Source organism: Bradyrhizobium sp. USDA3010, from assembly GCF_056429065.1.
The window spans coordinates 224,851-280,964 of sequence record NZ_JBWJZD010000003.1; the positions used below are offsets into that span (position 1 = coordinate 224,851).

52 protein-coding genes, 1 other RNA gene and 1 pseudogene (2 of these 54 only partly in view) are annotated in these 56,114 nt (G+C 65.1%); 37 read left to right on the forward strand and 17 right to left on the reverse strand.

Annotated elements, in window-relative coordinates:
- The 4 genes from AC066Y_RS06580 to AC066Y_RS06595 all read left to right on the forward strand — a co-directional run.
- A protein-coding gene (locus AC066Y_RS06580; protein ID WP_478273158.1) for a branched-chain amino acid ABC transporter permease crosses the window boundary here: on the forward strand, positions 1–209 show its 3' portion. Its footprint begins 649 nt before the window's first position; the window shows 209 of its 858 coding nt (coding positions 650–858); its start codon lies beyond the left edge, outside the window; it ends in the stop codon at positions 207–209.
- The gene (locus AC066Y_RS06585) at positions 209–2,008 is read left to right on the forward strand and encodes a branched-chain amino acid ABC transporter ATP-binding protein/permease (RefSeq protein WP_478273159.1); all 1,800 of its coding nucleotides are present in this window, start codon (positions 209–211) and stop codon (positions 2,006–2,008) included. Before AC066Y_RS06580 ends, AC066Y_RS06585 begins: the two co-directional genes overlap by 1 nt.
- Positions 1,989–2,735 (forward strand): ABC transporter ATP-binding protein, encoded by a 747-nt coding sequence (locus tag AC066Y_RS06590; protein ID WP_478273160.1) that lies wholly within the window; start codon positions 1,989–1,991, stop codon positions 2,733–2,735. Before AC066Y_RS06585 ends, AC066Y_RS06590 begins: the two co-directional genes overlap by 20 nt.
- A gap of 135 nt (positions 2,736–2,870) precedes the next feature.
- Positions 2,871–6,002, forward strand: a complete 3,132-nt coding sequence (locus tag AC066Y_RS06595; protein ID WP_478273161.1) for an adenylate/guanylate cyclase domain-containing protein — start codon at positions 2,871–2,873, stop codon at positions 6,000–6,002.
- On the opposite strand, the gene AC066Y_RS06600 is transcribed toward AC066Y_RS06595, so the two are convergent.
- Both AC066Y_RS06600 and AC066Y_RS06605 read right to left on the reverse strand, forming a co-directional pair.
- On the reverse strand, positions 5,923–6,594 hold the full coding sequence (locus AC066Y_RS06600; RefSeq protein ID WP_478273162.1) for a methyltransferase domain-containing protein: 672 nt from the start codon (positions 6,592–6,594) through the stop codon (positions 5,923–5,925). The genes AC066Y_RS06595 and AC066Y_RS06600 overlap by 80 nt on opposite strands.
- Positions 6,595–6,609: 15 nt before the next feature.
- Positions 6,610–7,086, reverse strand: a complete 477-nt coding sequence (locus tag AC066Y_RS06605; protein WP_478273163.1) for a hypothetical protein — start codon at positions 7,084–7,086, stop codon at positions 6,610–6,612.
- A 205-nt stretch (positions 7,087–7,291) separates the two neighbouring features.
- On the opposite strand from AC066Y_RS06605, the gene AC066Y_RS06610 reads away from it, so the two are divergent.
- The gene (locus AC066Y_RS06610; protein ID WP_478273164.1) at positions 7,292–8,584 is read left to right on the forward strand and encodes an MFS transporter; all 1,293 of its coding nucleotides are present in this window, start codon (positions 7,292–7,294) and stop codon (positions 8,582–8,584) included.
- A 4-nt stretch (positions 8,585–8,588) separates the two neighbouring features.
- Here the strand turns inward: AC066Y_RS06610 and AC066Y_RS06615 are convergent, their stop codons facing one another.
- Positions 8,589–9,200 carry a TetR/AcrR family transcriptional regulator gene (locus AC066Y_RS06615; protein ID WP_478273165.1) on the reverse strand — a complete coding sequence of 204 codons (612 nt, stop codon included), beginning with the start codon at positions 9,198–9,200 and terminating at the stop codon, positions 8,589–8,591.
- Between the two features lie 170 nt (positions 9,201–9,370).
- Here AC066Y_RS06615 and AC066Y_RS06620 point away from each other — a divergent pair, with 170 nt between their 5' ends.
- Positions 9,371–10,603, forward strand: coding sequence for a cytochrome P450 (locus AC066Y_RS06620; RefSeq protein WP_478273166.1), 1,233 nt, complete (start codon positions 9,371–9,373; stop codon positions 10,601–10,603).
- A 189-nt stretch (positions 10,604–10,792) separates the two neighbouring features.
- Complete coding sequence (locus AC066Y_RS06625; RefSeq protein WP_478273167.1) at positions 10,793–14,524, forward strand: AsmA family protein; 3,732 nt, start codon at positions 10,793–10,795, stop codon at positions 14,522–14,524.
- Between the two features lie 68 nt (positions 14,525–14,592).
- On the opposite strand, the gene AC066Y_RS06630 is transcribed toward AC066Y_RS06625, so the two are convergent.
- The 6 genes from AC066Y_RS06630 to ssrA form a co-directional block, all read right to left on the reverse strand.
- Positions 14,593–14,946 (reverse strand): VOC family protein, encoded by a 354-nt coding sequence (locus tag AC066Y_RS06630; RefSeq protein ID WP_478273168.1) that lies wholly within the window; start codon positions 14,944–14,946, stop codon positions 14,593–14,595.
- Positions 14,947–15,001: 55 nt separating this feature from the next.
- Positions 15,002–15,277, reverse strand: coding sequence for a ribbon-helix-helix domain-containing protein (locus tag AC066Y_RS06635; protein ID WP_024580116.1), 276 nt, complete (start codon positions 15,275–15,277; stop codon positions 15,002–15,004).
- Positions 15,274–15,462, reverse strand: coding sequence for a DUF4169 family protein (locus AC066Y_RS06640; protein WP_173637960.1), 189 nt, complete (start codon positions 15,460–15,462; stop codon positions 15,274–15,276). The genes AC066Y_RS06635 and AC066Y_RS06640 overlap by 4 nt, the downstream gene beginning before the upstream one ends.
- Positions 15,463–15,737: 275 nt before the next feature.
- Positions 15,738–17,153, reverse strand: coding sequence for a class II fumarate hydratase (gene fumC / locus AC066Y_RS06645; RefSeq protein WP_478273169.1), 1,416 nt, complete (start codon positions 17,151–17,153; stop codon positions 15,738–15,740).
- Between the two features lie 176 nt (positions 17,154–17,329).
- A complete protein-coding gene (locus tag AC066Y_RS06650) occupies positions 17,330–17,851 on the reverse strand; it encodes an SspB family protein (RefSeq protein ID WP_478273170.1) in 522 nt (173 codons plus the stop codon).
- A 143-nt stretch (positions 17,852–17,994) separates the two neighbouring features.
- Positions 17,995–18,360: a transfer-messenger RNA gene (gene ssrA / locus AC066Y_RS06655) on the reverse strand.
- A 101-nt stretch (positions 18,361–18,461) separates the two neighbouring features.
- Between ssrA and AC066Y_RS06660 the strand changes: the two genes are divergently transcribed.
- From AC066Y_RS06660 to AC066Y_RS06715, 12 genes and pseudogenes are all read left to right on the forward strand, one after another.
- Positions 18,462–19,073 (forward strand): chromate transporter, encoded by a 612-nt coding sequence (locus AC066Y_RS06660; protein ID WP_478273171.1) that lies wholly within the window; start codon positions 18,462–18,464, stop codon positions 19,071–19,073.
- A complete protein-coding gene (locus AC066Y_RS06665; protein WP_456761710.1) occupies positions 19,070–19,603 on the forward strand; it encodes a chromate transporter in 534 nt (177 codons plus the stop codon). Before AC066Y_RS06660 ends, AC066Y_RS06665 begins: the two co-directional genes overlap by 4 nt.
- 144 nt (positions 19,604–19,747) lie before the next feature.
- Positions 19,748–20,197, forward strand: a pseudogene (locus AC066Y_RS06670) (tripartite tricarboxylate transporter TctB family protein); the annotation flags it as partial.
- Positions 20,198–20,207: 10 nt separating this feature from the next.
- Positions 20,208–21,722, forward strand: coding sequence for a tripartite tricarboxylate transporter permease (locus AC066Y_RS06675; protein ID WP_478273172.1), 1,515 nt, complete (start codon positions 20,208–20,210; stop codon positions 21,720–21,722).
- A 188-nt stretch (positions 21,723–21,910) separates the two neighbouring features.
- Positions 21,911–22,891 (forward strand): tripartite tricarboxylate transporter substrate binding protein BugD, encoded by a 981-nt coding sequence (locus AC066Y_RS06680; RefSeq protein ID WP_478273173.1) that lies wholly within the window; start codon positions 21,911–21,913, stop codon positions 22,889–22,891.
- A gap of 177 nt (positions 22,892–23,068) precedes the next feature.
- Positions 23,069–23,863 carry a thymidylate synthase gene (locus AC066Y_RS06685; protein WP_478273174.1) on the forward strand — a complete coding sequence of 265 codons (795 nt, stop codon included), beginning with the start codon at positions 23,069–23,071 and terminating at the stop codon, positions 23,861–23,863.
- 8 nt (positions 23,864–23,871) lie between these two features.
- Positions 23,872–24,357 (forward strand): N-acetyltransferase family protein, encoded by a 486-nt coding sequence (locus AC066Y_RS06690; RefSeq protein ID WP_478273175.1) that lies wholly within the window; start codon positions 23,872–23,874, stop codon positions 24,355–24,357.
- The gene (locus AC066Y_RS06695; protein ID WP_478273176.1) at positions 24,357–24,869 is read left to right on the forward strand and encodes a dihydrofolate reductase; all 513 of its coding nucleotides are present in this window, start codon (positions 24,357–24,359) and stop codon (positions 24,867–24,869) included. The genes AC066Y_RS06690 and AC066Y_RS06695 overlap by 1 nt, the downstream gene beginning before the upstream one ends.
- 144 nt (positions 24,870–25,013) lie before the next feature.
- Positions 25,014–26,156 (forward strand): FtsH protease activity modulator HflK, encoded by a 1,143-nt coding sequence (hflK, locus tag AC066Y_RS06700; protein ID WP_478273177.1) that lies wholly within the window; start codon positions 25,014–25,016, stop codon positions 26,154–26,156.
- Positions 26,153–27,052, forward strand: a complete 900-nt coding sequence (gene hflC / locus AC066Y_RS06705) for a protease modulator HflC (RefSeq protein ID WP_092115851.1) — start codon at positions 26,153–26,155, stop codon at positions 27,050–27,052. The genes hflK and hflC overlap by 4 nt, the downstream gene beginning before the upstream one ends.
- A gap of 105 nt (positions 27,053–27,157) precedes the next feature.
- A complete protein-coding gene (locus AC066Y_RS06710; protein ID WP_092115850.1) occupies positions 27,158–27,358 on the forward strand; it encodes a DUF2065 domain-containing protein in 201 nt (66 codons plus the stop codon).
- Positions 27,359–27,544: 186 nt separating this feature from the next.
- Positions 27,545–29,041: a Do family serine endopeptidase gene (locus AC066Y_RS06715; RefSeq protein WP_456656760.1), complete on the forward strand. Its 1,497-nt coding sequence runs from the start codon at positions 27,545–27,547 to the stop codon at positions 29,039–29,041.
- 180 nt (positions 29,042–29,221) lie between these two features.
- Here AC066Y_RS06715 and serB read toward each other — a convergent pair whose 3' ends face one another.
- Entirely contained in the window at positions 29,222–30,127 is a 906-nt protein-coding gene (gene serB, locus AC066Y_RS06720; RefSeq protein ID WP_478273178.1) for a phosphoserine phosphatase SerB, read from the reverse strand.
- On the opposite strand from serB, the gene miaA reads away from it, so the two are divergent.
- The 8 genes from miaA (at position 30,126) to ilvC (ending at position 38,455) form a co-directional block, all read left to right on the forward strand.
- Positions 30,126–31,055 (forward strand): tRNA (adenosine(37)-N6)-dimethylallyltransferase MiaA, encoded by a 930-nt coding sequence (miaA, locus tag AC066Y_RS06725; protein WP_478273179.1) that lies wholly within the window; start codon positions 30,126–30,128, stop codon positions 31,053–31,055. The two genes, serB and miaA, sit on opposite strands and share 2 nt — an antisense overlap.
- Before the next feature lie 458 nt (positions 31,056–31,513).
- On the forward strand, positions 31,514–33,289 hold the full coding sequence (locus tag AC066Y_RS06730; protein WP_478273180.1) for an acetolactate synthase 3 large subunit: 1,776 nt from the start codon (positions 31,514–31,516) through the stop codon (positions 33,287–33,289).
- Positions 33,290–33,496: 207 nt separating this feature from the next.
- Complete coding sequence (locus AC066Y_RS06735) at positions 33,497–34,483, forward strand: threonine dehydratase (protein WP_478273181.1); 987 nt, start codon at positions 33,497–33,499, stop codon at positions 34,481–34,483.
- A 21-nt stretch (positions 34,484–34,504) separates the two neighbouring features.
- Positions 34,505–35,047 (forward strand): acetolactate synthase small subunit, encoded by a 543-nt coding sequence (gene ilvN / locus AC066Y_RS06740; RefSeq protein ID WP_016841057.1) that lies wholly within the window; start codon positions 34,505–34,507, stop codon positions 35,045–35,047.
- A 3-nt stretch (positions 35,048–35,050) separates the two neighbouring features.
- Positions 35,051–35,746 carry a class I SAM-dependent methyltransferase gene (locus tag AC066Y_RS06745; RefSeq protein ID WP_478273182.1) on the forward strand — a complete coding sequence of 232 codons (696 nt, stop codon included), beginning with the start codon at positions 35,051–35,053 and terminating at the stop codon, positions 35,744–35,746.
- A gap of 44 nt (positions 35,747–35,790) precedes the next feature.
- Positions 35,791–36,669, forward strand: a complete 879-nt coding sequence (locus AC066Y_RS06750) for an EamA family transporter (RefSeq protein WP_478273183.1) — start codon at positions 35,791–35,793, stop codon at positions 36,667–36,669.
- A 7-nt stretch (positions 36,670–36,676) separates the two neighbouring features.
- The gene (locus AC066Y_RS06755) at positions 36,677–37,285 is read left to right on the forward strand and encodes a LysE family translocator (RefSeq protein ID WP_478273184.1); all 609 of its coding nucleotides are present in this window, start codon (positions 36,677–36,679) and stop codon (positions 37,283–37,285) included.
- A gap of 150 nt (positions 37,286–37,435) precedes the next feature.
- Positions 37,436–38,455: a ketol-acid reductoisomerase gene (gene ilvC / locus AC066Y_RS06760; RefSeq protein ID WP_028342350.1), complete on the forward strand. Its 1,020-nt coding sequence runs from the start codon at positions 37,436–37,438 to the stop codon at positions 38,453–38,455.
- A 162-nt stretch (positions 38,456–38,617) separates the two neighbouring features.
- Here ilvC and AC066Y_RS06765 read toward each other — a convergent pair whose 3' ends face one another.
- Both AC066Y_RS06765 and AC066Y_RS06770 read right to left on the reverse strand, forming a co-directional pair.
- On the reverse strand, positions 38,618–39,724 hold the full coding sequence (locus AC066Y_RS06765) for a DUF2336 domain-containing protein (RefSeq protein ID WP_478273185.1): 1,107 nt from the start codon (positions 39,722–39,724) through the stop codon (positions 38,618–38,620).
- A 182-nt stretch (positions 39,725–39,906) separates the two neighbouring features.
- Entirely contained in the window at positions 39,907–40,926 is a 1,020-nt protein-coding gene (locus AC066Y_RS06770; RefSeq protein ID WP_478273186.1) for an adenylate/guanylate cyclase domain-containing protein, read from the reverse strand.
- Positions 40,927–41,058: 132 nt separating this feature from the next.
- On the opposite strand from AC066Y_RS06770, the gene AC066Y_RS06775 reads away from it, so the two are divergent.
- The gene (locus AC066Y_RS06775) at positions 41,059–41,457 is read left to right on the forward strand and encodes a lysozyme inhibitor LprI family protein (RefSeq protein WP_478273187.1); all 399 of its coding nucleotides are present in this window, start codon (positions 41,059–41,061) and stop codon (positions 41,455–41,457) included.
- Positions 41,458–41,484: 27 nt separating this feature from the next.
- Positions 41,485–41,718, forward strand: coding sequence for a hypothetical protein (locus AC066Y_RS06780; protein WP_092115842.1), 234 nt, complete (start codon positions 41,485–41,487; stop codon positions 41,716–41,718).
- Positions 41,719–41,740: 22 nt separating this feature from the next.
- On the opposite strand, the gene AC066Y_RS06785 is transcribed toward AC066Y_RS06780, so the two are convergent.
- Positions 41,741–42,361 carry a hypothetical protein gene (locus AC066Y_RS06785; protein ID WP_478273188.1) on the reverse strand — a complete coding sequence of 207 codons (621 nt, stop codon included), beginning with the start codon at positions 42,359–42,361 and terminating at the stop codon, positions 41,741–41,743.
- 110 nt (positions 42,362–42,471) lie between these two features.
- On the opposite strand from AC066Y_RS06785, the gene AC066Y_RS06790 reads away from it, so the two are divergent.
- Both AC066Y_RS06790 and AC066Y_RS06795 read left to right on the forward strand, forming a co-directional pair.
- A complete protein-coding gene (locus tag AC066Y_RS06790) occupies positions 42,472–43,173 on the forward strand; it encodes a TetR/AcrR family transcriptional regulator (protein WP_478273189.1) in 702 nt (233 codons plus the stop codon).
- A gap of 167 nt (positions 43,174–43,340) precedes the next feature.
- Positions 43,341–45,053, forward strand: a complete 1,713-nt coding sequence (locus AC066Y_RS06795; protein WP_478273190.1) for a sulfatase-like hydrolase/transferase — start codon at positions 43,341–43,343, stop codon at positions 45,051–45,053.
- A gap of 11 nt (positions 45,054–45,064) precedes the next feature.
- Here the strand turns inward: AC066Y_RS06795 and AC066Y_RS06800 are convergent, their stop codons facing one another.
- The 3 genes from AC066Y_RS06800 to AC066Y_RS06810 form a co-directional block, all read right to left on the reverse strand.
- Positions 45,065–46,618 (reverse strand): ABC transporter permease/substrate-binding protein, encoded by a 1,554-nt coding sequence (locus AC066Y_RS06800; protein ID WP_478273191.1) that lies wholly within the window; start codon positions 46,616–46,618, stop codon positions 45,065–45,067.
- Positions 46,615–47,403, reverse strand: coding sequence for an ATP-binding cassette domain-containing protein (locus AC066Y_RS06805; RefSeq protein WP_478273192.1), 789 nt, complete (start codon positions 47,401–47,403; stop codon positions 46,615–46,617). Before AC066Y_RS06805 ends, AC066Y_RS06800 begins: the two co-directional genes overlap by 4 nt.
- Before the next feature lie 168 nt (positions 47,404–47,571).
- Positions 47,572–47,787 (reverse strand): hypothetical protein, encoded by a 216-nt coding sequence (locus tag AC066Y_RS06810; protein ID WP_074131807.1) that lies wholly within the window; start codon positions 47,785–47,787, stop codon positions 47,572–47,574.
- Positions 47,788–48,015: 228 nt separating this feature from the next.
- On the opposite strand from AC066Y_RS06810, the gene AC066Y_RS06815 reads away from it, so the two are divergent.
- From AC066Y_RS06815 to AC066Y_RS06835, 5 genes are all read left to right on the forward strand, one after another.
- On the forward strand, positions 48,016–48,852 hold the full coding sequence (locus AC066Y_RS06815; RefSeq protein WP_478273193.1) for a metal-dependent phosphohydrolase: 837 nt from the start codon (positions 48,016–48,018) through the stop codon (positions 48,850–48,852).
- Positions 48,853–48,976: 124 nt separating this feature from the next.
- Positions 48,977–49,687 (forward strand): hypothetical protein, encoded by a 711-nt coding sequence (locus AC066Y_RS06820; RefSeq protein WP_478273194.1) that lies wholly within the window; start codon positions 48,977–48,979, stop codon positions 49,685–49,687.
- A gap of 42 nt (positions 49,688–49,729) precedes the next feature.
- On the forward strand, positions 49,730–50,002 hold the full coding sequence (locus tag AC066Y_RS06825; RefSeq protein WP_478273195.1) for a DUF3551 domain-containing protein: 273 nt from the start codon (positions 49,730–49,732) through the stop codon (positions 50,000–50,002).
- 77 nt (positions 50,003–50,079) lie between these two features.
- Complete coding sequence (locus AC066Y_RS06830; RefSeq protein ID WP_478273196.1) at positions 50,080–50,340, forward strand: DUF3551 domain-containing protein; 261 nt, start codon at positions 50,080–50,082, stop codon at positions 50,338–50,340.
- Positions 50,341–50,710: 370 nt separating this feature from the next.
- Positions 50,711–54,805 carry a C2 family cysteine protease gene (locus AC066Y_RS06835; RefSeq protein WP_478273197.1) on the forward strand — a complete coding sequence of 1,365 codons (4,095 nt, stop codon included), beginning with the start codon at positions 50,711–50,713 and terminating at the stop codon, positions 54,803–54,805.
- 33 nt (positions 54,806–54,838) lie between these two features.
- Here AC066Y_RS06835 and AC066Y_RS06840 read toward each other — a convergent pair whose 3' ends face one another.
- Positions 54,839–55,762 carry a ketopantoate reductase family protein gene (locus AC066Y_RS06840; protein ID WP_478273198.1) on the reverse strand — a complete coding sequence of 308 codons (924 nt, stop codon included), beginning with the start codon at positions 55,760–55,762 and terminating at the stop codon, positions 54,839–54,841.
- A gap of 207 nt (positions 55,763–55,969) precedes the next feature.
- Here AC066Y_RS06840 and AC066Y_RS06845 point away from each other — a divergent pair, with 207 nt between their 5' ends.
- Positions 55,970–56,114 carry the beginning of an ABC transporter ATP-binding protein gene (locus AC066Y_RS06845; RefSeq protein ID WP_478273199.1) on the forward strand. 671 nt of this gene lie beyond the right edge of the window, so the window shows 145 of its 816 coding nt (coding positions 1–145); the start codon lies at positions 55,970–55,972; its stop codon lies off the right edge, out of view.

The window sequence follows — 56,114 nt, forward strand, 5'->3', positions numbered from 1 at the left end:
TCTACGGCTTCGTGCCGGTGGCGCTCGGCGGGCTCGGCAATAACCGAGGCGCGATCATCGGCGGGCTGGCGCTTGGCCTGTTCCAGCAGGCGGCAAACTTCCTGGTCGGCGGCATCTTCTCCTCGGTCGCGGTGTTCACGCTGTTCATCGTGGTGCTGCTCGCAGCGCCGCAAGGGCTGTTCGGCGCCTCGACCGCGCGGAGAGTGTGATGACGTCGGTCGCAGCCGCGCCGCCCCGAACCGACAGCGCCGCATGGCGCGCGGCGCTGCCGCACGTCCTGCCGTTCCTCGGCATTCTCGCGCTAGCCGTGCTGTTGCCCTTCGTCAGCAACGACTACTGGGTGCTGATCGGCACCCGCGCCGCGATCTACTGGGTGCTGGTGTCGGGCCTCAATCTCGTCGTCGGCTTTGCGGGGCATCTCGCGATCGGCTATGTCGCGCTGCTGACGCTTGGCGCCTACACGACCAGCGTGCTGGTCGCCGGCAACGTGATGCCGGCGATTCCGGTGTTTGCCGCCTTGCCGATCGCAGGCCTGATCGGCGCAATCTTCGGCGTGATCGTCGGCCTGCCGGCCTTGCGCCTGCGCACCTTCTATTTCGCGATGTCGACCCTGGGCTTTGCGACCATCGTGACCCAGATCGCGCTGGCCTGGCAAAGCGTGACCGGTGGTGGCATCGGCATCGCCGGCCCCGAATTCCCGGCGCCGTTCAATACGCCGTGGGGCTTCTACGGCCTCTGCATCACCTTTGCCGCGTTCACCACTTGGATGAGCGCCAATGTCGCGCGCAGCCGCTTCGGCCGTGCCTTGATCGCGGTGCGCGACGCCGAGGTCGCCGCCGAAGCCAGCGGCATCTCCAAGCCGCATATGCTGATTGCGATCTTCCTGTTCGCCGGCGCGCTGGCGGCGATCGCCGGCGGATTGTTCGCAACCCTGCAGACCTACATCACGCCGGATGCGTTCACCTTCGATCTCTCGGTGCTGTTCTTCATCGCGATCCTGATCGGCGGCCGCGGCTCCATCCTCGGGCCGATGCTCGGCACCATCATCCTGACCATCCTGCCGGAGATCGCGGCGCCGCTGGCGGCATGGTCGACCTTCCTCTACGCGGTGCTGCTGCTGCTGATCGTGCTGGTGATGCCCGGCGGCATCGCGGCGCTGCTCGATTTCCGCAACCGCCGTCCGCTCGCCAGCAACCGCGCCATCGTTCCGCGCCCGGCCGCGCTCGCCGACATCGTGCGCCGGCGCGACGGCGGCAAGCCGCTGCGGCTGCGCGGCATCGCGCTGAGCTTCGGCAATGTGAAGGCGATCGACGGCCTCGACCTCGACGTCGCGCCCGGCCAAATTCACGGGCTGATCGGCCCGAACGGCAGCGGCAAGACCACCACGCTGAACGTGATCTCCGGGTACTACGCCGCGAAGGCCGGCACCATGACGCTCGGCGATGAGATGTTGCCCGCTGGCGAACCAGTCAAGCGCGCGGCCAGCGGCATCGCGCGCACCTTCCAGACCCCGCGCGTGATCGGCGAAGCCTCGGTGCTGGAGAACGTCATGATCGGCGGTTCGATCGAGGGCAGGGCCAATTTCGTCGAGGCGATGCTGGCATTGCCGCGCAACGGCGCGGACGAGCGCATGCTCGCCGCCAAGGCGCGGGCGCTGCTCGGCGTGGTCGGACTTGAGGCGCTCGCCGATGCGCGCGCCGATCGCCTGCAGCACAGCGAGCTGCGCTTCATCGAGATCGCACGCGCCCTGATGCTCGATCCGGACTTCCTGCTGCTCGACGAGCCCGCGGCGGGCCTCTCCAACGACGAGATCGAGCGGCTCGCCAGCCTGATCAAGGCGGTCTGCGGCCGCGGCACCGGTGTGCTGCTGGTCGAGCATCATGCCGACCTGATCTTCGATATCTGTCACCAGGTCACCGTGCTCAATCTCGGCCGCACGCTGGCGGCGGGAACGCCGGCGGAGATCCGCGTCCACAAGGAGGTCGTCAGTGCTTACCTCGGCGGCTGAACCTCTGCTCAACGTGAGCGGACTGGAATCCGGCTACGGCAAGATCCGCGTGCTGCACGGCATCGACATGACGATCGCCGCCGGCGAGGTCGTGGCATTGCTCGGTCCGAACGGCGCCGGCAAGACCACGCTGCTGCGCGCGATGTCGGGTCTGTTGCCGGTCAATGCCGGGCAGGTCCGGTTCGGCGGACGCGACATGACCAACGCCACGCCGCGCGATGCCGCGCGTGCCGGGCTCGTGCATGTGATCGAGGGGCATCGCGTGTTCACGCAGATCTCGGTGACCGACAATCTGCTGCTCGCCGGCTACGACCTGCCGCGCGCGGAACGCGCCGTGCGCGTCGAGGAAGCGCTGTCATTCTTTCCCGAGATCGCCGAGAAGCGGCACGAACGCGGCGGCGCGCTGTCGGGCGGGCAGCAGCAGATGCTGACGGTGGCGCAAGGCCTGGTCCGCCGGCCGCGGCTGTTGATGCTCGACGAGCCCTCCGCGGGACTGTCGCCGGTGCTGGTCGATCGCGTCCTCAACGTCATCGGCCGGCTGCGCGGGCAAGGCACCTCCGTGCTGCTGGTCGAACAGCTGCTGGAGAAGGCGCTCGCCTGTGCCGATCGGGTCTACGCGCTTGTGCAGGGGACGATCGCGCTGGAGGCCGTGACCGGCGAGGGCGACCTCGCGCACCGGCTGGAGCGCGCTTATTTCGGCCATGAAAGCCATGCGCTGGGGGCCTGAGGCCGCCTTTCCCCGCGCGCTCAAAACTCGGGCTTGGCGCGTGGCGCCGTTTCTGGCTTGATTGCCCGATGAGGCTGGCCTTGTTAGAGTGCACCGGAATCCGCAAGTGGACAGTGTATCGGGAAGGTGGTGTTCATGCTGTGCCCGGCCTGTCAATCCGAGACCTTGGCAGAGGATGGTGTCTGCCGGTCGTGTGGGCTGAGCTTCTCTTCCGTCTGTCCGAATTGTCAGCATCCGAATCTCGAGACCGCGCGCTTTTGCGGCGCCTGCGGCGAACGTCTGGACCAGGCCCAGCCGGTTGGCGAGCGCAAGGTGGTCAGCGTGATGTTCGCCGATATCGTCGGCTCCACCGAGTTGATCGGGGACAACGATCCCGAGCTCGCGCTCGATCGCCTGCCGCCCGCTCTGGCGCGGATGGGTAACGCCGTCCGGCAGTTCGACGGCACCATCATGCGCAGCATGGGCGATGGGCTGATGGTGATCTTCGGTATCCCCCATGCCCAGGAGGATCATGCGTTGCGCGCCTGCCAGGCCGCGCTCGCCATGGTCCAGTCGTCGCGCGACAATGGCATCGTGCTGCGGGTCGGCATCCACTCCGGCGAGATCGTCGCCGGCGTGCCGGACAAGTTCACGAAAGAGCAGGGCGTCTATGGCGCTGCCGTGCACCTTGCAAGCCGCCTCGAACACATGGCGCAACCGGGCGACATCTGCGTCACGGAGTCGACGTTCAAGCTCGTGCAGGCGTCCTGCGATGGGCGCGCGCTGGGCCACCAGGACGTCAAGGGGTTTCCGCGGCCGGTCGCCGTCTACCGGCTGGTCGGGATGAAGCCAGCACGCGCGCCCTTCCGCGATGCCGTCGTCGGCGTCTATCGCGGCCGCGATGCCGAGCTTGCCGTGCTGCACGACGCCTTCGCCGGGGCCGAACAGGGGGAAGGCAAGGCGATCGGCATCTCGGCACCGCCCGGCCTTGGCAAGAGCCGCCTGTGCTTCGAATTTGCCCGGACCGTCAAGGAGCGTTTGGTGCCGGTGCAGGAGGCGCGGGCATCGCCCTACGATCACTCCGGTCCGTTGCAGCCGCTGCTGGAATTCTTCCGCAACTTCTTCCGGATCGCCTCGAGCGACGATGCGGAGACGGCGCGCGGCAAGGTCGCGGCGCGGATCGAGTCCTCGGTCCCGCATTTGATGGACGATGTGGCGGTGCTGACCGATTTTCTCGGTATTCGCGACCCGCAGTCCCCGGTGCCCGCGATGGATCCGCGGTCGCGGCACACGCGGCTCGTCAATCTTGTCGCGAGCCTGGTGCGCGACGGCACGCGCACGCCGTCGGTGATCATCATCGAGGACTTGCACTGGCTGGACGAAGCGAGCATCGAGTTCGTCTCGGCGCTGGTGAATGTCGCGCATGTCAGCCGCGCCTTGATCATTCTGACCTACCGGCCGACCTATCGGGCGCCGTGGCAGGAGGGCCAGGGCTTCCACGAAATCCGGCTCGGTGAACTGCGTGACGAGGATGTCTCCGCGCTGATCATGGATATGATCGGCGATCATCCGTCCACCGCCGCAATTTCCGAGCGCATTGTCGAACGAAGCGGCGGCAATCCGTTCTTCGCGGAGGAGTTGGTTCGTTCGCTGATCGACAGTTCGGACCTGACCGGCCGGCCCGGCGAATACGAGATGTCCGGGCAGGCATCGCCCGAGACGCTGCCTGCGACGGTGCAGACCGTGATCGGCGCGCGCATCGATCGCCTCGCGCCGGGGGACAAGGAGGTGCTGCAGGTCGGTGCCACGATTGGGCGGGAGTTTCCGCTCTCCGTGCTGGCCGAAGTGACACGCTGCACCCACGTCGATCTCGTCGGCATTCTCGACCGATTGTCGCAGGTCGAGCTGATCCAGGAGATCACCAGCGAGACCGAGCATGATCGATATGCGTTCCGGCATCCGCTGATCCAGGAAGTCGCCTATGGGATGCAATTGCGCGCCCGCCGCGTCGAGCTGCATCTGGCGGTGGCGCATGCGCTCGAGCGCTTCCACCATAACCAGCTCGGCGAATATGCCGATCTGATCGCGTATCATTTCGAATCCGCCAAGGATTTCGCTTCGGCGGCCAACTATCTGGCCCGTTCGGCGAGCTGGATCGGCACCACCAATTCGCGGCTGGGCATGAAGTCGTGGCTCAAGGTTCGGCTGTTGCTGCAATCGCTGCCGCGCTCGCCGGAAACCGACCGGCTGCGTATGCAGGCATCCGGTCACGTGTTGATTCTTGGCTGGCGCGAAGGCATCAGCACCGAAGAGGCTACTCCGTTCTTCCAGGAGGCGTTGGTTGCAGCACGAGACCTCAAGGACTCGCTCTGGGAGGTTCTGATCCTCGCCGCCTATGGCCGGGTCTCCGCAGGTACAGGCTCGGCCGACGAATATGTCGCCCAGTTGCTGCACGCGATCGAGGTCTGCGAGGATCCGAGCATCAGGACCATCCTGCAGGCGCTTTTGTGCCAGGCCTATGGCTACGCAGGAAAACTGCGGGAAGCGATCGCGGCTGCAGAATCCGCGCTCAAGCATGCCGCAAGCATCGACAGGTCCCACGAAGCGCCGCTGGGCTTCGATGTCGCGCGCTGGGTTGAGAGCCTGCACGCGCGTCTGCTGGTGCGGACGGGCAGTTTCGACGTTGCGCGGGAGAGCATCGCCCGGCTGGTCGCCAGCGAGAGGGGCCATCTCGATCCGGCGGTCTTGTTCATTCCGCATCATGCCGGGGTCGAAATGGCCTGGCTGACGCAGGACGAAAAGCTTGCCGATCTGCACAGCCTGCGTATCGACGAGATCGCCAGGAGAAGCGACACCCCCTATGTCGCGGTGTATGCGAGCGTCTGCCGCGGACTGGCGCTGTCGCTGGCGAGGGACCACGCGGCTGCGGTCCAGATGCTTGAATCGGCGATCCGGCTCGCGCGGGAGGCCTTCGCCGGCCTAGAATATGAAAGCGACATGCTGGCATTCCTTGCCGAGATTCATCTGAAAAGTAACAATCTGGCCGCGGCCCTCAGCGCCGCTGAACAGGGGATCGCGGTCGCGCGGGAGCGACGGGCGCGGCTCGCCGAATGCCGTTCGACGCTGGTGCTCGCGCATGTGGTCAATTCGGAAGGCTTGCGCTATCCGCAGTACCAGTTGACAGAGATGCTTGCACGCGCCCGGCTTCTCATCGAGGAGACCGGCGCCTCACCCTACGAGCGGCTGTTTCCGGTCGTGCAGTCGTCGTCCTGCGGACAAGAAGCGTGAACTCGCGCATGCCGTAGTCGGTGACCGCTTCGACGCGACCGAATCGCTCGCAAAACCCTATCCAGCGCTCCGGCGCGGACCGATAGAGCCCGGTCTCAGTGGGGGCTTCGTCATGCGGCAGCATGAAATTGACGGCGAAGCCGATCCGGCTGCTGGCCGCAAGATCGGCGACGATCGCCTCGACATACACTTCCCATGCCGCGACGGGATGACCAAGCCGGACGTTGAATATCCCGCTCGCCAGAGAATAATCGGCGAGTGCGCCGCACTGCGAACCCTCGGTGAAGCTGGCCAGTGTGTTGCCGGCCCAGCGGCCGCGAGCGGCCGCGACCATCGCTGGCGAAATGTCGATGCCGCGATAAGTCACGGCCACGTCGCCGTGCCGCATGGCCAGGAATTCCAGCAGCGCGCCATAGCCGCAGCCGAAATCATTCAGGCTGAACGGCCGCCCGAAATCGCACAGTTTCACGAGCTGCGCGAAACGCAGATATTGCGAGAGCACGTTCGGCCAATCGACCCCGAGCGGGGTCGGGCCATGGCGCTCCAGCGTTCCGGAATAGTAATCGCGAACCTTGGCGTGCGGCTCGGGCATCGCCGAGGTTTCAGATCACTTCTTGCGCGCGCCGGCCTTGGGGCGGTCGGCCGCGATCGTCGGCATAGAGATCGTCAGAAAAACCAACGGGGAATAGCTCAGGACGCGATCGCCTGACGTCACCTGCACGATGCCTTTCGGAGACTCCGCCGGGTGCGAGGTAAAGTGTACCGGCAGCGGCTTGCGGCTTTCGAGATTGGCCTGCAGCGACGCGACGACTTGATCGTGTCCATTCAGCTTCGTTGCCTTGCCGTCGACTGACGCGCCGGTCTTCTTCAGCAGATTCAGATACCTGAAAAACCCGTCGCGATCTGCTTCGCCAACCGGCGCGATATTGAGTAGCCCAAAGGACATCCGCAGCGTGCGTTGCGGCGAGAAGACCTTGAACTCCTTCTGAAACTGGACCATTTCGTCCAGGGCTTCTGCAATAAATCGGGACTTCATCTGCTGCAAAAGATCGGGAACGTATCTGTCGGCAACCAACCCGCCCATTGTATTCCTCCTGAAAAGGCCATGATAACCCGCTTCCCGGCTCCCGGCTAGCTGTGAGCGGATCGGCTGATGGTACAATCACCAGTTTACGCCGCTGTCTATGAATTGCTTCATAGAGTTGGCCGTGCATGATGCAAAGCCGACGTCTTTCGTGAGCCGTCCCGTCCGTTCGGCTTGTTGTCCATTCCTGTTGCGCAGTGTTTCCATGCGACTTCCCTTCTTCTACGGCTGGGTCATCGTCGCGGTGACCTTCGTCACCATGGCGATCGGCGTCAACGCACGGACGGCGTTCTCGCTGTTCTATCCGCCGATCATCTCTGAATTCGGCTGGGAACGCGGCGTTACCGCGGGTGCATTCTCGTTCGGGTTTGTCGCTTCCGCGATCGCGAGCCCGCTGATCGGCCGGCTGATGGACCGCAGCGGTCCGCGCGCGGTGATGGAGCTTGGTGTGCTCTTGATGGGCTCCGGCCTGCTGCTGGCGCCCTTGACCACGCAACCCTGGCATCTCTATCTCACCATCGGCGTGCTGGTTGGTTCCGGCAGCGTCTGCCTCGGCTATTCCGGGCAATCACTGTTCGTGCCGAACTGGTTCATCCGCCGCCGTGGCCTCGCAATCGGGCTCGCCTTCGCCGGTGTCGGCATCGGCTCGGTGACGCTGCTGCCATGGGTGCAGCACATGATCGAGCACACCGGTTGGCGCACCGCCTGCACAGCAATGGGGATCGTGGTGCTGGTCGTGCTCGCGCCGATCAACCTGTTGCTGCACAAGCGGCCGGAGGACGTCGGCCTGCAGCCGGACGGCGATGCGGCGCCGACGGCGACGTCGGCGAAGCCGGCATCGAACATCGTCGATCCGGTATGGGCCGGCACCGACTGGACGCTGTCGCGTGCGCTGCGCACCGCGCGGTTCTGGTGGATCGCGACCGGCTATTTCTGCGGCCTGTACATCTGGTATGCGGTGCAGGTGCACCAGACCAAATTCCTGCTCGACATCGGCTTCAGCTCCAACGTCGGCGTCTGGGCGCTTGGCGTCGTCAGCCTGCTCGGCATTCCCGGCCAGATCTGGCTCGGGCATCTCTCCGATCGCATCGGCCGCGAATGGGTGTGGGCGATCTCGTGCTTGGGCTTCGTGATCTGCTTCGCCGCGCTCGCCGCCTTGAAATACTGGCCGAGCATGACGCTGATCTATCTCATGGTCTTCACCCAGGGCGCGCTCGGCTATGGCCTGACCTCCGTGATGGGACCGGTGGTGCTCGAGATCTTCCAGGGCAAGCAATACGGCAGCATTTTCGGCACCGTGATGCTGGCCGCGCTCGCCGGCGGAGCCGCCGGCCCCTGGATCACGGGCCAGCTCTACGATTTCTCAGGCAGCTATACCAGCGCGTTCCTGCTCGGCATTGCCGTCAGCCTGCTGTCGGCGTTCGCGATCTGGCAGGCTTCGCCGCGCAAGGTCCGTGCCGTCGCCGGCCAGATGCATAAGGTCGCCAGCGCGGCCTGACACATCAGGCGGATGAAACGCCGATCGCCCGCTGCAGGTCGGTGATCGCGCGCAGGCAACTGTCGGCGGGTGTGGTCTCCGGATCGATCAGGCGGTGCAGGCGGAAACCATCTTCCAGCGCCAGCACGATCGCGCCGGTCCAGTCCGGGTTGAGTCTGGCGTTCCTGCCGCTGTTCTTCTGCGCGGTCTCGACGATGTCGGCGATCAGCTTGCGCCGCGCCCGCAGGCGCTTGGCGAGCTCGGGCCGGCGCTTCTCGGCGCGCGCCACGAACAGGATCATCTCCATATGCAGGAGAGGCGAGCGCCCGAGCGGATCCTGCCGGCTGCGGTCCACGGTGCGCAATGCCTCCAGGAAGTCGGCCAGGTCCTTGTGCTTGGCGAGCAAATCGAGATTGCGCCGGATCGATTGCTCGACGTGATCCTCGAGCATCGCGAAGATCAGCTCGTCCTTGCTCTTGAAGTTCGAATAGAAGGCGCCGCGGGTGAAACCCGCCGCAGTCGCGATCGCCTCGATGCTGGCGCCGCCAATTCCCTGTTCCTCGAACACCCGCGCCGCCGCCTCGAACAGCTTCTCGCAGGTGTCGTCCCGTGTCGGTCTGGTTCGAACCCTTGACATCGGCGCAGTTTAGGGCACAATGCAACTCGATACAAGAGTGTATCGAGTTGCATTTGCTAGAACCAGAGTTGCTAAACCAGAATGGCCGCACCCGTGTTGGTGCGGTCTTGAGGATGACACCAAGGCGCGCCAGAGTGCAGGCACCGGCGTAGCGCACGAACGAGGTCACCATGAACGAGCAAGTTCAGCCGGCCAGCGGCGAGCCGCTTTTCAATCCACTGGCGCCCGAATTCATTCGCAATCCCTATCCGTATTATGAGCGGCTACGCCGCATCGACCCGATGCATGTCAACGCGCATGGCGCCTTCGTGGCCAGCCGGCACGCCGAGGCGAGCCTCGTGCTACGCGACAAGCGCTTCGGCAAGGACTATGTCGAGCGCTCGATCCGCCGCTACGGCCCCAAGATCATGGAGGAGCCGGTCATCCGCAGCATGAGCCACTGGATGCTGCAGCAGGACCCGCCCGACCACACCCGCCTGCGCGGCCTCGTCGTCAAGGCGTTCACCGCACGCCGGGTCGAGGACATGCGCCCGCGCATCCAGCACGTCGTCGACGAAACGCTCGACCGCATCATTCCGCAGGGACGGATGGACCTGATCGAGGATTTCGCGTTCCGCCTGCCGGTGACGATCATCTGCGACATGCTCGGTATCCCCGAGGAGCATCGCGACGCCTTCTACAACGGCTCGCGCGACGGCGGACGCCTGCTCGAACCGGTGCCGCTGTCGGCGGAGGAGATCAAGCAGGGCAACGCCGGTAACGCGATGGCCGCGATGTATTTCCACCAGCTGTTCGAGCTGCGCCGCAAGCAGCCCGGCGACGACCTCACCACCCAACTGGTGCAGGCCGAGGAGAACGGCCAGAAGCTGACCAACGAGGAGCTGACCGCCAACATCATCCTGCTGTTCGGCGCCGGCCACGAGACGACCGTCAACCTGATCGGCAACGGCCTGCTCGCGCTGTACCGCAACCCGGACCAGCTCGCGCTGCTGAAGGCCAATCCCGGCCTGATCACCAATGCGATCGAGGAGTTCCTGCGCTACGATTCCTCGGTGCAGCTGACCGGCCGCGTCGCGCTGGAAGACATCGAGGATCTCGGCGGCAAGCGCATCCCGAAGGGCGAGAGCGTGCTGTGCCTGCTGGGCTCGGCCAATCACGACGAGGCTGTGTATCCCGACCATCCCGAGAAGCTGGACATCCAGCGGCCGAACGTGAAGCCGCTGTCGTTCGGCGGCGGCATCCATTTCTGCCTCGGCGCCCAGCTGGCGCGGATCGAGGCCGAGATCGCGATCTCGACGCTGCTGCGCCGGATCCCCGACCTGCGGCTCGATGACGCGGAAAATCCGGAGTGGCGGCCGACCTTCGTGCTGCGCGGGCTGAAGCGGCTCCCGGCAAGCTGGTGACATCCCGGATGCGCGGCAGGGCAGTAACCCTGCCGCGACGGCCGGCGGGCGCGCACGCTTGAGCGGAAAACCGCCATCCGCCTGACGTCGCAGCGGTAATGCCGCTGTGACTTCGCCATACTTGTCTCTATATTTGGGTTGCTCCGGCCGAGGGTTCAGCACCGCGGAGCGGGCTCAAAGGGAGACACCGTGCAGACGACGCTGCTCGGCCTGGCAATCGCCTTCATTCTTGCACTGGTCGCCGCGCTGGTCGGTCCGTATTTCGTTGACTGGAACCAGTTCAGGCCGCAGTTCGAGGCGGAGGCGTCCAAGATCATCGGCACGCCGGTTCGTGTCGCCGGCAATCTCGACGCGCGCCTGCTGCCCGCGCCATCGCTGCGGTTGAAAACCGTCACCATCGGCGGCGCCAACGACCTCGGCAAGGTCCGGGCCGCCAGTCTCGACGTCGAGCTCAGCCTGAGCTCGCTGATGCGCGGCGAGTGGCGCGCCAACGAACTCACCATCAACGGCATGTCGCTCGACCTCGGGCTCGATCCGAAGGGGCGGATCGACTGGTCGCCGTCGAGCGGGAGCTTCAACCTCGCTTCGCTGGCGATCGATCGCCTCAATCTGACCGGCCGCATCGCACTGCACGATGCCGCAAGCAGCAGCACGCTCGAGCTGAACGACATCGCCTTCAGCGGCGATGTTCGCTCGCTTGCCGGCGCAGTCCGCGGCGACGGCAATTTCATGTTCGACGGCAACCGCTACCCGTTCCGGATTTCCTCGGGGCAAAGCGCCGACGGCAGCGGCACCCGCCTGCATTTCAACATCGATCCCGGACAGCGCCCGATATCGGCCGATCTCGACGGCATCCTGACCTTCGAGGCCCGCGCACCGCGGTTCGAGGGGAGCGTGGCGTTGGCGGGCACACCTGGCCAGCGCGGCGGCAGCGATATGCCGCCCTGGCGGATCGCGGCCAAGGTGAAATCGGATTATTCGGCAGCCCGTCTCGACCAGGTCGAGGTGAGCTATGGCGGTGAGGACCGCGCACTGAAGCTCGCTGGAAATGGCGATCTCCGGTTCGGCGCGTCGCCGCTGCTGCGCGCCGCGCTTTCCGCACGACAGCTCGATGGCGACAAGTTCGCCGCCAAAGATAGCGCCAAGGACAGCAACAACGGCAATGTCGAGCCGGTCCGCGTGCTGCCGGTGATGCGCGCGGTGCTGTCGGGTCTTCCGCAAAGCCCGATCCCGGCACGGGTGGAGCTCAGCTCCGAACAGATCATGCTCGGCGGCCGCCCGTTGCAGGACGTCTCGGCGGAGCTGCAATCGGATGCGAAATCATGGACCGTGCGCCGGCTGGAGTTTCGCGCGCCGGGATCGACGCGGGTCTCGATGAGCGGCGCCAGCGCGCAGACCGGCGTCGCCAACAGCTTCAAGACCGCGCTCAACATCGAATCGTCCGACCCCGATACGCTGATGAGCTGGCTGCAGGGGCGGGGCGACATCGCCTATCGCAGCCAGAAGCCGCTGCGGTTGCGCGGCGACGTCACGGTGTCGCCGGCCGGTTTTTCGATCGACGCGATGAAGGCGGAGATCGAGGGCGGCACGGTCGAGGGCCGCGTCGCGGTCGCGCATCGCGAGGCGACGAGCGGCTCGAAGGTCGAGGCGCAGTTGAAGGCGGAGCGGCTCGATCTCGATGCGACCGCAACATTCGTCCGCTCGCTGGCCGGTCCGCAAGCCGAATGGCCGGACGAGGCGCAGCTGTCGCTCGATGTCGGGCGCGCGATCTCCTCGGGGCAGGAATTGCGGCCGTTGCTGGTGAAGATCGCCTACGGCCCGAAGAACATCGTGCTCGAGCGCGTCAAGATCGGTCAGCCCGACAATGTCACTCTTGACGGCAGTGGCAATTTCGACCGCGTCAATTCGACCGGCAAGCTCGCCGTCGATGCGACCGCCGCGTCGCTTGGCCGGCTGACGGCTATGGTTCAGCCCTTCGCACCGGAGCTTGCTGCGCGGCTCGGCGTGCTGCGTGCGGATGCCGGTCCGGTCCGTGCGAGGCTTGCGCTCGACCTCGGCAAAGGCAAGGCCGCCGATCGCGTCAGCGCGCGCGCGACGGTCGATCTCGACACGCCGCAACTCAAGGGCAATACGGTGATCTCGGCGACGCCGCCGGCGGCTGCGATCCGTGCGCTGGATTTCGACGCACTTCGCAACAGCGACGTCACGGCCGAGGCAAAATTCTCCGCCAGCGAGGGCAATGCGCTGCTGGCGCTGCTTGGGCTTGACCGTGCGGTCGCAGCCGGTGCGGGGGTGACGCAGTTCGAGGGCATCGCGAGCGGCGCGTGGCACGCGCCGTTGCGACTGAAGGCGCGGCTCTGGGGCGCCGGGCTCGACGCGGATGCCGAAGGGACCGCGGAGCCGTGGTCCAAGGATGGGGCCGGGGAGAGCAAATCGAGCGTCAGCCTCCGTGTCCGCAGCGCCGACATCAGTCCGCTGCTCAATCTGAAATCATCCGATCCGGCGGCCAACATCCGCTTGTCGTCGCGGATCACGCTTGCGGGTGACAGGCTGACCTTCGACGATCTCGACAGCATCGTCGCCGGTTCGCGGCTGCGCGGCCGGCTGGCGCTGACGCTCGCCGATCAGAAGAGCATCGAAGGTGAAGTCGGCCTCGATCAGATCACGCTGGCGCCGATTTTCGCGGCGGCGATCGGCGCGGCCGGTCACGATGCGACGGAGCCGCTCGGCCAGGGGCTGACAAGCGCCTGGCGCGGCAAGGTCACGTTCGAAGCGCTGCACGGTCTGCTGCCTGGCGGCGCCGAGCTGCAGCCGGTCCGCGGCACCATCAGGTCGGATGGGCAGTCGCTGACCTTCGACGGCGTCAAGGGCAAGATCGGCGGCGGCGAGGCGACCGCCTCCATCGATGCGCGGCAGGGCGTCAATGGACTCGCCTTAAATGCAAATGTGCAGCTTTCGGGCGTCGACGGCTCGGCCTTGCGCTACCGCAGTCTCGCGATGCCCAAGGCACGCGCTTCGATGCAGATGACGTTGTTGACGCAGGGCCGCAGCGCCTCGGCGCTGATCGGTGCGCTGTCCGGCAGCGGCGCCGTGACGCTGGAGGGGTTGATCCTTCCGGGGCTCGATCCGCGCGCGTTCGACGTTGCGATCCGCGCCAGCGATTCCGGGCAGGCGACCGACGACGCGCGGCTGCGGCAGATCGTCGAACCGGCGCTCGCGGCCGGCGGGCTGTCGGTCGCTTCGGCGCAAATTCCCTTCAACATTCGTGACGGCCGGATCCGGATCGGCGTCACCACGCTCGCGGCGAGCGGTGCCAACGTCATCGTGTCCGGCGGCTACGACATTCCGGCCGACCAGGCCGACATCCGCACCGCGCTGACATCGACGCAGGTCGGCACCGCCACCAGCCGCCCGGAAATTCAGCTGCTGGCGGTGGGCACGCCCGACGGATTGTCGCGCAGCATCGACATTGCAGCGTTGTCGTCGTGGCTGGCGGTGCGCGCGATCGACCGGGAGACCAAGCGGCTCGACGCGATCGAGCGCGGCGAACCGGTGCCGCCGCCGACCCCGGCAGCCCTTCCGCCGCCCGCCGCACCGGTGCCGGACGCGTCCAATCCAAATTCGGCCGGAGTGCCTTCTGCCAACTTGCCGGTGCCCGGCCCTGATCCGCGCCGCGTGCCGGCGAAGCCGAAGATCGTTGCGCCGCGGCCGCCGATCGTCCCGCCGGCTGCCACAGCACCTCCAGCTGTGCCGCTCGTGCCGCCGGCGCCGGTTGCGAGCCAGCCGCAGCTGGCGCCGCTGCCGCCGCCGATCGAGGTCAAGCCGGTGCCCGGTGCGGCCAGGTCGAGGCCGCTGCGGCCGCCGCTGTCGCTGACGCCGCAGGTCGCCAATCCGCCGCCGCGGCCGGCGCTGCAGAACTAGGAAGCGCTTTCAAGCGAAGTGGGGACCGGTTCGCGTGATGAAAACGCGTCAGAGCAGGAATCCAGAGCTTACGATCGGTGCTGGAGAATATTGATCAGCCGGCCGAACGGATCGCGGACGAAGAAGCGCCGCACGCCCCATGGCTCGTCCGCCGGTCCGTAGTCGATCGCGATGCCGGCGGCCTGCATCCGGTGCAGCGCTTCGTCGAGATCGTCGACCTCGATCGAGAGATCGGGCACCGGCGTGCCGGAGCCACCTTCGGAAGCGAAACTGATTTGAACCTGCATCGTTTCGGATGAACCGTAAGTCGCAATCCAACCGAAATCCATCAGCGGCTCGAGGCCGAGGATATCGCGATAGAATGGCTTCGCTGCCGCGACATCTGATGCGGCAACGTTCGCGACGATGCGATTGACCTTCATGCTGAAGTCCACGCGGCGGAACGACCGTCTGCTGAAGCGACGGTCGGCAAGGCCGTCAGGCCTGCTGGCGCGTGTCGACCTGTTGCGGCCTGACATCCGTCGGTACGGCCGGGGTGGCGCGCGAGCGGAAGTAGTCGAGCACGAAAAGCCTGATCGCGGAGGACAGATTGCCCTGCTGACGGTTGTTGTCGATCTCGCCGACCAACTCCGACAGCGTCATGTTCCGCAGACCGGAAATCTCCTTCATGCCGTTCCAGAAGGCTTCTTCGAGGCTGACGCTGGTCTTGTGACCGGCGACGACGATCGACCGCTTGACGACGGGAGACTTCATGATGCGTCACCACTTTCGATGCGGTGCTGATCGAGCACGCGCGTACTGCGCTCGCCGAGAAATTCGTCACGCGCTCGTTCGGATTTGGTGCGACCGAATAGCGCACGATTGGCTTCGGCCTGCTTTGCTGCTTGTTCGCGCTCACCGCGCTTCTTGAATCGTTTCAGGTTGACCACGTCGCCCATGCTCGTCGTCCTCATCGTCCCCAGAGCGGAATTGGTGATGCATCGTGACGAAAGCAAGAGCGATCGCGCAAAGCGCCCGGCTCGATATCCATCCCGAATCCCCATTTGATGCTTGTGATAGCATCAAAGAATCCGTTTCGCTCTGCGAAAACTAGACGTCTGTACCATGCGCCAGCGCAGAGCTGATAGGCAAACAGCCTTAGCCTTTAGGCGTTATGATCCATAATTATATCACGCGCGCTGACCGTAATTATCCGGACATTGCGCGCTTCGCTTCAGCCGGGGTGTGTCATTTTGTCCGGCTGCACGAGGCGATCAAATTCGTCGGCAGTTACGAATCCGAGCCGCAAAGCCTCTTCCTTCAACGTCGTTCCGCGTGCGTGCGCCGACTTCGCAACCTTGGCTGCGTTGTCGTAACCGATCTTCGGCGCGAGCGCCGTCACCAGCATCAGCGAGCGCTGCATCAGCTCGTTGATGCGCTTTTCGTCGGCGCGTATTCCGACAACGCAATGCTCAGTAAATGAGCGGACAACGTCAGATAGCAACTGAATGGAATTTATCATACAATATGCCAACACGGGCTTGTACACGTTGAGCTCGAAATGGCCCTGGCTGCCGGCGACGGTGATCGTGGTCTGATTGCCGAACACCTGGCAGCAGACCATGGTCATGGCCTCGCACTGGGTCGGATTGACCTTGCCCGGCATGATCGACGAGCCCGGCTCGTTCTCGGGCAGCACCAACTCGCCGAGGCCCGAGCGCGGGCCCGAGCCGAGGAAGCGGATGTCGTTGGCGATCTTGAACAGGCCGGTCGCCACCGAATTGATCGCGCCGTGCACCAGCACATAGGCGTCGTTGGAAGCCAGCGCCTCGAACTTGTTGGCCGCGCTGGTGAACGGCAGTTTGGTAATCTCGGCGACATGCCTGGCGAAGGTGCTCGCGAATTCCGGCTTCGAGTTGAGGCCGGTGCCGACGGCAGTGCCGCCCTGCGCCAGCGGGAACAACTCCTTCACCGCCGAGTGTAGCCGCGCGATGCCGCTCTCGACCTGCGCCGCGTAGCCGGAGAATTCCTGGCCGAGCGTCAGCGGTGTTGCGTCCTGGGTATGCGTGCGTCCGATCTTCACGATCTTGGCAAACGCTTCCTGCTTCTGGTGCAACGCCCGATGCAGCTCGGTAAGGGCGGGGATCAGGTCGGCGATGATGCGATCCGCCGCAGCGATATGCATCGCGGTCGGGAACGAGTCGTTCGACGACTGGCTCATGTTGACGTGATCATTCGGATGGATTGGCTGCTTGGCGCCGAGCTCGCCGCCGAGCGCCTGGTTGGCGCGGTTTGCGATCACCTCGTTCACGTTCATGTTGGTTTGCGTGCCCGAGCCGGTCTGCCAGACGACCAGCGGAAAATGATCGTCGAGCTTGCCCTCGATCACTTCCCTGGCGGCGCTGATGATGGCGTCGGCGCGGCGTGCATCGAGCTGGCCGAGTTCGCGATTGGTTTCGGCCGCGGCGAGCTTGACGATGGCGAGTGCGTGAATGATCGCGATCGGCATCCGGTCGTGGCCGATCTTGAAATTCTGCCGCGAGCGCTCGGTCTGCGCACCCCAGTAGCGATCGGCGGCGACGTCGATCGGACCGAAGCTGTCGGTCTCGCTACGGGTGGCGGCGTTGGATGGTGTCGTCGATTGAGCCATGGATGCTCTCCGTTGCGTCATCAGAACGTGATTCGGCGGGGCGCCAGCTTTTCGCCGCGGCAACGCGACAGCGTCCGCGCGGAAGCACGTTCATGCAGAAGATAGTCCGGGATGACGATCTGTCATCCCGGCCCTCGAATGCATCCTACAAGGTCGAAGATCGATCGGTATTTAGATTATTTCTTGCGGAAGCGGTCCAGCCGCACGACCTCGGCGCCTTCGCTGGGCTTCGCAGGCTCCTGCTCGGTCTCGGCCGTCTCGGGCTCGACCACCGCCCGGGCGGCCGGTGCGGGAAGGGGAGCGGCCGGCGCCGTCGCGGGCGGGGCCTCCTCGGGCAATGCCTCCGAGACGTCGAACCGCAGATCGAACGGTGCGGACGGATCGAGGAAACGCGTCACCGCGGCGAACGGTACGTTCAGCCGTTCGGGAATCCCGCCGAACGACAGGCCGACCTCGAACCGGTCCTCGGTCACCACCAGATCCCAGAACTGATGCTGCAGGATGATGGTCATCTCCTCCGGATATTGCGCGAGCAGCCGTGGCGACAGCTTCACGCCATCGCCGTGCGAGAGGAAGGTGATGTAGAAATGGTGCTCACCCGGCAGGCCATGTTCGGCGGCGTCGGACAAGACCCGGCGCAGCACCCCGCGCAGCGCGTCGCGCGCCAGCACGTCATATCGGATGTGATCGGTCGCCATCGTATTCCTGTCGCTTCGAAAATGCCGGCAAGGCATCGCCGGACCCGTCCGACTCGCCCTTTTAGCCATGCTACTCCGCCGGGACCCGGAAATCAGCAGGGCTGGCAGCGGAAAATACGGGCGGACGCCCAATCGGGAAATAAAGTGGAGGCTTCTGTTGCCAGGTGCCTCCGAACCCCGCCTAACGGAGCTTAACCCGTTAGGACTTTAAGATGGTCTTTCAAACTGCGTTACGCAGCCTGAGCAACCGGAGCAAAGTTGTCGTTGGCAACTATTGCATTAGCCCGATAACGGCGGAACCATACCGAGAAAAAACACGCCCTTTACGCCCTCGTCGATCCTATTTCGCCCCCGCCAAAAGCCACCGAAGCTAGAGGCTCGGATGGGTTTTGGTGGAGGCGCCGGGTACCGCCCCCGGGTCCGAATGGTTTATTGCGACGGTCATTTATTTCCATAGCCGGCGAACCGGCACCCCCAATATAGGCGGCACGGACGGAGAAAAATAGAGCCGATTCAGGCTTGTTCAGGTGTGAAAACCCGCCGATTTGGGTTGGCCGGCGTCTTGGCGCTGTGTCTTGGCACCGTCCTGGCGCCGTTCTAGATTTTGCCCATGCCCCCGGAATCCCCGCCGGCTGCCGCCCCGGCGCCGGATGCCTCCGTACCGTCTCCGCCCCTCCAGCCCGGCCTGCTCGAGCTGTTCCTGGCCTTTGCCAAGATGTCGCTGGCTGGCTTTGGCGGGGTCCTGGTCTGGGCCCGGCGGTCGATCGTCGAGCAGCACCGCTGGATGACGGCGGAGCAGTTCAACGAGACCTTCGCGCTGTGCCATTTCCTGCCAGGTCCGAACATCGTCAACCTGTCGGTCGTATTCGGCTCGCGCTTTCGCGGCATCGCCGGCGGGCTTGCGGCCTTCGCCGGGCTGGTCGGACCGCCGATGGTGATCGCGACCGTCCTTGCCGCACTCTATGCCCGCTACGGCGATATCGACGTCCTGCGCCGGACACTCGCCGGCGTCGCCTGTGCCGCGGTCGGGCTGCTGTTCGCCGTCGTCCTCAAGATGATGATGCCGCTGTTGAAGCGGCGCGATGTCACAGGTCTCGTCATTCTGGCGGCGGTTTTCGTCGCGATCGGTCTGATCCGATGGCCGCTCCAGATCGTGCTGCTGGTGGCGATCCCGCTCAGCATTGCAACCACGGTCCTGGCGCGCCGCATGGTGAAGGCATGAGCTCGGAGTCCAGCCCGATCGCAGCGCTGGTCTGGACCTTCGGCCTGATGTCGCTGTTTGCGGTCGGCGGGGCCAATTCGGCGATCCCCGAAATGCACCGCGCCGCCGTCGACGTGCATCACTGGCTGACCGACAAGCAGTTCGCCGACGTGTTCGCGATCTCGCAGCTCTCGCCGGGACCGAACGTGCTGATCGTGACGCTGATAGGCTATTCTGTCGCAGGCGTCGGCGGGGCGTTGGCCGCGACGGTGGCGATGTGCGGACCGACCGCGCTGCTCGCCTATTATGTGAGCCGTTTCCTCGATCGCTCGCGCGACGCGCGCTGGCCGGCGATCATTCAGGCGGCATTGGTTCCGCTGTCGATCGGCCTGATGGCCGCCTCCGGCCTGATCGTGGCGCAGACATCAGACCAAAGTTGGATCGCGGTCCTGATCACCATTGTCGCAGCCGCGCTTGCCTTTGCGACACGGATCAATCCCTTATGGATGTTGCTTGCCGGAGGTCTCTTGGGTTTTGCTGGCGTTGTCTGACGAAAATCGCTAGCAAGGCTTTCGGTCAACGCACCACAAGCCAAGCCATTCAATCACAACGGGCGGGACAGCCCTGACGGGGGAAGCGAAGTCATGAGCGATACGCCGAGCGAGGCGCCGGTCAAATCGATCTTGCCGAAATGGGTGCGCGGCCCGCAGGACTTTGTCGGCGGGCTCGCCATGATGGCGGTTGCGCTGTTTGCCTTGTGGGCCTCCAGTGATCTGCAGGGCATGCACGGATTCTCGTTCGGCGCCGGAACTGCGCCGCGCATGTTCGCCGTGCTGCTGCTGCTGCTCGGCGGCGCGGTGGCGCTGGTGGGAGTTCTGCGGGATGGTCCGCATATCGCGGCCTATTCCTGGCGCGGGCCGCTGTTCGTATCGGCAGCGATCGTGTTCTTTGCGGTGTCGATCCGGCCGCTTGGGCTCGTCGTCACGGCATTTGCCAGCTTCATGATCGCGGCACTCGGCTCGGAGGAGACGAAGTGGCTGGAGGCGACCATCGTCGGTGCCTGTCTGACGCTGGGCTGCGCATTGCTATTTCCTTACGTGCTGGGACTTCCGATGCCGATGTTCCCTCGTTTCCTGATTCAGTGAGGGCGGCGCAATGGAACTGTTCGCCAATCTAGCCCACGGTTTTGCCGTTGCGCTTTCGCCGATCAATCTTCTGATGTGCCTTATCGGCGCACTGGTCGGTACGCTGGTTGGCGTGCTGCCGGGCATCGGCACCATCGCCACCGTCGCGATGCTGCTGCCGATCACCTTCGGCCTGCCGCCGGTCGGCGCGTTGATCATGCTCGCCGGCATCTATTATGGTGCGCAATATGGCGGCTCGACCACCTCGATTCTGGTCAATATTCCGGGCGAGGCGACCTCGGTGGTCACCGCGCTCGACGGCCACCAGATGGCAAGACAGGGCCGCGCCGGCCCGGCGCTCGCGATCGCCGCGATCGGCTCGTTCTTCGCCGGCTGCGTCGCAACCGTGCTGATCGCTGTGCTCGGCGCGCCGCTGACCAAGCTCGCGCTGGCGTTCGGTCCGGCCGAATATTTCTCGCTGATGGTGCTCGGCCTGATCTTCGCGGTGGTGCTCGCCAAGGGCTCGGTGCTGAAGGCGATCGCGATGATCGTGTTCGGCCTGCTGCTGTCGATGGTCGGCTCCGACATCGAGACCGGCGCCTCGCGCATGGCCTTCAACATCCCCGAGCTTGCCGACGGCCTCGGCTTCGCGACGGTGGCGATGGGCGTGTTCGGCTTTGCGGAGATCATCCGCAATCTCGACGCCGGCGCCGAGATGAGCCGCGATCTGGTGCAGCAGAAGATCACCGGCCTGATGCCGACCAGGAAGGACCTGATGGACTCCGCGCCGGCAATCGTGCGCGGCACCATCCTGGGCTCGATCCTTGGCATCCTGCCGGGCGGCGGCGCCGTGATCGCGTCGTTTGCCGCATATACGTTGGAGAAGAAGATTGCGAAGGATCCGTCGCGGTTCGGCCGCGGCGCGATCGAGGGCGTGGCGTCGCCGGAAAGCGCCAACAACGCCGCGGCGCAGACCTCGTTCATCCCGCTGCTCACCCTCGGTATCCCGCCGAATGCGGTGATGGCGCTGATGGTCGGCGCGATGACCATTCATGGCATTGTGCCGGGTCCGCAGGTGATGGTGAAGCAGCCCGACCTGGTCTGGGGCATGATCGCCTCGATGTGGATCGGCAATCTGATGCTGATCATCATCAACCTGCCGCTGGTCGGCATCTGGGTTCGTCTGCTGCGCGTGCCGTACCGGCTGATGTTCCCCTCGATCGTGATCTTCTGCGCGATCGGCATCTACTCGGTGAACAACGCGCCGGTCGACGTCGTTCTCGCGGGCGCGTTCGGTCTGATCGGCTACTGGCTGATCAAGCACGACTTCGAGCCGGCACCGCTGCTGCTCGGCATGGTGCTCGGCCCGCTGATGGAAGAGAACCTGCGTCGCGCACTCCTGATCTCGCGCGGCGACTGGAGCGTGTTCCTGTCGCGGCCGCTGTCGGCGGTGCTGCTGGCGATCGCGGCGGGTCTCCTGGTGCTCGCCGTGCTGCCGACCTTGCGTGCGAAGCGCGACGAAGTGTTCGTGGAGTCCGAGGGCTAGAGCATGATCCGGAAAAGTGTGAAGCGGTTTTCCGGATAGATCATGCTCAAACAAGGAGCGCCGGCCCTGCGTCGGCGTGCCGCAGGCGGAAGTCGAATCGACACTCGATGTCGTCTCATGAAATGAAAATGCCGGCCGATTTTGGCCGGCATTTTCATTTGGTCAAAACGTTCCCGGGAGGAATTGAGATGATGTCCATTCGCTCGCTTGCGGGCGCATGCCTTTCGGCATTTGCCGCGCTGGGCGCATTCACCGTGCCGGCCTCCGCGCAAACCTATCCGACGCGCACCATCACCATGATCGTGCCGTTCGCAGCCGGCGGTCCGACCGACGTCATCTCGCGCATCGTCACCGCGCACATGGCGCAGACGCTCGGACAGAGCATCGTCATCGAGAACGTGGTCGGCGCCGGCGGCACCACGGCGACGACGCGCGCCGCGCGCGCCGCCAATGACGGCTACACGCTGGTCACCGGACATATGGGCACGCACGCGGCTTCCGTGCCGCTCTATCCGAAACTCGCCTATCATCCGGAAAAGGATTTCGAACCCGTCGCGCTGCTCGCCGGCACGCCGATCCTGATCCTTGCCCGCAAGGATTTCCCGCCGAAGGATCTGAAGGAATTCGTCGCCTACGTGAAGGCCAATGCCGAGAAGGTCAACGCCGCGCATGCCGGCATCGGCTCGGTCTCGCATGCCTCCTGCGAGCTGCTGAACTCGATCCTCGACGTCAAGCCGGTCGGCGTGCCGTTCAACGGCACCGGCCCTGCGATGAATGCGCTGGTCGCCGGCCAGGTCGATTACATGTGCGACCAGATCGTCAACGCGGTGCCGCAGATCAACGCCGGCACCATCAAGGCCTATGCGGTCGCCACCCCCGAGCGCAATCCGTCGCTGCCCAATGTCCCGACCACGGCAGAGGCCGGCCTGCCGGCATTCCAGGCCCAGGCCTGGAACGCGATCTTCGCGCCGAAGGGAACTTCGCCCGCGATCATCGCCACGCTGAACGCCGCGGCCATCAAGGCGCTCGACGATGAGAATGTGCGCAAGCGCCTGCTCGAGCTCGGCAGCGTGATCCCGGCGCCCGCCAACCGCACGCCGGAGGCGCTCGCGACCCTCGTCAAAAGCGAGATCGCGAAGTGGACCCCGGTGCTCAAGCCGACCACTTAAGCCAGCGCGATCAATTGGATAGGGCAGGGGCGGAACGTGAGTTCCGCCCCTTGTCGTTTGGCGCAAGGGTGCTCACTTTTCAGGGTATAATCGGTGCAATCCGCCGAATCAGCGTGTCGGCCGGCGGCCTCGGCCGTTAAGTTCGCCGCTTCCCCCGAAGGGTCCGAAACAGACGCCATGAACCAGTACCACGACCTGCTCGAACGCATCCTCGCCGACGGTGCCGAGAAGCACGACCGCACCGGCACCGGCACGCTGTCGATCTTCGGCCACCAGATGCGCTTCAACCTCTCGGCCGGTTTTCCGATGCTGACCACCAAGCGGTTGCCGCTGAAGGCGATCGTGCACGAGCTGCTCTGGTTCCTCGCCGGCGACACCAATATCAAATATCTCAACGACAACGGCGTCACGATCTGGGACGAATGGGCCGACGCCAACGGCGATCTCGGCCCGGTCTACGGCTCGCAATGGCGCTCGTGGCCGGCGCCTGATGGACGCAGCATCGACCAGATCACGAACGTGATCGAGATGATCAAGCGCAATCCGGACTCGCGGCGGCTGATCGTCAGCGCCTGGAATCCGGCCGAGGTCGACAAGATGGCGCTGCCGCCGTGCCACTGCCTGTTCCAGTTCTATGTCGCGAACGGCAAATTGTCCTGCCAGCTGTATCAGCGCTCCGGCGACGTCTTCCTCGGCGTGCCCTTCAACATCGCCTCCTACGCGCTGCTGACCATGATGGTGGCGCAGGTCACCGGCCTCAAGCCCGGCGATTTCGTGCACTCGCTCGGCGACGCACATCTCTACTCGAACCATATCGAGCAGGCGCGGCTGCAATTGACGCGGCCGACGCGGCCGTTGCCGACGATGGCGATCAATCCCGACGTGAAGGATATCTTCGCGTTCCGCTACGAGGACTTCAAACTCGAGGGTTACGACCCGCATCCGCACATCAAGGCTGAAGTCGCGGTCTGAGGGATTAGATGTCGCTGACCATCCGCCGTGCGCGACCCGATGAGGCCGGACTGGTGTTCTCGCTGGTCCGCGAGCTCGCCGACTACGAGAAGCTCTTGCACGAAGTCCATGCCAGCGAGGCCGATATCGCCGAGGCGCTGTTCGGCGCCAACCCGCGGCTTACTTGCGACATCGCGGAATGGAACGGCGAGCCGGCCGGCTTCGCGGTCTGGTTCGTCAACTTCTCGACCTTCGCCGGCCGCCACGGCATCTATCTCGAGGACCTCTTCGTGCGTCCGGCACTGCGCGGCAAGGGGATCGGCAAGGCGCTCCTGGTGCATCTGGCGAAGCAATGCCTCGCCAATGGCTGGGCGCGCCTGCAATGGGCGGTGCTCGACTGGAACGCGCCGTCGATCGCATTTTACAAGTCGCTCGGCGCCGAGCTGATGGACGAATGGACGATTTGCCGCGTCTCCGGCGCGGCGCTGTCGGCACTCGCGCAAGGAGCGCGCTGATGGAGATCGTGCTCCTCGTTGCCGTCGCCGAGAACGGCGTGATCGGGAGCGGGAACGCCATTCCGTGGCGGCTGAAATCCGATCAGCAGCGCCTCAAGGTGATGACGCTGAACAAGCCCATCGTGATGGGGCGCAAGACGTTTGAGTCCCTGCGCCGGCCGCTGCCGGGCCGCACCAACATCGTGGTGACGCGCGATGCGAACTACCGCGCGCGCGGAGCTATCGTCACGACGTCGTTCGAAAACGCCCGTGCAATTGCGCTTGGTGACGCGCTGCGGCGTTTCGCCACTGAGATCGCCGTGATCGGCGGCGCGGAAATCTACGCGCAGTGGATGGGCATCGCCGATCGTCTCGAGATCACCGAGGTCCATGCCAGCCCTGACGGCGACACCCGGTTCGGCAAGATCGATCCGGAGGTGTGGGACGAGGTCGCGCGCGTACGAAATCCGGCAGGTCCGGACGACAGCGTCGACTTCTCCTATGTGACATATCGTCGGCGCGGCCGGGGTTAACCAATGTTTGCATTGACAATTGTGGCCCGGCGCATAGCTCGTCCGGCCAGGAAGCTTGCGTTGTAAGGGCCTGAGCGGTCCCCTATAACCGGGCCGGACATTCGAGGCCGGGCGTCCCGTCCGGACTTGTCGAGGAGACGTTTGATGCCGTGGAAAAATCAAGGCGGGGGGCCGTGGGGCTCGGGTCCGAAAGGGCCATGGGGCACAGGTCCGCAGTCGGCCGGGCCAAGGCCGCCGGATCTTGAGGATCTGCTGCGGCGCGGTCAGGACCGGCTGCAGCAGTGGCTGCCCGGCGGTCATTTCAGCGGCATGGGCATCGCGCTGGTGCTGGTCGCCGCGCTGGCGATCTGGTTCGCCACCGGGATCTTCCGCGTCCAGTCGGAAGAGCTCGGCGTCGTGCTGCGCTTCGGCAAATACGTCCGCGATGCGCAGCCGGGCCTGCGCTATCACCTGCCGTATCCGATCGAGACGGTGCTGCTGCCGAAGGCGCTGCGCGTCAACACGATCTCGATCGGCATGACGCTGATCGACGATCCCGCACGGCGCGGCCGCACCATGCGCGACGTGCCGGAAGAGAGCCTGATGCTGACCGGCGACGAAAACATCGTCGACGTCGATTTCACCGTGTTGTGGCGTATCAAGCCGGGCGGGGCCGGCGCCTATTTGTTCAACATCCAGAATCCGGAAGGCACCGTGAAGGCGGTCGCCGAAAGCGCGATGCGTGAGGTGATCGGCCGCTCGCAGATCCAGCCGATTTTGACCGGGGCGCGCAACGTCACCGAGCAGAACGTCCAGGAGCTGATGCAGAAGACGCTCGATTCCTACAGCGCGGGCATCCAGATCGCGCAGGTGCAGATGCAGAAGGTCGATCCGCCGGCGCAGGTGATCGACGCATTCCGCGACGTGCAGGCGGCGCGCTCCGACCTCGAGCGCAAGCAGAACGAGGCGCAGACCTACGCCAACCGGATCGTGCCGGAAGCGCGTGGTCGTTCCGCGCAGATCCTGCAGGCCGCCGAAGGCTACAAGGAGCAGGCGGTCGCCGAGGCCAAGGGCCAGAGCGCACGCTTCCTGAAAGTCTATGATGAGTACAAGAAGGCACCCGAAGTGACGCGCGAGCGCATCTATCTCGAGACCATGGAACGCGTGCTCGGTAGCTCCGAGAAGCTCGTCTATGACGGCGGCCAGGGCCAGAACATCGTGCCCTACCTTCCGCTCGGCGAACTGACGCCGCGGCGTCCGGCAGCAGCACCGGCCACGACCGGCCAGCAGCAGGGAGCCACCCGATGAGGTCCCCTGTCACCGGCATTGTGTCCCTGATCGTCCTCTTCATCGTGCTCGCCGTCGGCTACAGCTCGGTGTTCACCGTGCAGCAGACCGAGCAGACCATCGTCCTGCGGTTCGGCGAGCCGGTTGAGGTCGTCACCGATCCCGGCCTGCACTTCAAGGCGCCGTGGAATTCGGTGATCAACGTCGACAAGCGCATCCTCGATCTCGAAAACCCGTCGCAGGAGGTGATCGCCTCCGACCAGAAGCGGCTGGTGGTCGACGCCTTCGCGCGGTATCGCATCAAGAATGCGCTGCGCTACTACACCAGCGTCGGCTCGATCCAGGCCGCCAACCTGCAGCTGACCACGCTGCTCAACGCGGCGCTGCGCCGCGTGCTCGGCGAGGTCACCTTCATCACGGTGGTGCGTGACGAGCGCGAGAAGCTGATGGCACGGATTCGCGAGCAGCTCGACAAGGAGGCCGACGGCTACGGCATCGAGGTCGTCGACGTCCGGATCCGCCGCGCCGACCTGCCGGAGCAGAACAGCCAGGCGGTGTACGACCGGATGAAGTCCGAGCGTCAGCGCGAAGCCGCCGAGTTCCGTGCCCAGGGCGACCAGAAGGCGCAGGAGATCCGCTCCAGGGCCGACCGTGAAGCGACCGTGATCGTGGCCGATGCGAACTCGACCGCGGAGCAAACACGCGGTGCGGGCGATGCCGAGCGCAACCGCCTGTTCGCCGAGGCCTATGGCAAGGACAAGGACTTCTTCGCGTTCTATCGCTCGATGACGGCCTATGAGAACAGCCTCAAGTCCGGCGACACGCGTTTCCTGTTGCGGCCGGACTCGGAATTCTTCAGATACTTCGGCAATGCGAACGGCAAGGCGCCTGAGGCGGCCGCCGCGCCGAAGCAGTAACGTCACGACTGAACATCACGACTTGAATCAAGACCTGGCGGCGATGCGGATACCGCGTCGCCGCCAATCAACAACAACAAGCATCGAGCGGGAGGCTGCCATCCGATGAAGTCCATAGCGTTCGGCGACTTCCTCATCGGGTTGGGAATCCTGTTCGTGCTCGAAGGCATCCTGTTTGCGGCAAGCCCCGCCTGGATGCGCCGGGCGATGAAGAGCGCGCTGGCCACGCCCGACAACATCCTGCGCATCGTCGGCATCGGCTCGGCGGTTGCGGGACTGATCCTGATTTGGCTGGTGCGGCGCTGATCATTGCCTGTTCCACCGCGCAGACCGCGCCGGAATGAACATAATCGTGAGCCTCTCGCAGCCGGTTTTTCGCCGAAATGCCCGGGTGAGATGCTTGCGCCATATGCCCGTTCGGGCGCACTCTGTGATCACGGGCGCATACTGCGACCAGCTAATTTGAACCCGTTTGCCTGGAGAAACTCCGACATGATCGCTGCCAGACCAGCCCTGAGCCGTCGCCTCCGCATGATGGGAGCTGCGATCTCGATCGGTGCTGCGAGCATGCTGAGCTCCGTGCCGGCGTTCGCACGCGGCCCCGAGGGCATCGCCGACATCGCCGAGAAGGTGATCGACGCCGTCGTCAACATCTCGACGTCGCAGACGATCGAGGCCAAGGACCGGACGATGCCGCAATTGCCGCCCGGTTCGCCGTTCGAGGAGTTCTTCGACGACTTCTTCAAGAACCGCCGCGGCCCGCCCGGCAAGGGCGGCGACAAGAGCGGCGAGTTCCAGCCGCGCAAGACCAACTCGCTCGGCTCGGGCTTCATCGTCGACACCGCGGGGATCGTCGTCACCAACAACCACGTCATCGCCGACGCCGACGAGATCAACGTCATCCTCAACGACGGCACCAAGATCAAGGCCGAGCTGGTCGGCGTCGACAAGAAGACCGACCTCGCGGTCCTGAAGTTCAAGCCGCCGAAGCCGCTCACCGCGGTCAAGTTCGGCGACAGCGACAAGATCCGCCTCGGCGACTGGGTGGTCGCGATCGGCAACCCGTTCAGTCTCGGCGGCACGGTGACCGCGGGCATCGTCTCGGCCAAGAACCGCGACATCAGCCAGGGCCCGTATGACAGCTATATCCAGACCGACGCCGCCATCAACCGCGGCAATTCCGGCGGTCCGCTGTTCAACCTCGATGGCGAGGTGATCGGCGTCAACACGCTGATCATCTCCCCGACCGGCGGCTCGATCGGCCTCGGTTTCGCCGTGCCGTCGAAGACGGTGGCCGGCGTCGTCGACCAGTTGCAGAAGTTCGGCGAGCTACGCCGCGGCTGGCTCGGCGTTCGCATCCAGCAGGTCACCGACGAGATCGCCGACAGCCTCAACATCAAGCCGGCACGCGGCGCGCTGGTTGCCGGCGTCGACGACAAGGGCCCGGCCAAGCCGGCCGGCATCGAGCCGGGCGACGTCGTCGTCAAGTTCGACGGCAAGGACGTCAAGGACCCGAAAGATCTGTCGCGCATCGTCGCCGACACCGCGGTCGGCAAGGAAGTCGACGTCGTCGTCATCCGTAAGGGCAATGAAGAGACCCGCAAGGTCACGCTCGGCCGGCTCGAGGACAACGACAAGGTTCAGCAGGCCAACGCCAAGCCCAAGGACGACACTGCCGAGAAACCGGTGACCCAGAAGGCGCTCGGTCTCGACCTCGCGGCGCTGAGCAAGGATCTGCGCACCAAGTACAAGATCAAGGACAGCGTGAAGGGCGTCGTCGTCACCGGCGTCGACAACGCCTCCGATGCTGCCGAGAAGCGGCTGTCGGCCGGCGACGTCATCGTCGAGGTGGCGCAGGAGGCGGTGTCAAGCGCCGCCGACATCAAGAAGCGCGTCGACCAGCTGAAGAAGGACGGCAAGAAGTCCGTGCTGCTGCTGGTCTCCAACGGCGACGGCGAACTGCGCTTCGTCGCGCTCGGGGTGCAGTAGAAGCGCGCTGACGCCTCACCCTCACTGTCATCCCCCGCGAAAGCGGGGGATCCAGTACGCCGCGGCCGTTCTTGTTGAGAAAGGTAGGCAACGGCTTTTCTAGGTAACCGGCATCGGTGGTTATGGGTCCCGGCTCCGTGCGCAAACGCGCACTCGGCCGGGACGACAAGCTTCGCGAGCCTACTCCGCCACGAATTCGTCCCGGCGATAGCCCTGCGCATAGAGCAGCGCGGTGAGGTCGCCGTGATCGATCCGCGCCGCCGCGGCGGCTGCGACCGCGGGCTTGGCGTGATAGGCGACGCCGAGACCTGCGGCCTGGATCATGCCGAGATCGTTGGCGCCATCGCCCGTGACCAGCGTGTCGATGTCGTCGAGGTCGAAGGATTCCGCCAGCTCGACCAGCGTGGCGAGCTTGGTGGCGCGGCCGAGGATCGGCTCGACCACTTCGCCGGTCAGCTTGCCGTCCGCGACCTGCAACTGGTTGGCGCGGTTCTCCTGGAAGCCGATCTTTTCCGCGACCACCTTGGTGAACAGGGTGAAGCCGCCGGAGATCAGGCAGGTATAGGCGCCGTGCGCGCGCATCGTCATGACCAGCGCGCGGCCGCCCGGCGTCGGCGTGATGCGCTTCTCCAGCACCTCGTCGACGACGCTGACCGGCAGGCCCTTGAGCAGCGCCACCCGCTCGCGCAGCGCCGACTCGAACTCGATCTCGCCGCGCATCGCACGCTCGGTGATGGCGGCGACACGGGCCTTCAGCCCGGCGAAATCGGCGAGCTCGTCGATGCATTCCTGGCCGATCATGGTCGAATCCATGTCGGCCAGAAAAAGCTTCTTGCGCCGGCCGATCCGAGGCTGCACGACAATGTCGATCGGCAGGTCGCCGCGGGCCTGGCGCAGCCGCTCCTCGATGGCCTTGATGTCGTCCCTGCTGGCGTCCTGACGCTCGAACGGAATGTCGACGGCGACCTCGTTGAACAGCCACTGCACCGGGCCCGGTGAGGGCAGCATGGCCCGCGCACCGTCGACGATGGTGGAGTCGAGCGCGGGGCTTGCAGGATTGCAGATCAGCGTGGCAACGAGGGACATGCAGGCGCATTCAGGATTGTTGAACAGGGCAGTGCTTATCGCAGGGCCGACCGCCAGCGGCAAGTCGGCGCTGGCGCTCGAGCTTGCCCAGCGCGCCGGCGGGGTCGTGATCAACACCGACTCCATGCAGGTCTATCGCGACCTCCGGATCATCACCGCGCGGCCGACCGCCGCCGAGGAGGCGCAGGTTCCGCACAGGCTCTATGGCCATGTCGATGCCGGTGTGAATTTCTCCGCCGGTGCCTGGGTGACTGACGCGGCCAGGGTGCTCGGCGAGGCCCGTGCGGACAAGCGCCTGCCGATCTTCATCGGTGGCTCCGGCCTCTATTTCAAGGCACTGACGCGCGGGCTGTCGGCGGTGCCGCCGATCCCCCCTGAGGTGCGCGACGGTGTGCGCGCAAGGCTGGAGCAGCACGGCGTCGAGGCGCTGCATGCCGAGCTTGCAGGGCGCGATCCGGTGTCGGCCGAACGGCTGAAGCCGCGCGACCGCACCCGCATCGCGCGGGCGCTCGAGGTCGTCGAGGCCACCGGCCGCCCGCTGCCGGACTGGCATCGCGACGGCCTGCCGCCGCTGCTGCCGCCGGGCCAATTCCACGCGCTGTTTCTCGCGCCGGAGCGCGAGCGGCTCTATGCGCGGATCGACGCGCGGTTTGGCGCCATGCTCGATACTGGTGCGCTCGACGAGGTCGCGGCGCTGGCCGCACGCAGGCTTGATCCGCTGCTGCCGGCCATGAAGGCCCATGGCGTCCCGGCCCTGATCCGGCACCTCAAGGGCGAGATCAGCCGGGCGGAGGCCGCCGAGATCGGCCGGGCCGACACCCGCCACTACGCCAAGCGCCAGTTCACCTGGTTTCGTCACCAACTCCCGGAATTCGAATGGGTGGTGCCCGAGGCCGCGGGAGATTGGCTGGAGGGTCGGATCTCGTAGTCCCCGTAGCCCGGATGGAGCGCAGCGAAATCCGGGGTCTATTCCCAGCGGGCAGACCGTCGCGGATTGCGCTTCGCTTCATCCGGGCTACGGCCTCCGGGCGGCTCGGCGCCGCCGCGCGCCCGTCTGCCATGCGCGTTGCGCCGCGCAAAAACACTCGCCGAACGGTCGGAACCCCGTTACACTTGAAAAATCGCGAAACTGGCTGCCTTGCCTTGACATTCGGGCTTTGGCCGCTATGTTCGCGCAACCTTTGGGAAGACTGGGTCCTATCGTGCGCAACATTATTACCAAGCTGCTTATCGCCGTCGTACCCAGGCACACCGCCGGGGATGGCTAGCGGCCATCCAAATTCGGGCGGTGTGCATGGGGCCTCTGGGGCCCCTTTTTATTGCCCGAAGCAGAACTGACGAGAACTGACAAAAGCCGCGCAAAAACAAGCGCATCCGGAGCGAACCATGACCGACAAGAGCCACGATCCCAATCAGATGACCGGCGCCGCGATGATCGTGCGCGCGCTCATCGATCACGGCGTGCAGCATGTCTTCGGCTATCCCGGCGGTGCGGTGCTTCCGATCTACGACGAGATTTTCCAGCAGAGCGAAGTCGAGCATATCCTGGTCCGCCACGAGCAGGGCGCCGGTCATGCCGCCGAAGGCTACGCCCGCTCGACCGGCAAACCCGGCGTGGTGCTGGTGACGTCCGGTCCCGGCGCCACCAACATGGTGACGCCGCTGACCGACGCGCTGATGGATTCGATCCCGCTGGTCTGCATCACCGGCCAGGTGCCGACCCACCTGATCGGCAACGACGCCTTCCAGGAATGCGACACCGTCGGGATCACGCGGCCCGCCACCAAGCACAACTGGCTGGTGCGCGACGTCAACGACCTCGCCAGGGTGCTGCACGAGGCCTTCTATGTCGCCACCACCGGCCGCCCCGGTCCGGTGCTGGTCGACGTGCCGAAGGACGTGCAGTTCGCAACCGGCACCTATCACCCGCCGCGCAAGTCGGACGTTCACATCTCCTATACGCCGCGCGTGAAGGGCGATGCGACCCAGATCCGCAAGGCGGTGGCGCTGCTCGACAATGCAAAACGTCCGGTGATCTATTCCGGCGGCGGCGTGATCAATTCGGGTCCGGAGGCCTCCAAGCTGCTGCGCCAGCTGGTGGAGGCGACCGGGTTCCCGATCACCTCGACCCTGATGGGACTGGGCGCCTATCCGGCCTCGGGGCCGAACTGGCTCGGCATGCTCGGCATGCACGGCACCTACGAAGCCAACATGACGATGCATGATTGCGACGTCATGCTGTGCGTCGGCGCGCGCTTCGATGACCGCATCACCGGCCGCGTCGATGCCTTCTCGCCGGGCTCGAAGAAGATCCACATCGATATCGACCCGTCCTCGATCAACAAGAACATCCGCGTCGACGTGCCGATCATCGGCGACGCCGGCAACGTGCTCGGCGACCTGTTGCAGGTGTTCAAGGCGGAGGCGAAGAAGCCCGACATCAAGGCGTGGTGGCAGCAGATCGCGCAATGGCGCGCGCGCAACTCGCTGTCGTACCGGAAGAATAACGATATCATCCTGCCGCAATACGCGATCCAGCGCCTGTTCGAGCTGACCCGCGGCAAGGACACCTACATCACGACCGAAGTCGGTCAGCACCAGATGTGGGCGGCGCAGTTCTTCGGCTTCGAGGAGCCGCACCGCTGGATGACCTCGGGCGGTCTCGGCACCATGGGCTACGGCCTGCCGGCCGCGGTCGGCGTGCAGGTGGCGCATCCGGACAGCCTGGTGATCGACATCGCCGGCGACGCTTCGGTGCAGATGACGATCCAGGAGATGTCGACCGCGGTTCAGTTCGAGCTGCCGATCAAGATATTCATCCTGAACAACCAGTACATGGGCATGGTGCGGCAGTGGCAGCAGCTGCTGCACGGCAACCGCCTGTCGCATTCGTACTCCGAGGCGCTGCCCGACTTCGTCAAGCTCGCCGAGGCCTATGGCTGCGTCGGCCTGCAGGCGACCAAGCCGTCCGACCTCGACGGCGCGATCAAGGAGATGATCTCGATCAAGCGCCCGGTGCTGTTCGACTGCCGCGTCGCGGCGCTGGAGAATTGCTTCCCGATGATCCCGTCGGGCAAGGCGCACAACGAGATGCTGCTGCCGGAAGAAGCGACCGACGAGGCGACCGCGAAGGCCTTCGCCGGCGGCAAGGCGCTGGTGTGATGATGGATCGGCGCGGAGCACTCTCTCTTCACCTCGCCCCGCTTGCGGGGAGAGGTCGGATTGCGCGTGAGCGCAATCCCGGTGAGGGGGGCTCTCCGCGAGTCCGTCTCTCACCATTGCCTTGGAGGCAGCCCCTCACCCCAATCCTCTCCCCGCGAAGAGCGGGGCGAGGGAGCCTATCGCACGCTCGGATGGAGGGCGGCTCCCATGTTTGATCTCAGCGAGCTCGAGCGCGCGCACGGGATCGTCGGCACCGCGGTGCCGGCGACGCCGGCGTATGCCTGGCCGTTGCTGGCCGAGCGGCTCGGCACCGAGGTCGTGGTCAAGCATGAGAACCACACGCCGATCGGCGCCTTCAAGGTGCGTGGCGGCCTGGTCTATCTCGAGCGGCTGAAGCGCGAGCGGCCCGATGTGCCCGGCATCATCTCGGCGACGCGCGGCAATCACGGCCAGAGTCTGGCGTTTGCCGCGAGCCGCCACGGCGTGCCGGCGGTGATCTACGTGCCGCGCGGCAACTCGGTCGAGAAGAACCGTGCCATGCATGCGTTCGGTGCCGAACTGGTCGAGCACGGCGAGGACTTCCAGGCCGCGCGGGAAGAGGCCGAGCGCCGTGCCCAGTTCGCCGGCCTGCACATGGTGCCGTCGTTCCATCCGGACCTGGTGCTGGGCGTTGCGACCTACGCGCTCGAGCTGTTTCGTGCGGCGCCCGATCTCGACGTTCTCTATGTGCCGATCGGGCAGGGCTCCGGCATCTCCGGCTGCATCATGGCGCGCGACCTGCTCGGCCTCAAGACCGAGATCGTCGGCGTGCAGTCGACCGAGGCGCCGTCCTATGCACTGTCGTTTGCGGCCGGCAAGATCGTGACCACCGAGACCAGCAACACGCTTGCCGACGGCATGGCGACGCGGATTCCGGACGCCGATGCGTTCGCTTTGATCCGCAAGGGCGCCTCCCGCATCGTGCAGGTCACCGACGACGAGGTCGGGCAGGCGATCCGCGCCTATTGGACCGACACCCACAATCTCGCTGAGGGCGCAGGCGCCGCGGCGCTCGCGGCCGCGCTGCAGGAAAAGAGCAAGCTCGCCGGCAAGCGGGTCGGCCTGATCCTGAGCGGCGGCAATATCGATTTCGATCTGTTCCGGACCTGGATCGGGACGGATGCTGCGCCGGCCGCCGAGCGGGCGGTGGCGTGAACAGAATGTAAGGGGACGACCATGAACCAGCCCGCATCCGCCTACTTCCTCGAGGAACGCCACGATCCGAACGAGACGCACACGCTGTCCGTCCTCGTGCAGAACGAGCCCGGCGTGCTCGCGCGCGTGATCGGGCTGTTCTCCGGCCGCGGCTACAACATCGAGAGTCTCACGGTTTCGGAAACCGAGAGCCAGAAACACCTCTCGCGGATCACCATCGTCACCACGGGCACGCCGATGGTGATCCAGCAGATCAAGCATCAGCTCGACCGCATGATCCCGGTCTACCGCGTCGTCGACATGACGCTGACCGGCAGCTCGATCGAGCGCGAGCTTGCGATGGTCAAGGTGAGGGGCGGTGGCGATCACCGCGTCGAGGCGCTGCGGCTGGCGGATGCATTCCGCGCCCGGGTGATCGACGCCACGACCGAGAGCTTCGTGTTCGAGATCACGGGCAATTCGTCCAAGATCAGTCAGTTCATCGACCTGATGCGCCCGCTGGGCCTGGTCGAGGTGTCACGAACCGGGGTGGCCGCGATCACGCGTGGGCCGGAAGGGATGTGAATCATGTTGGCGCGCGACTGGTACTACACGCAACGGCGGCAGGTCGGTCTCGATACCGCGGTTGCCTCGATCTATGACGTCAGCGAGGACAGCGATGTCCGTGCCCGCCAGGCGCTGACCATGCTCGGCGTCAAGCCGGGCTGGCGGATCGCCGATATCGGCTGCGGCAACGGCGTGCTGGCGACCGAGGCGGCGCTGATGAGCGCCGAGGTCGACGCCATCGATATCTCGCCGGCGATGATCGGGCTTGCCGAAATCTATGCGCGCGACCGCAAGGCGAAGATCCGGACCCAGCCGGCCGGCCTGTTGTCCTTTGCCTATCAGCCGAACTCCTACGACCTCATCGTCAGCGAGTTCACGCTGCACCACCTGCCGGACTTCTGGAAGGCAGTGGCGCTGTCGCGGATCTTCAACGCGCTGAAGCCCGGCGCGAACTTCTATCTGCGCGACATGGTGTTCGTCAGCATGCCCGACGGGGTCGATCGCGATGTCGAGGGCTGGGCCGATTTCTCGATCAAGAACCACGATTTCGAGCGCGAAAGCGTGATGACCCACATGCGCGACGAATACTCGACCTTCGGCTGGGTGATGGAGCGCATGCTGACCGAGACCGGTTTCACCCTGGTTGCCGCCGACTATCATGCGCCGTTGCACGGCACCTATCTGCTGCGCAAGCCGAAGCCGGACGAACAGATCTAGATCCTCGCATCGACAGAGCCAAACCGAATCAAAGAAGAAGAACAATGAAGCCGGCCGATGTTGGCATCGCCGTCATGGTCGCGGTGATCTGGGGACTTGCGTTCGTCGCGAGCCGGATCGCGCTCGATGAGCTGCCGCCCGAATTGATGACGGCGCTGCGCTTCGGCATCGCGGCGGTGCCGTGCCTGTTGCTGCCCAGGCCGGGCCAGGTCTCGTGGCCGCTGTTGATCGGAATCAGCCTGACCTTGTTCCTCGGCCAGTTCCTTGCGCAATCCATCGCCATCGCCCACGGCATGCCGGTCGGGCTCACCAGCGTGATCGTGCAGAGCCAGGCGCTGTTCACCATCGGCTTTGCCGCGGTGCTGTTCGGCGAATTGCCATCGCGGCTGCAGACCGTGGGCATCGCCATCGCCGCGATCGGCCTGCTGATGATCTGCGGCACCGTCGGATACGATTTCAGCGTCACCGCCTTTGCCATCCTGATGATCTCACCGATCTCGTTCGCAATCGGAAACCTGCTGCTGCGGCCGGCGCAAGGCGCACGCATGTTCGACCTGTTCGCATGGCTGTGCCTGTGTGCCGCGATCCCGCTGTTCGGCCTGTCGCTGCTAACGCTGGGCGCGAAGCCGATGTGGCAGGCGCTGTCGCATCTGTCGCCGGCCGGCATTGTCTCGATGCTGTTTGTCGGCACCGTTTCCACCAGCATCGCCTATTGGCTGTGGGGCCGGCTGCTCCGGGATTATCCGGCGGCGCAGGTGGTGCCGTTCGCGCTGCTGGTGCCGTTCGTCGGCTCCGCCGCCTCCAGCATCGTGTTCGGCGAGAGGTTCGGGCCGCTGCGGCTCGCCGGCATGCTCACGGTCATCGCCGGCATCGCCGTGATGCTGCTGTCGAAGCGGCCAAAAGCTCTGCCGAAAGTCGCGTGAGGGCACTATGTCGAATTCGCTGCTGTTTGCCTTTGTCGTGTTTGCCGTCGTGATGTTCTTCACGCCGGGCCCCAACAACATCATGCTGCTGTCCTCGGGGCTGACCTACGGCTTCCGCCGCACGGTGCCCCACATCGCCGGCATCACGGTCGGCTTTGCCTTCATGGTCGGCGCGGTCGGCGTCGGGCTCGGGGCGGTCTTCATCGCCTATCCGGTGCTGCAGACGATCCTCAAATATGGCGGCGTCGCCTATCTGGTCTATCTCGCCGCCGTCATCGCCATGGCCGAGCCGCCCTCGGCGGACAAGGACGACGGGCCCGGTCGCGGCCCGATGACGTTCTGGGGGGCGGCCATGTTCCAGTGGATCAATGCCAAGGGCTGGGTGATGGTGATCGGCACCATCACGGCCTACGCGGCGATTGCCGCCTTCCCCTGGAACATCGCGATCCAGGTCGGCCTGAGCCTGGCCCTGGGGACGGTGTCCTGCATCGTCTGGGCGCTGTTCGGCACCGCCCTGCGGCCGGTCCTGACCTCGACCCGGGCGATCCGCGTCTTCAATGTGGTGATGGCCATCCTGCTGCTGGCCTCGCTCTACCCGGTCTTCATGGACGCATGATGCCGCACCGCGCCATGCGAGATGGGGGTTTCCCCTGAGGGGGAAAATGCTCTAGACAACGCCGGAAATTCGCGGGCGCCCGGCGGTTCTGACCTTCCGAAAGCCTGACTCATCGGCCGATTTTGGCCCCCTTCAAACGAGGAAAACACGATGCGAGTTTACTACGATCGCGATGCCGACCTGAACCTGATCAAGGGCAAGAAGGTCGCCATCGTCGGCTACGGCAGCCAGGGCCACGCCCACGCGCTGAACCTGAAGGATTCCGGCGTCAAGGAAGTGGCGATTGCGCTGCGCAAGGGTTCGGCCTCGGCCAAGAAGGCCGAGAACGCCGGCTTCAAGGTGATGGAAGTCGCCGAGGCCGCCAAGTGGGCCGACCTCGTCATGATGCTGACCCCGGACGAACTGCAGGGCGACATCTATCGCGAGCACCTGCACGACAACATGAAGAAGGGCGCGGCGCTCGTGTTCGCCCACGGCCTCAACGTGCACTTCAACCTGCTCGATCCGCGTGCCGACCTCGACGTGCTGATGATCGCGCCGAAGGGCCCCGGCCACACCGTGCGTTCGGAGTATCAGCGCGGCGGCGGCGTGCCCTGCCTGATCGCGATCGCCAAGGATTCGTCGGGCAACGCGCATGACCTCGGCCTCAGCTACGCTTCAGCGATCGGCGGCGGCCGCGCCGGCATCATCGAGACCACCTTCAAGGAAGAGTGCGAGACCGACCTGTTCGGCGAGCAGGTGGTGCTCTGCGGCGGCCTGGTCGAGCTGATCAAGGGCGGCTACGAGACGCTGGTCGAGGCCGGCTACGCGCCTGAAATGGCCTATTTCGAGTGCCTGCACGAAGTGAAGCTGATCGTCGACCTCATCTATGAAGGCGGCATCGCCAACATGAACTACTCGATCTCCAACACCGCCGAATACGGCGAGTATGTCACCGGTCCGCGCATCGTCACGGCCGAGACCAAGGCGGAGATGAAGCGCGTGCTCGCCGACATCCAAGGCGGCAAGTTCGCCCGCGACTGGATGCTGGAGAACAAGGTCAACCAGACCTCGTTCAAGGCGACCCGTGCCAAGCTCGCCCAGCATCCGATCGAGGAAGTCGGCGCCAAGCTGCGCGACATGATGCCCTGGATCAAGAAGGGCGCGCTGGTCGACAAGAGCAAGAACTAAGCTCGACGCGCAGGTGTAGGGTGCGTTAGCGAAGCGTAACCCACCACGTCTCCGCGGAACGAATTGGTGGGTTACGCCTTCGGCTAACCCACCCTACGCATCGAATCAAAAAGGGTGGGCGCATTGCCCACCCTTTTTCTTTGTCACGAAGACGTCGCCGGGCTAACCGGCCGCGATCGGCTGCTTCTCGATCCTGTTGTGCAGCTGCCAGAACCGCACGGTGCGCTGTGCGGTTTCCAGCGACAGCCGCCGGTAATCGCGGTGCGCGACCTCGAGGGTCGCATGGTCGAGCGGATGCGGCAGCGGCCGCTTGCGCAAGATGGTTTCGACCGTCGGCCAGTTGAGCCGCGCCGAGCGGCACGGGATCAGGAGCAGGTCGGAGCGCAGCCCGAGCATCAGGCGCTCGATCATCGCGATCGGCATGTCGTTGAGCACGGCGAGCGCGACCGTGACCTCGTCGAACTTGCCGTCCTCGGCGAATTTGTAGACCGCCGCATCGTCGAGCTCGTTCAGCTGCTTCATCAGCTTGACCAGCTCTTCGGCGATGCCGTAGTTGCGGCGGGGAGCCGCGGCCTCTTCCTGCGCGATGTCGTTCAGCACCTGGCTGATCTCCTCGCGTGCCCTGGGCGATGCGATCGCGAGCAGGCGGGCACGCACCGTATCCTTGGCCCGCTGCAGCAGGTCGCGCAGCAGCTTGGCCGGAATATCGATGCGCAGCCCGAGAATCTCGACCAGCTCATCGTCGCCTTCGGCGCGGGCGACGATCGAGGAATAGCCGTTGTCGGAGAACTGCGCGCCGGCGTTCTTGGCAAGGCGCCGGATCACCTTGTCCTCGCCACGGTCGATGATCACGTCGGTGACGGAAGCCGGCAGGTTCTCCCGCGCCGAGATCGCGAACAGATGGTCCTGGCCCTTGCTGGCGGCGATCTCGCGCAGTGCGTCGTTCGAGAGGCGGCTGGAGTGGGTCAGCACGTCGCCGGCGACGCCGATGTCGTCGTCCCAGGCGAGGTGCTGAATCACCTCAAACGGCGCATAGTCGAGCGGCGCGAGCCGCTTGCTGAGCTCGACCCGCGCACGCGTCTCGACGCGCGCGACGAGCAGGCAAAGCACGTCGTCGAACACCTTGACCTGTTCATCGTTGAGGCGGTCGCCGTCGTTCAGGAACAGATCGGTGACCTGCCGCAGCGTCTGCACGCGCTTGGCGGACGTCCCGTCCCGGACCGCATCCTCGAGTTCGGCAATAATCGATTGTGACGCCTGTTGCGCCATCGACGGGCAACCTTGTTTTTGTTGAATGACACCTGTCCGTGCACCATGCAGGGCGTCGTCTTACACCTGCGTTAAGGAGGAACCCGGTGCAAATACGGGTGCATCGCATACTTAACGGGCCGCGACCGGACGGGACTCAATTGGTGCTTTCGCGACAATGGCAGTGCGTCTTAAGAGATTGTTTAGGACGATGCGCGCCGCGCGACGGCGAAGATGTCGATCGAGGCGGCGCGCCCGCGCAGCTGCGTCGAGCCGAGCGGCTCGATGGCAAAATCCGGGTCCGAGGGCAGCCGGCAAAGCAGCTCGCCCGATATCAGCAGCGGCCGGCCGGCCTCCTTGCAATGCGCCTGCAGCCGCGCCGTGACGTTCACGGTATCGCCGAAATAGGCGATCTGCCGCCGCGAGTCGCCGCATTCGCCGATCACGACCGGGCCGGCATGCATCCCGGCGCGGAACGCCGGCACCACGCCGAACTCCTTGCGATAATGGTCGGCCCGCTGGGCGAGGCGGTCCTCGATCGCGAACACGCAGTCGAGATAACGCCGCGACGGCTGGCCCGTGCCGGCCGGCCAGGTCACGATGACCTCGTCGCCGACATAGGCATGAACCTCGCCGCCATGCGCCACGATCGGCTCGTCGATGTCGAAGAAGAAGCGCGTCAAGAGCTCCTGCACGCGCAGCTCGCCCATCGCCTCCGCCAGCGACGTCGAGCCGACCAGGTCGAGGAACAGCAGCACGCGCTCCTCGCGCACCGGCTGGCGGTAACGTCCCAGCACGATGTTGAGCAGCGTATGCCCACCGATCATCCGGACCAGTTCGTAGATCGTCGTGATCGGGATCGAGAGCAGCAGGGACACGCCGATGATCTTGAAGAAGGTCTCGCGAACCCACTTCGCCTCAAGCCCATGCCCATACAGAATGACCTCCAGCGCGATCGCGGCGACCCCGACGACGAGGGCCATGATCACGGAGCGGGCAATGAGATCGACGATGAGCGGCAGACGCCGCAGCCGGCCGCTGCGCATGGTCAGATAGAGATGCGTGGCCCAGACGATCAGGGTGAGGGCAGCGCCGTCAAGCGCGCTGCGCACATAGTTCGCGGCGGAGCCTTCGTTGGATTCGTTGAAGGCGTAGCGAAACAGCCCGCCGACGAGCAGGCCGAGCACGGCCAAAACGATTGCAGGCGTCACGGTACGCCGCATGAATCCCTCCATACCCCTGAAATATCCTGCAGGGATCGGGAAGGCCAGCCGCGGTGCGACTGATATGAACGGGATGGGCTATGGCCGCACTAACGTATGGCCCTACGGGGTCCATCGGATGGGGAAGGCGGCATGAGATCGGCTCTCACGACAGGCGTGTTCAGGCTCGGGTCCTTGGTCGCGGCCATTTTCATCATCGCCATCTCGTCGGCCTGGGCCGGCGATCAGGGCGATCCCGAACAGTCCTGCGACGGCAACACCTACCAGATGGTCGAGTGCCTCAAGGCCAAGACCGCGCAATGGGACAAACGGATGAACGTCGCCTATCAGCAGGCGCTGAAGGATGCCGCGGGCGACAAGCAGCGCGAACAGCTGCGCACCGCGCAACGGTTATGGATCCAGTACCGTGACGCGAATTGCCTGTATTACGACCTCGGCGAGGGCACCATCGCCCGCCTTGACGCCGGCGAATGCATGCGCAGCATGACCGAAATTCGTGCCAAGGAACTGGAGAATCTCGGCCATCAGTGAGCCATCTTCCGGTGCCAGGACGTGGTCATGACTGACGGAAAGAGCCAGAACGAACTGACCCAGCTTGCGGAGGAGGCGCTGCGCGCCCAGCCCGGCTGCGAGACCGCCCGCGTGCCGGCGGTCGCCGCGCTGCCCGATGGGCAGGTCGGGCGCAACTGGGAGATTCCGAACGTCGTGCTCGGCGACAGCCTGATCAGCGACGTCGACCGCGCGGTGCTCTCGGTGCATCGCCGGCTCGGCCGCCAGTTTCACCTGGTGTGATCCGATCTGACCCGGTCGCGCCTCAACTCGCCTGTGCCGGACGCGGCGCAGGCCGCGCGGCCATGCTGATCATCCTGAGCGCGAACACCGTGGCGAGCGGCACGAGGAACAGCGCGTAGAGCGGCATCTCGGGAATCCGCTTGCCGAACGAGGCCGTGAACTGCAGCAGCAGATAGTAGCCGCCGATCAGATGCAGCCTGCGCCAGGCGCGCGGGCCCAGCAGCGCAGCCGTGCGATCGAACGAGGTCGCGGCCAGCGCGATGATGACGAGATAGCCGATACCGCCGAAGATATAGGAAACGATAGAGGTTGCGGCGGCGAAGCCGGCCGGATCGAGCATTGCGAACGCTGATATCGCGACCGCGTGGATGGCGTGCGAGGCGGCGAAGGTGACGCCCAGATAGCGGCGGTTGCGGCGCTGCCAGTGCGTCCAGGCGTTCGGCCAGAGCCGTGCCAGCGCCGCCGCGGAGAAGGCGAGGCAGAACAACAGCAGCGAGGTCCGCGCCGTGAAGCGGATCACCATCCGCACGCCCTCGACCTCGAACTGCCGCATCGCGGCGATCCAGATCGAAAGCCCGATCAGGGTCAGTGTGAGCAGGCCGAACAGCCGCCAGCCCTCGAACCAGTTTCGACGCGTCGCCATATCCTGCCTCCCATCGTTGATGTAATCGCCAGTTACATTTCGCGATGGAGCGCGGTCAATCCGTGTAATCACCGCTTACATTCACAAGCGGGTGATGCTAGAGGTGCGCCATGCGCCGCCCCGCCAAAAGCCCGCCGATCGGACGCCGGCCCGCCAAGCCGCGTCCGGCCGTCGCGGCGCGGGCGTCGGCGGCCAAGCCGTATCACCATGGCGATCTCCGCCGGGTCCTGATCGATGCGGCCATGCAGCTGGTCGGCGAGGGCGGGCCGGAGGCGGTCAGCGTCCGCGAAGCCGCCCGCCGCGCCGGGGTCTCGCCCGGGGCACCGTTCCGGCATTTCCCGAGCCGGGATGCCCTCATGAATGCGGTGGCCGAGGAGGCGCAGCGCCGCTTCCGAGCCGAGATCGAGACGGCGCTGGCCGATGCGCCGTCAGGCGATCCGCTCGGCCGCTTCCGCTGCCTCGGGATCGCCTATCTGCGCTGGGCGATGAAGAACCCGACCCATTTCGAGGTCATCTCCAGCCGCCGCTTCTTCGACCACGACCGCTCGGCCGGCGTTTCCAGCGACAATGCGGAGTTGATCGGCCTCACCGAGCGCACGCTGGCGGAGGCGTTTTCGGCCGGTCAGCTTGCGGCGCGTGATCTGAAGCAGGTCCAGATCGCCGGCCGCGCCCTGGTCTATGGTTTTGCGCGAATGCATATCGACGGCCATTTGCCGCGCTGGGGCGTTGGCGAAGCGGAGGCCGAGCAGATGGCCGCTGACATCGTCGACCTCTTCATCGCCGGCATTGCAAGGCCTGCGGCGAAGGTCTGAGGCCCGCCGTGCCGGCTGGCCCTGCTCAGGGCAGGCAAATTCATTGCGCGTTCATGACGATTCAATTACGTTTTCATGACACGGCGCAGACTCCGGCTGCGCGGTGTGCCTCCTGGCTATTGCCAGTCAAGGCCGTGGCATTGCGCCGGGTTGTATTGCGTCCCGCCATGGCGCCCGCGCCTCAGCAGAACTCGTCCGTTGCCGCGCTGGCCGGCGGTCTCGCCGCGATCGGCATCTGGCGGTTGATGGCGGTCGCCGCCCCGCATCTCGGCGCGCTGATCCTGATGCTGCGCACCGAGACCGATTTCGGCTCGCGGCTCTGCTTCCTGCTGACCTGGGGAATCCTGAACTTCCTGTTCATCGCGCTGCTGCGCCGGCCGGCGCTGTCGGGCGCGCTGTCGCTGACGCTGGTCGTGGTGCTGGTGCTGCTGTCGCGGTTCAAGCACGACGTGGTGCAGATGACCGCGAACTTCGTCGACCTGATGGTGATCGATCGCGACACCGCGGCGTTCCTGCTCACGATCTTTCCGAACCTGCGCTGGTCGATCATCGGCGCCGGCCTGGTCACGCTGCCGTTGATGTATGCGCTGTGGTGGCTCGATCCGTTCCGTATCCGCCGCCTGCCGGCCGCGGCCGCCTGCCTCGCCTGCACGGCCGCGCTCTCGGGCTACGCCTTCGCCTGGCCGGATGAGGCCTGGCGCGGCTACTACGACGACGGCTATCTGTCGAAATTCGCGCGCTCCGGCGTGACCGCGGTGTCGGACTTCGTCGCCTATGGCTTCATGGAGGCGGATTCGAGCGCGAGCGATCAGCTCAAGATGCCGCTGGTCGACGCCTGCCATCCCGCCGGGCGGCGGCCGAACATCATCATGATCCATGATGAATCGAGCTTTGACATCCGCGCCGCGTCCGGCGTCAAGGTTCCGCCGGGCTATGGCAGCCAGTTCAAATCCTACGACGGTGTCGAACGCAAATTCCTCGCCGAGAGCAATGGCGGGCCGAGCTGGTTCACCGAGTACAACGTGCTGGCGGGATTGTCCTCGCGCTCGTTCGGCCGGTTCGCCTATTTCGTCACCCGCATCGCATCGGGCAGGGTCGAGCGCGGCCTGCCGCTGGCGCTGCGCCGCTGCGGCTACGACACGCTGTCGCTCTATCCGGCGTTCGGCGCCTTCATGAGCGCGCGCAGCTTCCAGACCACGACCGGTATCCAGCAATTCTATGACGCGCATGACCTGCATGCGAAGGACGTCGAGCCGGACAGCTTCTTCTACGACAAGGCGCTGAAGCTGATGGCCGAGCAGAAGACGCTCAGCACACCGCTGTTCACCTTCGTCTACCTCGCCGCCAATCATTTCCCGTGGGAGACGAAATTCCGCCCCGAGCTGCTGCCGGCATGGAAGCGGCCGGGCAACGCGCCGTCGGTCGACGAATATCTGCGCCGGCAGGCGATGAGCGCCAACGACTATGCCGGCTTCGTCGCGGCGCTGAAGAAGAAGTTTCCGGCGCAGCCGTTCCTGATCGTGCGCTACGGCGATCATCAGCCGGAGTTCTCGCCGCAGCTGCTCGGTCCCGGGCTCGACGAGGCCGGCATCGGCAAGAAGCTGATGGATTATGATCCGCGCTACTACGCGACCTATTACGCGATTGACGCCATCAACTTCGAACCGGTGAAGAGCCCGGCCGTGATGGACACGATCGACGCCGCCTATCTGCCGCTGGTGATTCAGGAAGCCGCGGGCATTCCGCTCGATCCGTCGTTCGAGGAGCAGAAAGCGATCATGCTCCGCTGCAACGGCGCGTTCTATTCCTGCAAGGACGGCGCGGAAGCGCGCCGCTTCAACCGACTGCTGATCGACGCCGGAATCATCAAGGGACTCTAGCGGCGATCATCCTACGATTTTCCGCCAATCTTCTCCCACAGCCAGCGCGCCACGGCGTCGGGCGATGATGATGCGTCGTTGTCCGACGCGCGCAGGTTGGCCTCGCGCATCTCGGCGATGCCGATCTTGCCGAGCAACGGACGCAGCGCCGCCTTCAGAGTCTCGTCGTCGCGCCGCTTTGGCGACAGCAGCACGATCGCGTCATAGGGCGGGATCGCGTGCCTGTCGTCCGCGAGCGTAACCAGGTCGTATTTCGCGATCAGCCCGTCGCTGGTGTAGCCCGCGATCACGTCGACCTCGCCGGAGGCGACCGCCGCATACATGAAATCCGGCTGCATCTGGCGCTGGGTGCGGAACGTCAGCCCGTAGGCCTTCTGGATGCCGGCCCATTCCGGCCGCGAGAAGAATTCATAGTCGCCGGCGATCGACATCGTCGCGGCGTGCGATGCGAGGTCGGCGATCGAATGGATGCCGAGCTGATCGGCGCGCTTCCTCGGCATCACCAGCGCGTAGGCATTCTCGAAGCCGAGCTCACCGAACAGCGTGATGTCCTGCCTGGCCAGCGTCGTCGTCAGTTCGCCCAGCAGCTCGGCGCGGGGCCTGATGTCGGTGTGGTGGAACTGGTTCGCCCACAGCGTGCCGGAATAGTCGACATAGACGTCGATATCGCCGGCCGCGAGCGCATCGAAGATCACGTTGGAGCCGAGGCCGGCGCGGGTCGTCGTCGGCAGTCCGGCCGCTTGCAGCCGCTGCGCCATCAGCGCCGACAGCACGTATTGCTCGGTGAACGTCTTGGCGCCGACGACATAGCGCGCCTGTGGCCGCGCGATCGCCGGCACCAGCGTCGCTGCGATCAGGGCGGCAATGCCGAGCCCGCCGAGTGCGGTCAGCACGCGGCTGCGATTGCGCAGGCCATTCTCGATCAGCGCCAGCAATTGGTCGACGACAAGCGCGAGCACGGCGGCGGCGAAGCAGCCGAACAGCACGAACACCCAGTTCTGGGTCTGCAGCCCCGCGAAGATATAGTTGCCGAGGCTGGTCTGGCCGATCGGCGTCGACAGCGTCGCGGTGCCGATCACCCACACTGCGGCGGTGCGGATCCCCGCCATCATCACCGGCAGCGCCAGCGGCAGCTCGACCATGGTGAGCGATTGCCGCGGCGTCATGCCGACGCCCTGGGCAGCCTCCAGCACCGCCGGATCGACGCCCGACAGGCCGGTGATGGTGTTGCGCAGCACCGGCAGCATCGAATAGAGCGCGAGCGCCAGCACCGCCGGCAGAAAGCCGAAGGCGGAGAAGCTGAAGCCGAGCCACGCCGCGGTCAGCGCCGTGAGCGCCAGCAGCAACGGATAGAACAGCGCGAGCAAAGCGAGCCCGGGCACGGTCTGCACGATGCTGGCAAGCCCGAGCAGCATGCCGCGCAGCACCGGCCGGTTGCGCGCGATGAGCGCAAGCGGCAGGCTGATCAGAAGTCCGAGCGCCAGCGCGGCGACGCTGACCCGGACATGATTGCCGAGATAGTCGGGCAGATGCGCAAGCGCCTCGCTCCAGCGTGGATCGCTCATGCCGTGCCGTCCCGCGGCAGCAATGCGCCCAGCCGTTCCGCCTGTCGACGCGGCGTACGCAAGAGTTCGCCGACATAGACGTCGGTGTTGGCCGCGAGCTCCGCCGGCGTGCCCAAAGCGAGCAATTTGCCGCCACGCATCACTGCGACACGATCGGCCAGCAGCAGCGCCTCGGTCATGTCGTGGGTGATCATGACCGTGGTCAGGGCGAGCTCGCGGTGCAGGGCGCGATAATCGTCGCCGAGCGCGTCGCGGGTCAGCGGATCGAGCGCGCCGAACGGCTCGTCCATCAGCACGATGCGCGGCTTCGCAGCCAGCGCGCGCGCGACGCCGACGCGTTGGCGCTGGCCGCCGGAGAGTTCGTGCGGCAGGCGGTCGCGATGTTGGGCGCGGTCGAGCCGCACGAGGTCGAGCAGTTCGTCGACCCGCGCCGAGATCTCGGCCTGCGGCCAGCCGAGCAGCGTTGGCGTGATGCCGACATTGCCGGCGACGGAAAGGTGCGGAAACAGTCCGCCGCTCTGGAAGACATAGCCGATGCGGCGCCGCAGCAGGATCGGGTCGACGCGGCTGACGTCTTCGCCCTCGACGGCGATCCGGCCGCGGTCGGCCTCGATCAGGCGGTTGGCCAGCCTGAGCAGCGTCGTCTTGCCGGAGCCCGAGCCGCCGACAACAGCCAGGAATTCACCCTCGGCCACGTCAAGCGAGACGTCGTCGACCGCCACCACGCGACCATTGTCAAAACTCTTGCCGACATGCGCGTAGGCGATCAGCGGCGTTGCAGGCATTCTCGGGCCATTCCTGGGCGACCTCACGTCTTACCATCGTGAACGACAGTGATAGCCCATAAAATGGACTTTGACTCGAGGTGCACGCGCCTGCATCACGCGGTTTCGCAGGCTGTTTCAGGTGGCCGCGCGAAGCGGGTCAGCCCCTTCGGGGGTTGTGAGCACACATCACACTTCGTTCTTGGGGACGTATTTGCCCATGATGCACTTATAGCTCTGCAAGCGCCAATCGTGATACGGCCCCTTGGCGAGCCAGTCGGCGATGCCGATCTGGGCACTTACAGCGCAGGCGCCCATGGTGATGCCGGATTGGTCGCTGTTGGTGACGACCTTTTCCATGCAGAGCTGGGCATTGCAAAGGATGGCGACGAGCGTAACAAGCATGATGGTCTTTATCCGTAAGATTAACCCGGTCTGAACCGAATCATGCACGGTTCATGCCATTATCAGCGGCTTTGGTGTCACAGCCGGCAAGACCGGGAAAGTACGGCGGAACGAATCACGCGCTCGCCGGCGCGTAGCCGCACGCCCGCAGATGCGCTATAGTTGCTCCCCAACTGCGACGTAAGATCGGGGCGAGCGAGGAACGTTGCGCGGTCGGGGGCTGCATCGATGATGACGTTGCCTGAGTTGGCGGCAGGTGCTTTGGAGAAGTTTCTCGCCACATGGGTCAGCCGCACCTTTGGGGCTTCGCAGGCGCGATTTGGCGAACTGCTGCCTGCCGCCGCGCGCATCGCGCTGGAATGCATCGGCAACAGCGATGCGCTCTACCACAATGTCGAGCACACCATGCTGGTCACGCTGGCCGGGCATGACATCATCCGCGGTCGCGCGCTGCACACCCACGTCACCGCGGAGGATTACACCCACACGATGATCGCCTGCCTGACGCACGACATCGGCTACGTGCGCGGCCTGCTGAAGGGCGATGGACCGGATGGTTATGTCATCGACGCCTCCGGCAAGAAGGTCGTGCTGCCGCGCGGCTCGTCGGATGCCGGCCTGATGCCGTATCACGTCGACCGCTCGAAGCTCTATGTGCTCGACAGGCTCGAGGCCGTCGTCCCGCTCGATCGCGAGCGCGTTGCACGCAACATCGAAGGCACGCGGTTTCCGGCACCCGAAGGCCAGCAATATGACGACGAGGCGGCAATCGTTCGGGCCGCCGATTTCATCGGACAGCTCGGCGATCCCAACTACATCAGGAAAGCCAACGCGCTCTATCACGAGTTCGAGGAAGTCGGCATCAACCGTCAGCTCGGCTATGAATCGCCGGCCGATATCGTCGACCGCTATCCGCAATTCTACTGGAATATGGTCGCACCGCACATCCAGGGCGCCATCAACTGCCTGAACATGACGGCAAGCGGCCGTCAGTGGATCGCGAACCTCTACAGCAACGTCTTCCGCGCCGAGCGCGAGGTCACCCTGTCCGGCCCGCAAATCTGACGCACGGCATCAGCGGCGCGGCCTTTCAGCACGGCTCGCCTGCATTCCCCGGTCGTTTGCGGGACGTCCACATTTCGGCCCGCTTCATCGTTGCACAGTCCGTGGAAATCGGCGACCTTGCGCCATGGACTTCTCCATCGACCGTGTTCTCGATCGTTTCAGCATGATCTCCCGTTTCGCTCGATTGATTGCGATTGCTTTCGTGTGCTGGCCTGCGCTCGCCGTTGCCGCCGGGCCGGTCTACGACGTCGACCTGTATGCGTTGATGTCCGGTACCTGCCGCAATGTCAGCGTCGCCGGCCGCAGCTATACCTGCAAGGCGGTGGCCTACTTCCACACCCTGCGCGGCCGTTCCGAATTCACCGTGGTGCTCGACGATCCCGCCGACAAGAGCCACATCGTCTCGTTCTCCGGCGAGAGCACCGAGCGTACCCAGGACAATCTGTTCGAGCTCGTGGTCGACCGCATGTTGCTGAAGTCGAGCGACCGTCCGCGCGTCGATGGTCTGCCGGTGCCGCTGGTCGAGATGTCGACAGGCTCCTGCCGCCAGGTCGGAAGCTTCATCACGCGGCAGGTGTCGACCATCACCTGCGCCGCCACCGACCAGAACGGCAAGCGGTACGAGCTGAGCTTCGAGTCGGATGGCTCGCCGATGACCTTGCGCCGGCTGCGGCAATCGACGCTGCCGTCGGAACGGCAACGGGCGCGCCAGATCGCACAGCTCGAATGCCGCCTCAAGGCGCGGGCCGCGCAGGTTCTGCCGCGGGACACCACGGCCTTCATGATCCGTTGTCTCGGTGAGGACGACGGCAAGCCGGCCGGCGAACAGCGATAGCCGCGCGCCCCGGCGTCCCGGAGCAAGCTTGAGGAGAATTCGATGCGCTTGAAATTCACCATCATCGCCGCCATCGGCGTCGGCATCACCGGGCCCGCCGCCGCGCAAATGTACGATCCGAACTATCCGGTCTGCATGGAAGTCTATGGCGGCAGGCTGACGCCCGAGTACATCGATTGCAGCTTCACGTCGCTTCCGCAATGCCAGGCAACGGCCTCCGGACGATCGGCGACATGCTCGGTCAATCCCTTCTACAAAGGTCCAAGAAAGCCGACCAGGGAGCGGGGTCAACGACAGCGTCCGCCTGTCAACTAGCGCGCCGTCGCGTCGCTGGCGCAGTTGACTAACTCCTGTTGTTGTGGGGAAACCTTCCGAGCGACAAGGAGGGACCAGTGCGCCTGAAATTGTTCGCGATCGCCGCAGCTGCGGTCGCCGTGGCCGGACCTGCCGCCGGGCAGGCCTACGATCCGAACTACCCGGTGTGCATGCACGTCTTTCAGGGCAAATTCGGCGGAAGCTACATCGATTGCAGCTTCACCTCGATCCCGCAGTGCCAGGCGTCGGCGTCGGGCCGGGGTGCGATGTGCTCGGAGAATCCCTTCTTCGCGCCGCCGCCACCTCCGAAGCGCCGGGCACATCGCGGACGGCACTGATTGTGGGAACGCCGAGCGTTCGGCCGCCTGCCGTCAAGCCGGTCATCGCGCTCGCGCACCCGGTCGGGCTCCCATTCGCGTGAGACATGGGCGTCGGCGCCCTCGGCGTCGGCTGTCGGGGGCTACTGCCGCTCTCCCGGGTGGCGGGCCGGCGCATCAGCCATACATTAAGGAATCTTCACTATAATTCGGTTCCTTTCGCTGTCGGCAGCGTTCGGCAAGATCGACACACGCTTCGAATTCGTTCACAACTTATGCGATAATTACGCCATTCTATTGCTGAATTCGTCGCGACGGGACGCGCGCAACCTCGCCAGGACAGGCCTGGCCGACAGCAATCATATTGCGTCAAGATTTGCGAAGGAATTCCATGACGGCAAGCTGGGTCAATTCCCTGGTCGACGGCGGCATCAAGTCCGACATGCTCAACTTTGCCGCGGACGGCGTCTTCACCGACGCTGAAGCCATCCAGTTGCTGGCGGATGTCGCCAATCGCGGGAGTGTCACCGCGAATGAGCTGAACTCGCTGCAGCTGATTGCGGCCAATCTGAACAGCGGTCTCTCCACATCGGACTATGTGTCCCATCTTTTCGTCCAGCTCGTTGATGGAAATCCGGCGAACGCCACCTGGACAGGGGGCGGCACTGCTCACGTCACGCTCGGCAATCTGCAGGTTGGCACGACGTCGACGCAAATGTCTGAACTGATCGGAAAGTGGTTCCAGGGGACCGATCTTCCGGACCCGACCTTGCCGCCCGATGCAGGCGGGAGCGGCTGGACATTGCAGGGCTACAGCGCGGTTGTCGGGCCGTTGTATTCTTCGGCGGGCGCGGCCACCGTCAACGACATCTGTCAGGGAGCAGACGGCGATTGCGAATTGATGTCGGGATTGATCGACGTCGTCGTCTTTCATCCCCAGGTCATGAGCTCCATGATCGTCGACAACGGAAACGGCACCTATGGCGTGCGCTTCTATGTCAATGGTCAGGAGACATGGGAAACCGTCAATGACGAGTTTCCAGTCGTCAGCGGCACCGAACTTGACTATGGCCACAACTATAATGAGCAGCCCACTGCAATGTGGGTTGCCCTGGTGGAGAAGGCCTACGCGCAGCTCAGCGCAACGGGGCAGATCGGGCACCCGGCCGTCAACAGCTACAACAATATCTCCGCTGATCCCCCGACGAATGTCTTCGAGAATCTGACCGACGCGACGAGCGTCAACTATTATCTGAGCAGCGCATCCAATTGGTACAGCAACAAGTCCGTCTATATCGCGGCACTCTCCAGTCACGACGACGTCATCCTCGAGATTCCTTCAACGTCTCCGTACACGTATGACAGTGCCGGAAACATCCAGCTCGTCCCGGACCACGCGTTCGGGGTCGTCGGCTATGACAGCGCGACGGGCAATTTCATCGTTCGTAACCCATGGGGAAACAGCTATCCCGGCCAGAACTGGGATGTGCAATTTGAGGTTTCGCTGACACAGATCGCCAGCGAGGGCGGCGACTTCGTCATCGACAATTCCGGCGCCGTCGACGTCGCGCCCACGGTGGTCGCGTCAAACATCACCGGCCGCGTGCAAACCTCGATTGCAGCGTCGTCCATGTTCTACACGACGAGCGGTACTCTGCCCATCATCGAATATGCGCTTTGGGACTCCACCGGTAACGGCCACTTCACCGTGGGCGGGGTGGCGCAGGCGAACGGGGTCGAGATCGACGTCGCTGCCTCACAGTGGTCCAGCATTGCCTATCAGTTCGGTCCCGCAAGCGACCAGCTGTGGGTGGAGGCGTTCAACGGCGTATTCTGGAGCGCCTGGACCGAATTTACGGCAACCCCGGAAGGGCCCGTGGTGACGGCCGCAAACGTGACGGCAACCCACGGCCAGAGCTTTGCCGTGTCCTCGCTGTTCACCTATTACGACCCGTTCGGCCTCGCAGCCACCCAATACGATGTCTGGGACAGCGGCACCGGTGGCGGCCACTTCGTTCTGAACGGGGTGGCGCTTGCCGCCAACCAGGGCAACTACATCACGGCCGCGCAGCTGTCGTCATTGACCTATCAATCCGGCTCTGGCGCGGACACGCTCTGGATCCGGGCCAACGACAGCACGGTGTGGGGCCAATGGTCGAACGCTTTCACCGTCACCGCGCCGGTCGACAGCGGTCCCGTTGAGGCGGTGTCGAACATTGTCGCGGCGCATGGCCAGAGCTATGCGGCCTCGTCCTTGTTCACCTACAGCGATCCGTTCAACAGTCCGGCGACCCAATATGACGTCTGGGACAAGGGAACAGGCGGCGGCCACTTCGTTCTGAACGGGGTGGCGCTTGCCGCCAATCAGGACAACTACATCACGCCCGCCCAACTGGCGTCGTTGAGCTATCAATCGGGCTCCGGCATCGACACGCTCTGGATCCGCGCCAATGACGGCACCGTGTGGGGAGCGTGGTCGAGCCCCTTCACCGTCAATGCGCCGGTTGACAGCGGGCCCGTTGAGACGGTGTCGAACATCGTCGCGCCCCACGGCCAGAGCTATGCGGCCTCGTCGCTGTTCACCTACAGCGATCCATTCAACAGCGCCGCGACCGCGTACGATGTCTGGGATAGCGGCACCGTCGGCGGCCACTTCCTCCTGAACGGCGTGGCGCTGCCCGCCAATCAAGACAATTACATCACGGCCGCCCAGCTGGCGTCGCTGACCTATCAATCCGGCTCCGGCATCGACACCCTGTGGATCCGCGCCAACGACGGCACGGTGTGGGGCGCGTGGTCGAGCGCGTTCACCGTCAATGCTCCCCTCGACAGCGGACCCGTCGAGACGGTGTCGAACATCATTGCCGCCCACGGTCAAAGCTATGCGGCCTCGTCGCTGTTCACCTACAGCGATCCCTTCAACAGTGCTGCGACCGAGTTCGACGTCTGGGATACCGGCATCGTCGGCGGCCACTTCCTCCTGAACGGCGTGGCGCTGCCGGCCAATCAGGACAACTACATCACGGCCGCCCAGCTGGCGTCACTGACCTATCAATCGGGCTCCGGTATCGACACGCTTTGGATCCGCGCCAATGACGGCACTGTGTGGGGAGCGTGGTCGAACGCCTTCACCGTCAATGCACCGGTTGACAGCGGACCCGTTGAGACGGTGTCGAACATCATTGCCGCCCACGATCAGAGCTATGCGGCCTCGTCGCTGTTCACCTACAGCGATCCGTTCAACAGTGCTGCGACTCAATATGACGTCTGGGACACGGGCACAGGCGGCGGGCACTTCCTTTTGAACGGGTCGGCGCTGTCGGCCAATCAGCACAATTACATCACGGCCGCGCAGCTGTCGTCATTGACCTATCAATCTGGCTCGGGGACCGACACGCTCTGGATCCGCGCCAACGACGGCACCGTGTGGGGGACGTGGTCGAGCGCCTTCACCGTCAATGCTCCAGTTGACAGCGGACCCGTCGAGGCGGTGTCGAGCATCGTTGCGACACACGGTCAGAGCTACGCGGCGTCGTCGCTGTTCAGCTACAGCGATCCGTTCAACAGCGCTGCGACCCAATATGATGTCTGGAACGCGGGCACAGGCGGCGGACACTTCGTTCTCAACGGGGTGGCACTTTCGGCGAATCAGGACAACTACGTCACGGCAGCCCAGCTGGCGTCGCTGAGCTATCAATCCGGCTCGGGCGCGGACACGCTGTGGGTCCGCGCGAACGACGGCACCGTCTGGGGTTCATGGTCAAGCGCTTTCACGGTGACTGCGCCGGTGGACACGGGTCCGGTGCTGACCCCGACCAATTCGAGCACGCTGTCCGTTCAGGGCCAGACGTTCTCGGTGTCCTCGCTCTTCACCTATTCGGATCCGTTCGGCAGTTCCGCGACATCATATGATGTCTGGAATAGCGGAGGCGGCAACGGCTACTTCACGCTGAACGGTGTTGCGCTCGGAGCAAATCACGACAACGTCGTCGCGGCCTCGCAGCTCTCCCAGCTTGCGTATCACGTCGGATCGGACACGGACACGCTCTGGATCAAGGCCAATGACGGGACCGTCTGGGGCGCCTGGTCCAGCGCCTTCACGATCAGCGATCCCTCGATCATTCCAGCCGGGCAGACCCTCGAGCTTGCGTCGGCGAGCGCGGCGCAAATCTCCTTCGCATCGGGTTCCGGGACACTGAAGCTCGACGACCCCACAGGCTTCTCCGGCACCGTCGCCGGCATGACGGCAGCCGACGCGATCGATTTCGCCAATATCAGTTTTGCGGCTGGGCAAACCGTGGGCTTTGCCGGCAACACCGCAGGCGGATCGCTCTCCGTCTCGGACGGCGTCCACGCCGCCAGCATCGCCTTGCTCGGAAACTACATGGCATCCACCTTCGTCGCCGCCAGCGATGGACATGGCGGCACGGCCATCACGGTGCATCCGGATCAGGTCGCAACGCTTGCCCCGCCGCAACATGCCTGAGCGGGGCCGCTGCTCCAACGCGCGGCCGCCTGCTTACGACGGCGTGCCCATCGCATAGGGCTTCAGCACGGCATGGAGGAAGTCGTGCGTCGGGGTCGGCACGCCGAGCTTGCGGCCGAGCTCGACCACCTTGCCGCTTAGCCAGGGCAGTTCGAGCCGGTTGCCGCGCTCGAGATCGAGCGCCATCGAGGCCTTCATCGCCGGCGGCGCGTGGCCGATGAAGTCGAGCACTTTCGCAAGCGGGTCCGGCGGCAGCTTGACGCCGCTGGCGTGCGCGATGGCGATGATCTCCTCGCAGGCCGATACGAAGAACGGGCGCAGGTCGGGATCGTCGCGCAGCCTGCCGATAGGCTGGCGCGTGACCGCGGTCATGCCGGCATTGGTGGCGAGGCCAACGAACTTCATCCACAGCTCGGTGTTGATCTGCTCGCTCAGCGTGGCGTCGAAGCCGGCCTTCAGGCAGAGCGCGAGCAGCGCCTTGCCGCGCGGCGTGATGCGGCCGTCGAGCTCGCCGAAGATCATCCGCATGAAGGTGCCGACCTGGTTGATCACGCCGGGCTTGATGATCGAGGCAGAGATCTGCGCCACGCCGCCCATCACGGCGTTGCGCCCGAGGATCGGGATCAGCCGGTCGGGCGCGTCGATGCCGTTCTGCAGCGGGATCACGGCGGTGTCGGGACCGACCATCGGCTTGATGTGCTCGCCGGCGCTCTCGACGTCCCACAGCTTGACGCAGAACAGCACGATATCGACCGGGCCGACGCTTGCGGGGTTGTCGGTCGCCTGGGTCGGGATCAGGTGGGTTTCGCCGCGGCCGCCCTGAACCTTCAGCCCTTCGCTGCGCATGGCGGCGAGGTGCGCGCCGCGCGCGATAAAGGTGACGTCGGCGCCGGCATGCGCCAGCGCCGCTCCAAAGCCGCCGCCGACGCCTCCGGCGCCGACCACTGCGATCCGCATGATTGTCTCCTTGTCCACCGTCTTGGCCCGCAGCCTCGACGAAGTCGGTGCGATGCGCAACCCCGGTTGCGCAATGCGCCACCGGGCGTGTCTGAAAATCGCGTGACCGCGGTCCCTCAGCACGCGTCCTGCGCCATCTTCCTGCGTTGAACTTGCCCGAGCGAACCGCTAAGCCATGTGCCTGATATTCGGGAGGAATGCGTGGCAATGACGGAGCCGACGGCGGTCGCGCTTGATGGTGCGACGGTGGCGTTTCGGTTGGCGGATGGACGGGTCTATACCGCGGTCGAGCAGGCCAATCTTTCGGTCGCGCACGGCGAGTTCGTCGCCATTGTCGGCCCGACCGGATGCG

Coding starts and splice junctions, on each gene's coding strand:
- AC066Y_RS06585 (WP_478273159.1), top strand. CDS start 209: ATGACGTCGGTCGCAGCCGCGCCGCCCCGAACCGACAGCGCCGCATGG.
- AC066Y_RS06595 (WP_478273161.1), top strand. CDS start 2,871: ATGCTGTGCCCGGCCTGTCAATCCGAGACCTTGGCAGAGGATGGTGTC.
- AC066Y_RS06600 (WP_478273162.1), bottom strand. CDS start 6,594: ATGCCCGAGCCGCACGCCAAGGTTCGCGATTACTATTCCGGAACGCTG.
- AC066Y_RS06605 (WP_478273163.1), bottom strand. CDS start 7,086: ATGGGCGGGTTGGTTGCCGACAGATACGTTCCCGATCTTTTGCAGCAG.
- AC066Y_RS06610 (WP_478273164.1), top strand. CDS start 7,292: ATGCGACTTCCCTTCTTCTACGGCTGGGTCATCGTCGCGGTGACCTTC.
- AC066Y_RS06615 (WP_478273165.1), bottom strand. CDS start 9,200: ATGTCAAGGGTTCGAACCAGACCGACACGGGACGACACCTGCGAGAAG.
- AC066Y_RS06620 (WP_478273166.1), top strand. CDS start 9,371: ATGAACGAGCAAGTTCAGCCGGCCAGCGGCGAGCCGCTTTTCAATCCA.
- AC066Y_RS06630 (WP_478273168.1), bottom strand. CDS start 14,946: ATGAAGGTCAATCGCATCGTCGCGAACGTTGCCGCATCAGATGTCGCG.
- AC066Y_RS06635 (WP_024580116.1), bottom strand. CDS start 15,277: ATGAAGTCTCCCGTCGTCAAGCGGTCGATCGTCGTCGCCGGTCACAAG.
- AC066Y_RS06640 (WP_173637960.1), bottom strand. CDS start 15,462: ATGGGCGACGTGGTCAACCTGAAACGATTCAAGAAGCGCGGTGAGCGC.
- fumC (WP_478273169.1), bottom strand. CDS start 17,153: ATGGCTCAATCGACGACACCATCCAACGCCGCCACCCGTAGCGAGACC.
- AC066Y_RS06650 (WP_478273170.1), bottom strand. CDS start 17,851: ATGGCGACCGATCACATCCGATATGACGTGCTGGCGCGCGACGCGCTG.
- AC066Y_RS06660 (WP_478273171.1), top strand. CDS start 18,462: ATGCCCCCGGAATCCCCGCCGGCTGCCGCCCCGGCGCCGGATGCCTCC.
- AC066Y_RS06665 (WP_456761710.1), top strand. CDS start 19,070: ATGAGCTCGGAGTCCAGCCCGATCGCAGCGCTGGTCTGGACCTTCGGC.
- AC066Y_RS06675 (WP_478273172.1), top strand. CDS start 20,208: ATGGAACTGTTCGCCAATCTAGCCCACGGTTTTGCCGTTGCGCTTTCG.
- AC066Y_RS06680 (WP_478273173.1), top strand. CDS start 21,911: ATGATGTCCATTCGCTCGCTTGCGGGCGCATGCCTTTCGGCATTTGCC.
- AC066Y_RS06685 (WP_478273174.1), top strand. CDS start 23,069: ATGAACCAGTACCACGACCTGCTCGAACGCATCCTCGCCGACGGTGCC.
- AC066Y_RS06690 (WP_478273175.1), top strand. CDS start 23,872: ATGTCGCTGACCATCCGCCGTGCGCGACCCGATGAGGCCGGACTGGTG.
- AC066Y_RS06695 (WP_478273176.1), top strand. CDS start 24,357: ATGGAGATCGTGCTCCTCGTTGCCGTCGCCGAGAACGGCGTGATCGGG.
- hflK (WP_478273177.1), top strand. CDS start 25,014: ATGCCGTGGAAAAATCAAGGCGGGGGGCCGTGGGGCTCGGGTCCGAAA.
- hflC (WP_092115851.1), top strand. CDS start 26,153: ATGAGGTCCCCTGTCACCGGCATTGTGTCCCTGATCGTCCTCTTCATC.
- AC066Y_RS06710 (WP_092115850.1), top strand. CDS start 27,158: ATGAAGTCCATAGCGTTCGGCGACTTCCTCATCGGGTTGGGAATCCTG.
- AC066Y_RS06715 (WP_456656760.1), top strand. CDS start 27,545: ATGATCGCTGCCAGACCAGCCCTGAGCCGTCGCCTCCGCATGATGGGA.
- miaA (WP_478273179.1), top strand. CDS start 30,126: ATGCAGGCGCATTCAGGATTGTTGAACAGGGCAGTGCTTATCGCAGGG.
- serB (WP_478273178.1), bottom strand. CDS start 30,127: ATGTCCCTCGTTGCCACGCTGATCTGCAATCCTGCAAGCCCCGCGCTC.
- AC066Y_RS06730 (WP_478273180.1), top strand. CDS start 31,514: ATGACCGACAAGAGCCACGATCCCAATCAGATGACCGGCGCCGCGATG.
- AC066Y_RS06735 (WP_478273181.1), top strand. CDS start 33,497: ATGTTTGATCTCAGCGAGCTCGAGCGCGCGCACGGGATCGTCGGCACC.
- ilvN (WP_016841057.1), top strand. CDS start 34,505: ATGAACCAGCCCGCATCCGCCTACTTCCTCGAGGAACGCCACGATCCG.
- AC066Y_RS06745 (WP_478273182.1), top strand. CDS start 35,051: ATGTTGGCGCGCGACTGGTACTACACGCAACGGCGGCAGGTCGGTCTC.
- AC066Y_RS06750 (WP_478273183.1), top strand. CDS start 35,791: ATGAAGCCGGCCGATGTTGGCATCGCCGTCATGGTCGCGGTGATCTGG.
- AC066Y_RS06755 (WP_478273184.1), top strand. CDS start 36,677: ATGTCGAATTCGCTGCTGTTTGCCTTTGTCGTGTTTGCCGTCGTGATG.
- ilvC (WP_028342350.1), top strand. CDS start 37,436: ATGCGAGTTTACTACGATCGCGATGCCGACCTGAACCTGATCAAGGGC.
- AC066Y_RS06765 (WP_478273185.1), bottom strand. CDS start 39,724: ATGGCGCAACAGGCGTCACAATCGATTATTGCCGAACTCGAGGATGCG.
- AC066Y_RS06770 (WP_478273186.1), bottom strand. CDS start 40,926: ATGCGGCGTACCGTGACGCCTGCAATCGTTTTGGCCGTGCTCGGCCTG.
- AC066Y_RS06775 (WP_478273187.1), top strand. CDS start 41,059: ATGAGATCGGCTCTCACGACAGGCGTGTTCAGGCTCGGGTCCTTGGTC.
- AC066Y_RS06780 (WP_092115842.1), top strand. CDS start 41,485: ATGACTGACGGAAAGAGCCAGAACGAACTGACCCAGCTTGCGGAGGAG.
- AC066Y_RS06785 (WP_478273188.1), bottom strand. CDS start 42,361: ATGGCGACGCGTCGAAACTGGTTCGAGGGCTGGCGGCTGTTCGGCCTG.
- AC066Y_RS06790 (WP_478273189.1), top strand. CDS start 42,472: ATGCGCCGCCCCGCCAAAAGCCCGCCGATCGGACGCCGGCCCGCCAAG.
- AC066Y_RS06795 (WP_478273190.1), top strand. CDS start 43,341: ATGGCGCCCGCGCCTCAGCAGAACTCGTCCGTTGCCGCGCTGGCCGGC.
- AC066Y_RS06800 (WP_478273191.1), bottom strand. CDS start 46,618: ATGAGCGATCCACGCTGGAGCGAGGCGCTTGCGCATCTGCCCGACTAT.
- AC066Y_RS06805 (WP_478273192.1), bottom strand. CDS start 47,403: ATGCCTGCAACGCCGCTGATCGCCTACGCGCATGTCGGCAAGAGTTTT.
- AC066Y_RS06810 (WP_074131807.1), bottom strand. CDS start 47,787: ATGCTTGTTACGCTCGTCGCCATCCTTTGCAATGCCCAGCTCTGCATG.
- AC066Y_RS06815 (WP_478273193.1), top strand. CDS start 48,016: ATGATGACGTTGCCTGAGTTGGCGGCAGGTGCTTTGGAGAAGTTTCTC.
- AC066Y_RS06820 (WP_478273194.1), top strand. CDS start 48,977: ATGGACTTCTCCATCGACCGTGTTCTCGATCGTTTCAGCATGATCTCC.
- AC066Y_RS06825 (WP_478273195.1), top strand. CDS start 49,730: ATGCGCTTGAAATTCACCATCATCGCCGCCATCGGCGTCGGCATCACC.
- AC066Y_RS06835 (WP_478273197.1), top strand. CDS start 50,711: ATGACGGCAAGCTGGGTCAATTCCCTGGTCGACGGCGGCATCAAGTCC.
- AC066Y_RS06840 (WP_478273198.1), bottom strand. CDS start 55,762: ATGCGGATCGCAGTGGTCGGCGCCGGAGGCGTCGGCGGCGGCTTTGGA.